We start from the raw sequence: 57,671 nt of genomic DNA on the forward strand, positions 1-57,671 counted from the left end.
TCCTGGACGACGTCTTCATCCCGGACGAGCTGGTCGTCGGCGAGATCAACGAGGGATGGCGGGTCGCGCGCAACACCCTGTCCAACGAGCGGGTGTCCCTGTCGTCCGGATCCGGCGGCACCGGGTCCTCGGTCCCCGACCTGCTCGGCCTGGTCTCCCGCCTCGGCCGTGAGCTCACCGCGGCCGAACGGCAGGAACTGGCGCACGTCGTCTGCGAGGGGCACTCCATCAACGCGCTCAGCCTGCGCGTCACGCTCAAGCAGCTCGCCGGGTCCGAGCCGGGCGCCGACGCCTCGGTGCGCAAGCTGCTGTCCACCTCGCACGCCCAGCACGTGTCCGAATGCGCGGTCGACCTGCTCGGCGCGTCGGCCACCGTCGCCGCCGACATGAAGCTCGGCGACGCCGGCTACTGGAACCGGGCGGTCCTCGCCACCCGCGCGATGACCATCTACGGCGGCACCACCGAAGTCCAGCTCAACATCATCGCCGAACGCATGCTCGCCCTCCCCCGAGACCCCGAACCCGGCAAGTAACCCAGACAACGTGGGCTCGGTCGTCCTGGGAAATGGTGCCTTCGGCACTGTCTTCCCGGGGCGACCCTCGCCGCTCCCCCCGGCGCCGCCACGCAGGGCCCTCCTGCGCGCCGGTGCCGTACCTGCCCCCGGCTTTGATCGCGCTGCACCGTCTGTCCGGTTGGGTTGTGCCGGGCGTTCCTTCGGGTTCGGTCGGGGCCGGCCTTCGCTCGGGCTCGGTTGCGCTGAGCCTTCCCCGGCTCAAACGAGTTGTGTCTTATCGGCGCCGGAGCGGTGGGAAGGTGGTCGGCGAAATCGGCGCCCTCTTACGGCGGGTGGCCGAACGCCGTATCGCCGGTGCTCGCCGAGGGTGTAGTGGCTGGTTGGGGTAGTTTTGCGTGGTCTGCTGGGTGCCGCTGAGCGGGAGTAGTGCGAGGCCATGCGAGATCACTGGTTCGTGCGGGCGGCGCCCGTGCCGGCCGCGCTGATCCTGGGCGTCGTCGCTCTCTGGCCTGCCCTCCGGTCCGGGTTCGTGTTGCGCTACGACATGGTGTTCGTTCCGGATCCTCCGGTGACGTGGCCGGGGGGCGGCTTCCCGCGAGCGGTGCCGAGTGACCTCGTCGTCGCGCTCCTGGCGCAGGTCGTGCCCGCTGCGGTCCTTCAAAAGCTGATCTTGCTTGGCATCTTCGTCCTGGCGGGTACCGGGGCCGCCGCCGTGGTCGCGCTGGTGCGCCCAAGTTCTGAGGACGGAGTCGCTCGCGTGAGCGGGCGGGCGGGCGCCGATCCCGGACTGCTCGTGGCCAGGACGGCGGCGGCGGTGTTCTACGTGTGGAACGCCTACTTCGCGCAACGGCTGTTGCTCGGCCAGTGGGCCTTGCTGCTCGGGTACGCCGGGCTGCCCTGGGCGCTCCTGGCGGCTGTGCGTGGCGGATGGCGGCGGCTCGTGCCGGCCCTGCTCCCGGCGGCGGTGGGCGGCTTCCAGGCCATGCTCGTCACCGCTCTGCTGGTGGTGCCCGTAGCGGCCACCCGTCCCGGCAGGCGGTGGCAGGACGGCTCGGAGGCCGTGGAGGGAGCGCGGTGGCCGGGCCGGCGGGTCCGTGAGACGTTGCGGGTGCTCGTCGTGGTGGCCGTGCTCAGCTTGCCGTGGGCCGTTCCCGCGCTGCTCAGCGAGGCGGTGACCGACCCCGCCGGGGTGGACGCGTTCGCGGCCCGTGCCGATGGGCCGTTCGGCACGCTCGGCAGCCTGTTGAGCCTCGGCGGGATATGGAACGCCGACGCCGGTGTCCCGGGGCAGTCCGCGTGGTGGCTCGCTTCCGTGCGCCTGGTCGTGGCGGTGCTCGCCGTGGTCGCCTTCGTCCGGCTTCGCGAGGCGCCGTACCGCATCGGCCTGCTGATCGCGGCCTGCGCCGGGCTCGCCGTGGCGCTGACAGGCGCCTACCTGCCGGGTGTGCTCAAGACGTTGATCACGTGGTGGCCTGGCTTCGGTCCCCTGCGCGATGGCCAGCTCTACATCGCCCCCCTGGCGCTGCTCCAGGCGGTCGGGTTCGCGATCCTGACCCGCCGTATCGCGGCGCCGGCATCGCCGACCTACTTCGCGCCGTCGCGGCGCCGATCTTCCGACAGCGCAGAGGCGGGGAAGCCCGCACGCGCGGGGGTGGCTCAGCCAGTGGATCCGGGACCGGAGGCGGCGGCGCATGCCGACGGGTCTGCGCGTCCGGGGATGGAGGCGGTCGCATACGCGGGCGGGTCTGTGGGTCCGGGGATGGAGGGGGTCGTGCACGTAGGTGGGCCTATGCGTCCGGGGATGGAGGCGGCCGCGTACGCGGGCGGGTCTGTGGGTCCGGGGGTGGAGGGGGCCGCGTACGGGGGACGGTGGAAGGGCGGGTGGGTTGTGGGGGTGGTGGCCCTTCTGGTGCCGATGTTGGGGTTGCCGGGGTTGGCGTCGGGAGCGCTGGGGCGGCTGGAAGCGGTGGAGTATCCGCAGGATTGGGGGCGGGTGCGGGCGATCGTGAACGGGGACCCGCATCCGGGGGCGTTGCTGTCGTTGCCGTGGGGGGCGCACCGGGCGTTCGCGTGGAACGGGGGCCGGGTCATCCTCGATCCGGCGACCAAGAGCTTCGCGCGCCGGGTGGTGTGGGATGACGCGCTCCTGGTGGGGCTCGGGCACGGGCGGGTACTGCGCGTCGCCGGGGAAGATCCACTTGCCCGGCGCGTTGGCGCGTTGCTGCGCGCGGAGACCGGCCCGCCGGCGGTCGGGCAGGGGACGACAGGAGCCGGTCCACGGATGGATGGGCAGGGGGTGGGGCCGTTGACGGAGTCGTTGAGGGCTGTGGGGATACGGTACGTGCTCGTTGTGGGACCGAGTGAGAACACGTTTCGATCCCGGGTGCCTGGAGCCGTCTCCGTCTATGTGGGACCCGAGATGGAGCTGTTGCGGTTGTGACGTCACCCGGTGCGGCCAGCGGTGGTAATGGTGCGTTTTGTGACGTCCGCGGCGGCCTTGACGACAGGCATACTGGACGGTAAGTCTTATTATTACGTTTTGACCAATGACCTGGCCGGTAACCTGTATCACGTTCTACTCTCGGTGAGGTCCCCACGCGTCCGCACTTTGGAGGGAGAAAGCCCAATGGTGCGAGTACTCGCTGCTCTCGTCGTTGGGGTGGTTCTGGCGATCGGCGCCTCTGTCGGCGTCGTCAACGTTGTCGCCCCCAGCCCTCAGCCCCCCAACAAGCCGCTGTACAACTACGGCAACAGGTGATCCGTTATGGGCGGGGCCCGCGCCGCGATCGGTGAGCCCGGCCCGTTACCGCTCCACCAGGCACGGAGGGTCGGCTTCGCCGTGCCCAGGGACGTCGCCCGTAGACCAAGCCCGTAGACAAAGCCCGTAGACAAAGCCGGTAAGGCAAGCCCGCAGTCGGTGCCCGCAGACCCTGCTGGATCTCCCGCGGACACCTGCTGGTGGCTCTGCCCGCAGACCTACCGGGCGGCTCTGCCCGCGATGGCCCTCCGAGCGTCCGAACGCGGCGTGGGACCCGCGACGGTGCGGGGTCCGGGACCGGCGGGACGCGTGGCCGATGACGCCGGACGAGACACATGAACCTCGACGGCACATGAACGACAACCGGAAGCGAGCGCACAGCCAGGGGGGCTCGACCCACACACGAAGGAGTGTCCGTGGTCGCACAGCAGGTGGGCCGGGCCCCGCGCGACCCTGAACGTCGCCCTCGCGGCGCGGCCGAGACCGCGGCCGAGACCGGGACCGGGAGCAGGGCCGGCAGCAGGGCCAGAGCCGGCGCGCATGGTGGCACCGAGCCGTCCCCGAGCGCGGCCGGGCTCCTTCCCGCCCCCAAGCCATTGGCGGGTGTGCGGGTCGCGGTGTGCAACTTCCGGGAGCCCGCGCAGTCGGTGGCCGGTGGGGCCGAGGAGTACGCCTGGCAGGTCGGCCGGCATCTGCTCTCCCAGGGCGCCTCGGTGCACTTCCTGAGCAGCCGCGAGCCGGGGCAGGCGGGCGACGAGCGGCGCGAGGGCATCGAACTGCGACGCATGGGCAACCGCTACCTGGTCTACCTGCTGGTCCCGCTGTGGATGCTGCTGCGCCGCCGCCGCTTCGACGTGGTCATCGACTGCATGAACGGCATCCCGTTCTTCGCGCCCCTGGTGGTGTCGCGGCGCACCACGGTCGTGTGCCTGGTGCACCATGTCCACGACCGCCAGTTCTACGCCTTCTTCCCGCGCTGGCTGGCCCGCGTCGGCTGCTTCGTCGAAGGCCCGGTCGCCCGGCTGCTGTACCGGCGCCGCACCACCGTCACGGTGTCGGAGTCGTCGCGGGCCGAGCTGCGCGACCGGCTGGGCTGGCTCGCGCCCATCGAGGTCATCCCGAACGGCAGTCCGGCCGTGCGTCCGGTGGCGACGACGGTCGGCGGCGAGCAGGTCGACGGCGACCCGGTGGTGGCCTATCTCGGACGCCTGGTCGGCCACAAGCGGGTGGAGCGCGTGGTGGAGCTGGTGACCGAGCTGGGGGAGACCTGGCCCGGCCTGCGCGTCCATGTCGTCGGCCGGGGCCCGGAGTACGAGCCGCTGGCGCGCCGCGCCGGCGCGCTGGGCGTGACGGACCGGGTGAGCCTGCACGGCTTCCTGGCCGAGCAGGAGAAGAACGCCGTGCTCGGCGCGGCCCGCCTGAACGTCACGGCGTCGGAGTTCGAGGGGTGGGGCCTGACGGTGATCGAGGCGGCGGCGCTGGGCGTCCCGACCGTCGCCTACGACGTCGCGGGCCTGCGCGACTCGGTGCGGGACGGCGTCACGGGGTGGCTCGTCAGGGACGGCGAGTCGCTGGCGGACGTGGTGGACCGCGCGCTGAAGGAGCTGGCGGACCCGGTGCGCCGGGCGGAGGTCCAGCGGGCGTGCCGGAGCTGGGCGGCGGAGTTCTCGTGGGGGAGGACGGGCGCTAGGATGACCGGACTCATCACCGCTGAACTGGAGCAAAAGGGGCATGTCCGGCCGCTCGCCTTCCGGCTCGCCGCAGGTGAGAGCCATACGCCCTGACAACCCGCGGACCGTTGGTGATGTCGGCAGGGCCGATGCGGCGGAGGTGAGCACGCCGGGGGCGCGGTTGCGGCGCAGGCTCCGGTTGCTGGCCGGATGCCTGCTTCTCGGGGCCATCGCGTTCAACACCTCGCCCGGCGAGGTGATCGCCGAGACCAAGCTGGACATGGCGGTCAACCCGGTCGGGTTCCTGGAGCGGGCGAGCCACCTGTGGGACGACGCGTATTTCGGCCACCTGCAGAACCAGGCCTACGGCTACCTGTTCCCGATGGGGCCGTTCTACGCGCTGTTCCGCTGGCTGGACATGCCCGCGTGGAACATCCAGCGGCTGTGGATCACCCTGGTGCTGTGCGCGGCGTTCCTCGGCGTCGAACGGCTCGCGGGCGCCCTGCGCGTCGGCTCGCCGGACACCCGGCTACTGGCCGGGCTGGCGTACGCGCTCGCGCCGCACGCCCTGGCCCTGGTCGGCGTCAACTCCTCGGAGTTCCAGCCCAGCGCGGTGCTGCCGTGGATCCTGCTCCCGCTGGTGCGCGGCGCGGCCGCGAGCATCGGCCCGCGCCGGGCCGCCGCGATGTCGGCCGTCGCGTTCCTGTTCGCGGGCGGCATCAACGCCGCCGCCGAGCTGGCCGTGCTGGTGGTGCCCCTGCTGTACCTGCTCACGCGGGAGGGCGGCCCGCGCAGGCGGCGGCTGCTGGCCTGGTGGCTGCCCTGCGTGGCCGCCGTGTCGATGTGGTGGCTGGTGCCCCTGGTCGTCCTCGGCCGCTACATCTTCTCCTTCCTGCCGTTCATCGAGACGGCGAACGCGACCACCGGCGTGACGTCCCTGCTCAACACGCTGCGCGGCACCTCGAGCTGGATCTCCTTCCTGCCGGTGGACGGCAGGCCGTGGCTGCCGGCCGCCTACGACCAGGCGACGCGGCCGTGGCTGATCGCGGTCACCGCCGCCGTGGCCGCCGCCGGGCTGGCCGGGCTGGTCCGCCGCTCCACTCCCGAGCGGACGTTCCTGACGCTGTGCGTGCTCGCCGGGCTGGTGATCGTCACCGCCGGGCACGCGGACGCCCTGGCGTTCCCTTGGTCCGAGCAGGTCAGGGACCTGCTCGACGGCCCGCTCGCGCCGTTCCGCAACCTGCACAAGTTCGACGCGCTGCTGCGCCTGCCGCTCGCCCTTGGCCTGGCGGCGCTGCCGGTCTCGCGCCCGCACGGGTCGCGCCCGCGGCCGGCCGCGGGGAGCGGCCGGCCGGCACGGCTCGCCGTCGTGCCGATGGCCGCGGCGGGGCTGGTCGGCCTCGCCGTGGTGCCCGTCGCCACTGCCGGGATCACGCCGGCCGGGTCGTTCGCCGACCTGCCCTCCTACTGGCGTGACGCCGCCGCCTGGCTGAACCGCGCCACCGGCCACGGCATGGTGCTGGCCGTCCCCGGCTCCAAGCGCGGCGAGTACCTGTGGGGCCGTCCGCTGGACGAGCCCATGCAGTCGCTGCTCACCGTCCGCTGGGCCACGCACTCCAACGTCCCCTGGGGCTCGGCCGGGCTGGCGCGCCTGCTCCAGGCCGTCGACGAGCGCTTCTCCGACGGCGAGGGCTCGGCGGGGCTCACGACCACCCTGCGCCGCATCGGCGTCACCTACGTGCTCGTCCGCAACGACCTGGCCCGCGACACCATCGGTTCGGCGTGGCCGGCCCGCGTCCACCAGACCCTGGAGGACTCCACCGGCCTGGTGCGCGTCGCCCAGTTCGGCCCCCTGGTGGGCCAGATCTCCAACACCACGGCCTCCAACTGGTTCGACCAGGCCTACCCGGCGCTGGAGGTGTACGCGGTGCCGGACCCGGCTCCCATCGCGGGCGTGGTCCCCGCGGACGCGACGCTGCGGATGGCCGGCGCCCCCGAGGGCGTGCTCGCCATGGCCGAGCAGGGCGTGCTGAAGGACGACGCGCCGGTGCTGGTCGGCGACGAGCCCGGCGCCGCGTCCGTCCCCGCCCGCAGGACCGTGGTCACCGACAGCCTGCGCCGACGCCGAATGATCTTCGGGGACGTCCGCAGGAGCGCCGGCCCCACCCTGCCGGAGAGCGGGAAGCAGGACGCCACCACCGACCTGCTCGACCCTGCCTGGACCTCGGCGACCTCCTCGGCGCGCTACCTGGGCGTCGACGACGTGCGCGCCTCCTCCTCCGACGCCGACATCACCGCGGCCGCCGGCGAGCGCGACCCCGGGCGCCTGCCGTTCGCGGCCTTCGACGGTGACGCGCGCACCGGGTGGCGCTCGGACGGCTGGAACGGCGCGCTCGGCGAGTGGCTGGAGGCCCGCTTCGTCGAGCCGGTGCCGGTCAAGGACATCACCATCGCCTTCGAGCAGGGGCCGATCGGGCCGCCGGTCGCCGAGGTCGAGCTGTCCACGGCCGCCGGGACGCGGCGGGCCGCCGTCCGGCAGACCACCGACCCCCAGCTGTTCAGCCCGCCTCCGGGGCGCACCACGTGGCTGCGCATCCGGGTCACCAAGCTGGCCTACCAGCCCGCCAACCCCTTCGGCGGCCGGGTCGGCATAACCGAGGTGGCCGTCCCCGGGGTGACGCCGGCCAGGGCGATCGCCGTGCCGGGGCTGCCGGACGGCGGCGATGCGGGCACGGTGCTGCTGACCTCGCAGGGCACCGCCCCGGCCTGCATGCGCGGCTCGTCCGCCTGGACCTGCTCACGCCGGCTGGAGATCCTCGGCGAGGACGGCTACGGCTTCCAGCGGCTGTTCGCCGTCGGCAAGGAGCAGACCCGCAGGGTCGGCGGCACCGCCGTGCTCACCGACCCGGGGTCGGCGGCGCTGCTCACCACGTTGCCGAACGTCTATCCGCACGTCACCGCCTCCTCGACCGTCACCGACCACCCCGCCGTGCTCGGCCGGGCCGCGATGGACGGCGACCCGCGGACCGTCTGGTACGCCCAGCCGTTCGACCGGCATCCCACCCTGTCGATCGACCTCGGCAAGCCCCGGACGTTCTCGCAGATCAAGGTGCTGTTCCCCGACTCCTACCTCGGCAAGCCGCCGGTGCGGGTCACCGTCAGGGCGGGGGAGCGCACCGTCCAGGCGTGGGTCGGCGGCGACGGACGGGTGGCCTTCCCGTCGCTCACCACCCGGCGGCTCTCGGTCGAGTTCACCGCCCCCGCCTCCCGCGCCATCGAGGTCACCGAGCTCACCATCCCCGGCGTCAGGCCGCTCGGCCAGTTCGGCGGGTTCGCGCTGCGGCTGCCGTGCGGCTACGGCCCCACCCTGGAGGTCGACGGCACCACCGTGCCGACCCGCATCGTCGGCGGCACGCTCAACGACGTGCTCAACGGCCGGCCGCTGACCTACGCCGGCTGTTCTCCGGTGCGGCTCATCCCCGGCATGACCTACGTCGCCGCGTCCTCCCGCGACGCCTTCCGCGTCCGGTCGGTGGTCCTGCGGGGCGAGACGGACGCCGACGCCGGGGTCACGCGCGGCGAGACGCACGCCGACGCGGGGACCACGCGCGGCGAGACGCACGCCGGCGCCACGGGGGGCCAGGCCGACGCCGACGCGGGGGCCACGCGGGCGGCGCCCGCGCGCATCGAGGCGTGGGGGCCCGAGGAGCGCCGGCTGGCGGTCTCCGCGGCCCGGCGCTCGTACCTGACCGTCAACGAGAACTACAACATCGGCTGGCACGCCTACCTCGGCGGGACCCGGCTGACCCCGGTGCGCCTGGACGGGTGGCGGCAGGCGTGGATCCTGCCCCCCGGCGCCGGAACCGTCGTGCTGCGGTACGAGCCGGACGCCGCCTACCGCTGGTCGCTGGTGGGCGGCCTCGTCCTGGCCGCGGCCGTCCTCGCGCTGGCCTGGGTGCGCGGCAGGACGCGCCGCCGCCCGCCGCCGGTGGGCCCCGGCCGGGTGACGGCACGCTGGATCTGGGCCGCGGCCCCGCTCACCGGCCTGTGGACCGGCGGCCTGGCCGGCGCGGCGCTGGTGACCGCGCTGATCGCCGTCGGGCTGTGGCTGCCGCGAGTGCTCGCCGCCCAGCACGCCGGAGGCGGCCGGGCCCGGCGCGCCGCCCACGCGGCCCTGTCCGCCTGGCTGCCCGCCGCCGCGCTGGCCCTGGCCGGGCTGAGCGCGGCCGTGGGAACCGTCCTCGGCGTCGAGCCGCTGACCGGCCTGGTGCCGGAGGTGTGCTGCCTGGTGGTGGTCGCGCGGCTGCTGGTCGCCGTGCCGGCCCCCGAACGGCTGCGCGGCCCTGCGGCGCCCGTGCCGCGCCGCCGCGAGCCCCGTCCGGCGGGGGTGGCGGGGTGACGCGCGCCCAGCTCGTCAGGACGACCTGCTACGTCGTGGTGGCCTTCATGGTGACCATGGCGGTGCTGTTCCGCTCCTACGTCTACCCCAACGGCCTGAAGCTGCCCCTGGAGCAGCGCAGGGTGTACCACCTCGGCGCGGAGGCGGCCACCTACCTCGACACCGCGACGTTCCAGTTGCGCGCCGGCGTGCCGGTGACCGACACCGTCTCCCTGTACGGCGACCCGGTGGCCGGCGACGACCACACGGCCGTGTGGGTGGAGTTCTCCTCGCTGGAGACCGCCTACGGGCAGCGCATCGACTACCACGAGCGACGCACCGCGTTCGACCGGCGCACCGGCATGGCCGTGGCCTGCTGCGGCGAGTACATCGACGACGACACCGCGGTCCGCCAGACGGGGCTGGCCTTCCGGCTGCCGTACGGGGCCGAGCCGCGCGGCTACCCGATCTTCGACCCCGTCCTCAAGCGCGAGGTCGCGCTGCGGTACGAGGGCGAGGACACCGTCGAGGGCCTGCCGGTGCGCCGCTACGGCTACACCGTCGGTCCGGCCAAGGTGGAGGACCTGCCCGACCAGGTTCCGGGCAAGGTGCTCGGGCTGCCAGCGTCGCGGCCGCTCAACGTGGCCAGGTACGTGCGGATCACCAGGACGCTGTGGGTCGAGCCGGAGAGCGGCCTGCCGGTCCGCGTGCGCGAGCAGCGCACCGACACGCTCCGCACGCCCGACCAGGTGGACCGCGTGGTGAGCTTCCAGGCCGACCTGGTCACCGACGCGGGCGACGTGCAGGCCCAGGCGGCCGAGGCGGCCGGGTTCCGCCGCTGGGCCGTCGTGATCAGGGACGTCATGCCGGTCGCCTTCCTCGTCCTGGCCCTGGTGCCGATCGTCGTGGCGCTGCGCACCCGCCGCCGCCCGCGCGGCCCGGACCGGGCGCGGGGGCCGGACGACGCCACGCCGCCGGGCGGTGCGACGTCAGCGGGGCGAAAAGACCAGGCGCCGGCGGGCGGTGGGACGTCAGCGGGGCGGGAAGACCAGGCGCCGGCGGGCGGTGGGACGTCAGCGGGGCGGGAGGACGCGGCGCCGCGGGGTGGTGGGACGTCAGAGGCGGCGCAGGACCAGCAGCAGGTTCCAGGTCACGATCTCGCGGACGCCGGGTAGGCGCACCACGCCCGTCGCCCACTCCGGGTGGTAGCGGGGCCGGGCGGCGAGGACCTCGGCGTCGGCGCGCGTCCGCGCCCAGCGCAGGGCGCCGGACACCGAGACCGGGTAGAGGCTCTCGCCGTACAGGTTCTTCGGCCGCCGCCCCTGGCGGCGGGCGTACCGGCGTGCGGCCCGGTGCCCGCCGAGGTAGTGCCAGGGCGAGGTCTCGTGCCCGCCCCACGGGGACAGCCAGTTGGTGAACGACAGGTACACCACCCCGCCCGGCCGGGTCACCCGCACCATCTCCTCCGCCATGCGCCAGGGGTCGGGTACGTGCTCCAGCACGTTGGAGGAGAAGCACACGTCCACCGAGCCGTCGCGCAACGGGATGTCCAGGGCGCTGCCGAGGATCGCCCCCTCGGGGACGGCCCCGTCGCGGGCCATCATCTCCCCGGCGTCGCAGTCCACGCACAGCGTCCGCGCGCCGTAAGCCCGCAGGACCTCGGTGAAGTACCCCGGGCCGCCGCCCACGTCGGCCACCAGCGCGCCGGACAGGTCGGCGTAGGTGGCGAGCTGGGCGGCGGTGTCCCGGGCGAGCATCCCGTAGAAGAAGTCGGGGTCGGTCTGCTCCTTGCGGAAGGCCGACAGCAGCCGGACCGACCGGCCCAGTGTGGCGCGGAAGGGCGCGTTCGGGGTCTCCACGTCTGCTTTCCCCTCACCGGAGTGGTCGAGTGCCCGGGAGCATAACACCGCATTGCGCCTGATTTGTGAGGCTCATAGGGTGTCCGTTACTCAGGAGTAGCCACAGGGACGTGATCGGAGGGACCGTTGCCGCGGACCGTCTCGGTCGAGCAGCCGGATCAGCCGACCCTGCGCATCGCCTACCCGCGCTGGATGGCCCGGCTCGCCGACCCGGTGCTGGTGCTCGGCTCGCTGCTCGTCGCCGTCTCGCTCGCCCTGCGCGTGCCCGTCCTGCGAAGCGCGTACTTCATCGAGGACGACCTGCTGTTCGTCGGCGACGCCTACGAGCACGAGCTGACCTTCGACTTCCTGTTCCGCATCCACAAGGGCCACCTGATGCCCGGCGCGCTCGCGCTCACGTGGGCGGAGTCGCGGATCGCCGCCTACGACTGGACGCTGGTCGCCTCGGTGACGTTCGCTCTGCACGCGCTGGTCGCGGTGCTGCTGTTCCGGCTGCTGTGGAAGATGTTCGGCCCCCGTGCGGGCATCCTGCTGCCGCTCGCGGTCTACCTGTTCAGCCCGCTGACCATCCCCGCCTTCAGCTGGTGGTCGGCGGCCATCAACGCGGTGCCCCTCCAGCTCGCCCTGGTGCTGGCCCTGTCGGCCCAGCTCCGCCACGCGCGCGGCGAGGGCTCCCGGCACGGCTGGACGGCCCTGGCGTGGGTCGTGTTCGGCATGGCCTTCAGCACCAAGGGCGTCTTCGTGCCGCTGCTGCTGTTCGCGTTCACCACCGCCTTCCTGCGCGCCGCCCGCCCCTTCGGCGGTGTGCCCGACGGTGTGCCCGACGGTGTGCCCGACAGCGCGGACGGCGCCGGCGTCGCGCGCCGGGCCGGGGCCCGCCGGCACGAGCAGCACGTCCCGCGAGGTCAGGACGGCTGGCTCGGCTCCATGGGACGCGAGCTGCGCGAGCACTGGCAAGTGTGGATAGCGCACGTGCTACTGATGGGCGGCTACACGGCCCTGTACCTGTCCCGCCAGTACACCGCGCCCGGCGAGGGCGCGGCCCTGCCCAAGACCGACGTGGCCGCCGACCTGGCCGGCACCCTGCTCGGCCGGACGCTGCCCTCGGGGCTGATCGGCGGACCGCTGTCGTGGGGGCCGGTGCCCTCCACCGGCGGCATGGCCGACCCCTCGACGTTCCTCGTGGCGGTGTCCTGGACCGTGATCGCCGCCCTGGTGCTGGCCACGCTGTTCCACCGGCGTCACGCGGCACGCGCGTGGGTGATCGTCGCGGCGTACGCGGTGGTCGTCGACGCGGTCCCGACCGTGATCGCCCGGGGCACCGCGCTCGGCCTGGTCGGCGCGGAGACCCGCTACGTCGCCGACGCGGTCGTGGTCTTCGCGGTGTGCCTCGGCGCGGCGCTGCTCCCGCTGCGCGGCGAGCCCGACCCCTACCGGCGGACCATGCCGCAGGGCAGCGCCGTCCCGGTCGTCGCCGGGCTGACCGCCGGGGCCTTCCTGGTCATGTCCGTGGTGTCGGTGGAGAACTACCGGCAGACGCTGTCGGGCGACCGCGTCCGCGCCTACCTCGGCAACGCGCGGGCCGCGCTCGCCAAGGCCCCGGCCGACACGGTGATCTTCTCCCGGCCGGTGCCGGAGTCCATCGTGCTGTCCTGGAACGGCAACCGCCGGCTCACCCACCACCTGCTCGGCCCGCTCGCCTCGCCGGCGGTGCGCGCGAAGATGCGCGTGCCCGAACCGACCGAGCGGGCGATGGTGTTCGACGACGCCGGCAGGCTGGTGCCGTTGAGCATCGCCCCCGCGTTCGCGCAGCTCCCGCCGGCAGGGAAGAAGTGCCTGCCCACCTTGGACGGGGCGGTCTACTGGCCTGAGCCGGTCGCCTTCGCCGGCCCCGACCAGGTGGCGGGGCTGGCGTACTCGGCCAAGCGGGCCACGTCGCTGTCCGTCGAGGTCAGCGGGCGTAGCGAGCAGCTCAACCTGCGGGCCACCCAGGCGGGGCTGCTGCACTTCCCCGTCCGCACGCCGGGCAAGGGCCTGCTGCTGCGCGTGGACGACCCTTCGGCGGGAGTCTGCCTCAAGGGGTTCGCCTTCGGAACCCCGGTACCGGTGAACGCGCCTCCGTCCCCGGCCGCCACTCCAGCTCCGTCCCAGGCTCCGGTGAACCCGCCGCCCGCGCTCACCCCCACGGCGCCGGCGGCCACGCGGGCTCCCGCACCGTCGCGGACGCCGTCACCGAAGCCGTCCGCGACGCCCAAACCGTCGCGGTCGTCCAAACCGTCCAAACCGTCCAAACCGTCCGCGGCGCCCAAACCATCTTCGACGTCCAAGGCATCTAAGCCGTCTCCGACGTCCAAGCCGTCCGGGACCTCGTCACCGAAGGCGTCCAGGTCTTCTAAGACGTGAGGGACGCCGTCTCCGGGTTCGCCGAGGCCGGTGAATTCTCCGGAGACGAAGGCCGTGAGCCCGTCCGCGACGGCGTCGCCGAAGGGCGCAGGAAGCGGATGAGGCCGCGCGCCGGTTCCTCGACGTACCGGTAGGTCAGGGTCGCGAGCCCGATCGTCAGCGCGCCGACCACGACCAGGTTGACCAGGAAGTTCCCCGAGAACGGCCGCTGCTCGGTGAGGTCGTACCACAGGTACAGCGCGACGAACTGCCACAGGAACACCCCGTAGGAGATGCGCCCGAAGAAGCGCATGACCGGATTGCCCAGCAGCCGTCCGACCGGCGCGTCCCCATGGGCGAGCAGCGCGCACGGCGCGACCAGGCAGGCGGCGATCACGCTGTACAGCGCCAGCTCGAACGCGCCGCTCCACACCCCGTCGACGCCGGAGAAGCGCGGGCCCGTCACGGGCGAGGCGGCGACCGCGTAGGCCACGGCGGCGACCAGCCACAGGGTGCCCGGCGAGGCGTTGACGGCCCGGACGAAGCGGGCGGCCGGGCCGTCCTGCTCGCGCCGCGCCCACACCGATACCACGGCCAGGGCCATGCCGGGGGCGAAGAAGGTCGAGGCGCGCGGGAGCCAGGTGTTCATGTAGGGCCGGTACTCGGGGTAGTAGCTCAGCACCGTCCACAGGTAGGAGATCGCCGACAGCGCGGCCAGGCCGATGAGCAGCCGCCGTGCCCGGCTCGCGACGTCGGTCCCGCCCCGGCGCGCGAACCACGCGAGCAGCGCGGCCAGCAGCGGCAGCACCAGGTAGAACGCCGCCTCCACGCACAGGCTCCACATCTGCGCGAGCCCCTTCGGGCCGAGGCCGAACCACCAGGGGTGCACCTCGTAGTTCTGGGCCAGGAACACCAGTTGCAGCCACGTCTTGACGTCGCCGAGGTGGTCGCGCGACCACAGCAGCATGGCCGCCGCCACGACGAGCCAGTACGCGGGCAGGATGCGCAGCGCCCGCTTGACCAGGTACGTCCCGGTGGAGGGCCGCGCGGTCCCTTCGAGCACGGCCCTGACGTACGGCCGGTACAGCAGCAGTCCGGACAGGGCGAAGAAGATCGGCACGGCGACGTCGCCCCGGGACAGCAGGGCGCCGAAGAAGTCGTTCTGCAGCGCCGTGGCCGACTCGATGGCGACGTGAAAGGTCAGCACCGCGAACGCGGCGACGGCCCGCATCCCGTCCAACGCATCCAGATGCCCCGCCGTGGACGGCCCCTCACCGCCCGCCGTGCCCCGGGACCCGGCGGACGGGGGAGGGGCGGCGGCCGTAGCGGCCCTCGAGGGATCCGTGGGCCGGGTGGCAAGGCCGGTCGGCGAGACGGCGGCCGTCGGAGAACCGGACGGCTGATGCGCGGGTGGTGCTTCCGGCAGAGGAATCCGGGTCGAGTCCGAGGTCGCGGCTTCGGCGGGACCAGCGGTGGCCGGGTCTTCGCCGTCGCGCGATCTGGAACCTGTTTCTGTCACTTTTCCGCATCCCTCGTGACGTGGGGTCACTCGCCGAACTAACATATCCCGAAATAGAACTATGTTTCAGAACATACCGCCCGCGAATCCCCGCCCAGCTCAGGACGGCCGCGGACGTGCACCCACCCAGCCGCCGGGTCATCACCCCCCCGCTCAGCGGCGTTTCCAGGAGGAGTCATGGCGTGACCACCGGACACGCCGGGGTGCGCTCCTCGGAACCCGCCGCCGAGCCCCTGGGCGCCGGCGCGCGACTCAAGGGGTTCGCCCGCGCCTGCCGTCCCCGCCAGTGGCTGAAGAACGTCCTGGTCTTCGCCGCCCCGGCCGCCGCCGGCGTGCTGACCACCCCGGCCGGCCTGCGCGACACCCTCATCGCGTTCGTGGCCTTCTGCCTCGCGGCGAGCGGCACGTACCTGCTGAACGACGCGGCCGACGCCGAGGCCGACCGGCGCCACCCGCGCAAGCGGCTGCGCCCCATCGCCGCCGGCATCGTGCCGGTGGGTCTGGCGCGCGTCGCGGGCGTCCTGTTCATCGCCGTCGCCCCCGCCCTGGCCATCCTGGCCGGGGGTTGGCGGCTGCCCGCCGCCGTGGCGGGGTACGTCGTGCTCACGCTCGCCTACACCTACTGGCTCAAGCACGAGGCGGTCGTCGACCTGGTCGCCGTCGCGGGATGTTTCCTGATCAGGGCCTTCGCCGGCGCCCTCGCCGTTGACGTGCCCGTGACGAGCTGGTTCCTGGTCGTCGTCTCGCTCGGGTCGCTCCAGGTGGTGGTGGGCAAGCGCGAGGCCGAGATGCGCAACCAGGGAACGGCCGGCACGCGCGCCACCCTGGTGACCTACACCCCGAGCTACCTCGCCCACGTCCGGTCGATGGCCTCCGGCGCGATGATCGTCACCTACTGCCTGTGGGCGCTGCAGATCCACGCCGACACCCTGTACGGGGTGAGCATCGTCCCCTTCGTGCTGATCATCCTGCGGCACAACCTGCTCGTGGACCGCGGCGTCGGCGAGGAACCCGAGGAACTGGCCCTGCACGACCGCCCACTCCAGCTCTACACTGCTCTACTGATCATCCTGCTCGTCGTCGGGATTTACGTGAAATGACCGTCATGCCCCGATCGCGGCGCGGTGTGCTGCCTCGCCTTGGCGCATACGCGCAGCGGCGACCGGCCGAAAGCACGAGACGGTGGCCCGCCTGATGCGGTGTCCACTTACCTTGACCGGCCCGAGGAATCCTCCGCCCCAGTGGACGCGTTCTCCGGCGCCGAAGCGGCCGGTCATGTGTACGGTGAAACCGGCGCCACCCTTACGGCGGCCGACCCGGCGAACGTTCGTGCTCACCGCATCAGAGAACTCCGTTACATGACCTTCCTCACTGGTTGGGGACGCACCGCGCCCACCCCCGCGACGCTCGTCCGACCGCGTACAGTCGAGGACCTCGCCGCCCTGGTGGCCGAGGCGCCGACGCGTGGGGTGATCGCGCGCGGGCTCGGCCGGGCCTATGGGGATGCCGCGCAGAACGCGGGCGGCACGGTCGTGGACGTCACCGCGATGCCGGACCGCTGGACGCTCGACCCCGCCACCGGCGTGGTCACCGCCTCGGCCGGGATGAGCCTGGACGCCCTGATGCGCGCCCTGGTGCCTCTCGGCTGGTTCGTCCCGGTCACCCCCGGGACCCGGTACGTCACGGTGGGCGGGGCCGTCGCGGCCGACGTGCACGGCAAGAACCACCACCTGGACTCCTCGCTCGGCGCCCACCTCCGTTCGCTGACCCTGGTCACCGCCGACGGGACCGTCCGGGTGCTCACCCCGGACGACGACCTGTTCTGGGCCACGGTCGGCGGCATGGGCCTGACCGGTCTCGTCGCCGAGGCGAGCTTCGCCTGCGTGCCGATCGAGACCTCCCGCGTCAGCGTCGACGTCGAACGCACCCGCGACCTGGACCACACCCTGGAGGTCATGGCCGCCACCGACGACCGGTACCGGTACACGGTCGCCTGGATCGACCTGCTCGCGCGCGGCCCCCGCATGGGCCGCAGTGTGCTGACCCGAGGAGACCACGCCCGCAGGGACGAGCTCCCCGCCGGGGCCGATCCGCTGGCCTTCGCCCCCGCCTCGCGGCTGGCGGCCCCGCCGTGGGCGCCCAACGGCCTGCTGAACCGGCTGACCGTGCGCGCCTTCAACGAGGCCTGGTACGCCAAGTCCCGCGAGCGCCGCGTCGTCCAGCACCTCGCCCCGTTCTTCCACCCGCTGGACTCCGTGGCCGGTTGGAACCGCGTCTACGGTTCGCGGGGATTCGTCCAGTACCAGTTCGTCGTCCCGTCCGGTGAGGAGGCGACGCTGCGCCGCATCGTGTCGCGCCTGTCCGGCCGGGGAGTGGTGTCCTTCCTGACTGTGCTCAAGCGCTTCGGGGCGGGCACGCCGGGGATGCTGTCCTTCCCGATGCCCGGATGGACGCTCGCGCTCGACATCCCCGCAGGTCAGGACGGCCTGGCAGGCATGCTGCGGGAGTTCGACGGCTGGGTGGCCACGGCGGGCGGGCGCCTGTACCTGGCCAAGGACTCCCGCATGCGCGCCGATCTGCTGCCCGCCATGTATCCACGCCTGGACGAATGGCGCAAGATACGAGACAGCGTCGACCCCACCGGCGTCTTCCGCTCCGACCTGGCGCGAAGGCTCGATCTGTGAAGTCCGACACAATCCGACCTGCGACGTCCAGCACAACTCGACCTGTGAAGTCCGAGAACAAGGAGACCGCCCTGTGAGGAACGCCCTCGGCTCGGTCGACTCGGTGCTGCTGCTCGGTGGCCGCAGTGAGATCGGCCTGGCCATCGTCGACCGCCTCGTGCGCGACGGCGCCCGCCGCGTCGTCCTCGCCGCCCGCCTGCCGGTGGCCGTGCCGGGTGCGGACGGCGGCGCCGAGAACGCGGCCGGCCCGCACGACCCGGCGCAGGAGGCGGCGGCGCGGCTGCGGGAGCTGGGCGCCGAGGTGACCCTCGTCGACTTCGACGCGACGCGGCCGGAGACGCACGGCCAGGTCATCGACGCGGCCGTGAAGTCGGCCGGCGACCTGGACGTGATCGTCGCGGCGTTCGGCGTGCTCGGTGACCAGGCCGCGTACGAGGCCGACCCGGTGTCGGCGGCGGCGTCCGTCGCGGTCAACTTCGGCGGGCATGTGTCCGCCGGGCTGTTCGCGGCCCGGCGCCTGCGCGAGCAGGGCCACGGCACACTCGTCGTGCTGTCGTCGGTGGCGGGGGTGCGGACGCGCCGGGCCAACTTCGTCTACGGCGCGGCCAAGGCGGGCCTGGACGGCTTCGCCCAGGGCCTCGGCGACGCCCTGCACGGCTCCGGCGCCCGTGTCATGGTGGTCCGCCCCGGTTTCGTCATCGGCCGCATGACCAAGGGCATGCCCCCCGCCCCCATGTCCACCATCCCCGCGCAGGTCGCCGAGGACGTCGTCAAGGGCCTGCGCTCCGGCGCCGAAACCGTCTGGAGCCCCCCGAAGCTCCGCCCCGTCTTCACCCTCATGCGTTTTCTCCCCCGCCCCCTCTGGCGGCGCCTCCCCCGATGAACCCTTACAAGGTTCACCAGGAACCGCGACCGTCGGCCCATCCCGGCGATGAGCAGCCCGTTCAGTATTGGTCCGTCCGCCACCACGGGTCCATCGGCCGCCGCCCATGGCGGTACGGGGTTGGGTACCTTATGGGCTGATGTAGTGGTGGAGGAGAGCCGGCTCGCCGGCCGCGTTGGTCCAGGCGGCGCGGCTGCTGCCGACTCTGCGCCAGCCGGACCGTTCGTAGAACGCGATGGCGGCCTGGCCCTCCGAGGAGACCTCCAGCTTGAGCGGGCGTCGCGCCGCGGCGCGGACCGTGTCGAGAAGACGGTCGGCCAGGCCCCGCCCACGTGCCGCGGGGGTCACGAACAGGCGAGTGATCTCCGCGTCGTGGGTCAGACCCACGTGGCCGAGCACGACGCCTGCCTCGATCGCTATCCACGCCGCTGTCAGGTCGACCGGCGTCAGCCAGGCCCAAGGATCGTCCGGCCACTCCACCGGATAGCGGTCGGCGGCCTGGACCTGGGCGAGTGCCTCGACACAGGCGTCCCCATCCTCCGGGGTCCTGGGGCGTATGTTCACGCGGGCCAGCCTAGGGCGGCCACTTCCAGGAACCACCATCCGAACCGGTCAGCGCCGGTGAACACGTGGACCTGGATGCGAATCGCCGTGTCCGACGACCGGATGGTCAAGGCGGCCGTGCCGTCGGCCTCTCCTGAACGCGAGTGTCCGAGCGAGGTGGTGATCGACTCGCTCACCGCGAGGCTCGCCCCTGTAGCGCCGTCTCTCCCGTCGACGTGCCCAGAGACGGGATCACGTTTTGACAGGGGCCCAGCGGGCTGCGGTCAGGGCGCCGAGGGCCAGCACGCTTGATGCGATCGCCAGTGACAGCCGCAGCCCTGGCAGGAAGCCGCCGGAGACCAGTGTGCCGAACAGGGCCACGCCGACCGCGCCGCCGACCTGCCGCACCCCGTTCAGCGCGCCGGAGGCCACCCCGGCGTGGGCCGGTTCGACGCTCTCCAGCAACGCGCTGGTCATCGGCGGCACCGTGATGCCGCCGCCGATTCCGATGGGGAGCATGGCCAGCCAGATCACCCAGTTCGGCGCGGTGTGCCCGGCCCACAGCAACCCGAGCAGGCCCACCGCGAACAACAACTGCCCTGCCACCATCGGTGGTTTCGCCCCCAGCCGTCCGGTGAGCCGCCCGCCGAGGAGGTTCGCCGCCGTCACGGTGGCGGTCATGGGCAGGAACATCAGACCGGTGACCAGCGCCGAGTAGCCCCGCTCGTTCTGCAGGAACAGGCTGAGCAGGAACACGATGCCGTAGTAGGCGAAGTTCATCCCGAAGCCGACCGCGCAGGCCGAGGAGGATGCCGGATGGGCGAACAGCCGCATCGGCAGCATCGGTTCCGCCGTCCGGCGCTCCCACCACACGAACAGTGCTCCGCAGACCACCGCCACCGCCAGCGCGGCCTGCACCGGAAATGAAGACCAACCCAGCGCGCCGCCTTCGATGAGCCCAAAGGTGAGCGCGCACAGCGTCAGTACGGCGGCCAGTTGACCGGGCAGGTCCAACCGGCGACCCGTACCGGGCGAGGGAGCGGCAGCCCGCGTGGTCAGCAGCAGCCCGATCGCGCCGATCACCAGGTTCACCAGGAACAGCGACCGCCAGCCCAGCGCGGCGATGAGCAGGCCGCCCAGCACTGGTCCGGCCGCCACCGCGGCTCCACCGGCCGCCGCCCAGATGGCGATCGCCCTGGTCCGCTCGGCCTGACCGGGGTAGCCGTGCCGGATCATCGCCAGCGAGGCGGGCAGCTGCGCGGCGGCGCCGATGCCCTGGGCGAACCGTGCGGCGATCAGCATGGCCGGGGAGACGGCCAGTCCACAGGCCAGCGAGGCGAGGGCGAACAGTCCCAGTCCGCACGCGAAGACCCGCCGTGCGCCCAGCCGGTCGCCCAGCGACCCACCGGTGAGAAGGAGTGCGGCGAACATCAGCGTGTAGCCGTCCACCACCCACTGCAGTTCGGTCAGCCCGGCGCCCAGTTCCCGGCTTAGGGTGGGCAGCGCGACGTTCACGATGGTGGCGTCCAGGCTGACCATCAGGAACCCTGTCGCGGCGGCGAGCAGGGTCCACGGCCCGGTCGCCCGTTCGGTGGCGATCTCTGTGGTCACCTGACCAGCCTGTGGCAGCGGTGATCCGACCGGCAACGGACGAGGGTGCACCTGACAGGGCCACCTTGACCGGCGAGGACGAGGAGCGGGGTGCAGTTGGCTGTACGGAGTGTGCGGGCATCCGAGCTGGGGGCGTTCCTCCGGTCGCGGCGGACGCTGCTCGGCCCAGGTGAGGTGGGGTTGCCGGCCGAGGGCGTCCGTCGCACATCGGGGCTGCGCCGGGAGGAGATGGCCCGGCTGGCCGGGGTCAGCGAGGGCTACTATGTCCGGCTTGAGCAGGGCCGGGCGCCGCACCCGTCGCCGAGCGTGCTCAGCGCGCTTGCCAGGGCGCTGCGGCTGTCCGACGCCGAACGCGACCACCTCTTCGCGCTGGCCGAGGAGGTTCGTCCCGATCCCGATCCCGATCCCGAGCCGGAGGCGCTCGCCTCCGGCGCCCACCGGATGCTGGAGTTGCTCGCACCGCCGACCGCCGCCTACGTCATCGACCGGCTCAGCGACGTGCTGGTCTGGAACGCAAGCGCCGCCGCCCTGTTCGGTCACCTCGTCGACGGGCCCCGCCGGCCGAACAACGTGCGCTACGTCTTCACCGACCCGCAGGCCAGGGAGCTCTTCGTCGACTGGGCGGACATCGCGTCGGACTCGGTGGCCCACCTGCGCGCCGCCGCCGGGCACCGTCCCGACGACCCCGGTCTCACCGCACTGGTCGCCGAACTGCACCAGTTCAGCCCGGAGTTCCGCCGCCTGTGGCCCACCCGCGAGCTGCGCCCAAAGGTCAGCGGCCGCAAGGAGCTGAACCACCCGACGGCAGGCCCCATGTCCCTGGACTACGAAGTCCTGCACGCCCCGCAGACTCCCGGCCAACGCCTGGTCGCCTACACCGCCACCCCCGACACCCCGTCACACTCAGCACTGTCCCGACTTGTGGGATAGCTGGGTTCGGTTCTGTGGGTCCTGGCGGTGACCGGGAGGAAGCAACGCCCGTACACAGTCTCAGTGAATATCACGTTATCGGTCTACAGTCCTTCGCGTCTCCGCATCACAGGGCCGCGTGTAGCCACGGATTTGTTGTGGCCCTTATAGCGTTCCAGGAACCCACTGCGCTGGCCGTGACTCGGCGAAATAACTCCCTGTAGTTAGTGGCTGGCTATCTCGGCATTGACAGGGATGCTGACGCTGATCAAGATGATCCCGTTTGGTCTGCTTTATGCGGGGTTTATACGGGCCGCTGGGCGCGGTGCCGCTGGTTGACGGGGTTTTCGGAGGATGTGGCGTGCGCCTTCAGCGTGCTCAAATCTGGCTGTTCGCGGTTCTTTCAGTCGTGTTGCTGGCGTCCAGTGTCGGTGTCATCACCGATCTGGTGTCGCCTTCCTCGCCTGAGTCCGCCGCTCAGGAGCAGTCCGTGGAGGGCAGGCCGATCCGCAGGGTCGCCGACGTCCACGGCGTGGAGGACGTTCCGCCGATGGTGCGGCAGGCGTCGGCGCCGGTGTGGCCCAGCGCGGGAACAGCCGAGGTCGCCGTCTCTGCCAGTGCGGCCAAGGTACCCGGGTTGCCTGTCGCTGTGGCTCAGGCGAACGGGACCGGCTCCCCGGGCAAGGTGCGGGTGGAGACGCTGGGCGCCGATGTGGCGAAGCGACTGGGTGGCGTGGCGCTGGGGGTGCGTGTGACGCGCGCCGATGGTGGGAGCACGACTGGTCGCGTGCGCGTGAGCTTGGACTATTCCGGGTTCGCCGGGGCGTTGCCCGCTGGGGCGGCGTCCCGGCTGGGCTTGATCGAGATGCCCGCGTGTCTGCTGTCGGCGCGGCCGGACGCGGCATGCGTCAAGGCGGCCGCGAAGGCGCATGTCGTGCCGACTGACAATGACGCGACTTCGCGAAGTCTGGTCGCCGACGTGGAAGCCACGGCGGCCACGTCGCCGTCACAGGGGTCGGTGTACGTGATGGCCGCGACGGCGGCAGCCGCGGATCCGGGGTCAGGGACGGGGAACTTCGCCGCGACCGATCTGAAGGCGGCCGGGTCCTGGCAGGTGGGACTGTCGGGTGGCGGGTTCTCTTACTCCTACCCGATCCCGGTTCCTCCGCCGGTGGCCGGGAAGGCGCCTCAGTTGGCGCTGTCGTACTCTTCCTCGGCGATCGATGGGTTGACGAACTACGCCAACAACCAGGCGTCCGTGCCGGGCCTGCTCCGACGATGTAATGGATCAAGAAGAATAACGTGATTCTGAGGTATCTGTAACGCTATGCCGGAATTCAATATACACAAGGATGGGCAAACCTACCATCTCTCGAGCAATATCACACAAGAGGAAATTAACGATGCGCGCGAGTCGGGAGAGGAACGGCGAGCAGCTCGGCTGATCGAGCGTCAAGCAGAGCAGGACAGGAACGTTTCCCTTTACCGCGAGGCGGCCGGTCCGCTACTGCACGAACTAGAAAATCAGGGATACAAGGTTCAGCAGATCGCTGATCTCTATCATATGCGTCTGGACTATCGGCCCGTAATTCCGATTCTGCTTCGGCATTTGAGTGCGGCGCGATATCTGCCACTTGCCGAGGACATCGTCCGAACGCTCTCGATCCCATCGGAACACAAACAGGTGGTGCCGGCCTTGCTGGCCTTGATTCGGCAACCTCCGGAACTGTACGACCCGCTCAGGCCGGCAGATGCGCCCTCCCCGCGAGAGCATCTTCGCGAGGTGGCAGGGATAATCATTGGAAATATCGCCAAGAAGGACCATCTGGAGGAATTTATTTCCATTGTTGAAGACGATCGCTACGGCACGGCTCGCTGTGGATTGATAGAGGCACTGGGGCGTATCAAAGACGATCGTGCTATCAACGTTCTGATGAACCTCCTGGGAGACGCCGATCCTCAAGTGGTCGCGTTCGCCGTACGAGCACTTGGTCGACAAAGAGCGTTCAACGCTCGGCAACGACTGGAAATAATGGTTAACCACGATAACGATCAGGTGCGACGGGATGCGAGAGCGGTCTTGAGAAAATTCGACAAGCTCGCAAAGTAGCCAAGTCGTTTCGCTTCCGTTCTTCACATTGCAAGCGTGCTAGCCTCGATCTTTCGCGCCCGTCCGATGGCTGGCTGAGTGGTTCGGTCACCTGGCCGATGGGACCCGTCGGTCGAACAAGGTGCGGTATGTGTTCACCGACCCGTGTGCCAAGGAGCTCTTCGTCGACTGGGCGGACATCGCGTCGGACTCGGTGGCCCACCTGCGCGCCGCCGCCGGGCACCGCCCCGACGACCCCGAACTCACGGCACTGGTCGCCGAACTGCACGAGCTCAGCCCGGAGTTCCGCCGCCTGTGGCCCACCCGGGAACTGCGCCGAAAGGTCAGCGGCCGCAAGGAAGTGAACTACCCGACGGCCGGCCGCATGTCCCTGGACTACGAGGTCCTGAACGCCCCCCAGCCCCCCGGCCAACGCCTCGCCGCCTACACCGCCACCCCCGGCACCCCATCACACTCAGCACTGTCCCGGCTCGTGAAGTAGCCGGGCTCGGTCTGTGGAGATGGGGCCGGGATGTCGGTGTCGACAAGCACGGCAGCAGCATCAGCGGGAGAACGAATAGACCGTGAACGATCTCGTGAGGTTCGCGATTCCGGCCGGCTTCATATCGGCGCGAGTCGTCCTGACCGACGAGGAGCTGGTGTGCGGATACAGAAGGGGCTGGCTTTCACCGGCTGCGCTCGCTGAGCTGGCCAGGGACGTGTCGGCAGATCTGCCCGGCCTGCCGACCGAGGAGGAGATGCTGTATCTCCTGCCGAGTGAGGTCGAGGAGAAGGTGAGGACGGTCATTTCCGCGCGCGACGACGTGGACTGTGCCGATCCGGAGATCGGCAAGGTTTGGAGGTACCTGGCGCTCGCACAGCTGCACCAGCGCCAGGGCACGATCTCCGGGTTCTGGGACGTCATCGAGATGATGTGGTCTGATTTCGGTTATCCGGAGGAGATGGAGCCGTTCATCTACCACATACCCCCGCCTCCGGGTGAGGAGTTCGGCGAGCCGGCCATGCTGCGGCGGCTGGAGTCCTACCTGTCGGAGCGGGCGGATTGGTACAGGACCCGCGGCGATTCGTCGCCGGGCTGACTCGGTGCCGACCATGGACGGAACCGGCTCTGGCACGCCTCGCGTGGCGGCCGGGTTCTCCGGGCACGGCTTCAAGTTCGTTCCGGCGGTCGGCGATCCTCGCCGACCTCGCCCTCACCGGTCAGCCCCCGACGCGCGCTTCGCGCTGACGCGCCCGGCGCGGGTGGGGCGGTGGAAGAACGTGGTGAAGTGCGCTCGGACTCCATCGGGGCCCACGTGACCCTACCACGCGGCCTCAACCGGTAAGCGGCCCGCCGCAGGCTGCGAACCAACCTGTTTCAGCATGGTAGGACTGTGCGTAGCCACGGATCTGTTGTGACATGGGTCTCGAAAGCCTGGACGATGGATATGCGTAGAAAAGAAGGCCGAAGCCATGAAGGAGATCGTCGATTTCGCCGGCACGGGTGCTCTCAGGGATCTCGAAGTCGGGGATCCCGTGGCGAAGGCGTTCCACGTCCTCGGTGCCCCGGACGGAGAGACCGACGGGCCGGACGAGAAGATATACGCCTTCGAGTGCATCCAAATCCTCAAATCGCGCAGCGATGTCATCTCGTATATCTCGATAGAGCCCGACGGGGATCACATAAACTTCCCACCCGGCCTTTACGATTCGACAAGAATCCCGACTCCACGCCGAAGCCACCTGCTCCAGGCGTTGCGTGACCGGGGCGAGGAAATTCTCGAAACACAGCCCTATGTGTGGGATGAAACATGGTGGCAGGTGGTCGGGTCGGGCGTCTTGCTGCACTTCGATGAAGACGGATTCCTCGATGGTGCGGTCAAAGAGGATAAGTCCCCGAGCATCTAGCCGATTGGAATTCGGTGCGGTCTTTCGGGGATGGGAGAGACGTTCGGCCTCCTTGGCGAGCTACTGGCATGGATGCACTTCTGAAGCTGTGTGGTCGAGGAGGGCTGGCCGTCCATATCACTGCCCTATGCTGGGGAGATGGAGCATGAGCGGCATGGATGAGGACGTGCGACCTGGCGAATCGTTGGTCGACCTAGCCAGGGGGTGGGAACCGGATCCCGCATACGACTATTCCCTGGGTGTCCGCGATATTATATGGGAAGAAGTGCCGGAAAGCCGGCAGGTCATCTGTGTGTTCGAAGGCATCGAGCTTCGCGAGGCGAAGACCGTGGTTCCTGGCGATAGTCCCTATCAATATCTTCTTGAACTTCGAACTGGTGTCTTCGATCCTGCCCTGGCGGCCGGGGATATGTCGATACTTCGCGAATGCATCGCTGCATTCGGAAAGAATGCTGGAACTCAACAGCGACCTCGTTGACGAAGGCTTCACAGAGATGTTCCTCGGAGAGCTCAAAGCGCAGTACGGAGCTATGGGAAAGTACTACGGGCCACTTCTATGTCAGAAGGTTCTGCCGTCGGAGGACTGAAAAGCTCGTGCGATCCTCGACGCCTAGCCCCCCGCCGACCCGGGCGTGGCGGGCGCCCCCGCAACATTCTCAGCGGTAGATCGGGCGGGTCGTTTCCGCAGATCTTGGCAGTCCAGGTCCATGTACGGAAGCGCTGACTGACTTCGCGGCGGGCGGGCCACGATCATGTTGCGGTGGAAGCCGCCGGTTGCGGTCCTCCACCGAATACTCAACCGCATATGAACAGGTCAGCGCCGTGGTGGTCGGTGGGTGCGCTGGCCGAGCCCGTCTTGTCGTGGGCCCGGCCGCACCCCGTGGGAGCACGGGTTCCGCGTCGTCGGGTCCATGACCGGACCCGACTCGACCAGGAGAACCCATGTCCGACCACACCCCTGACGCCCGGCCGTCCGAGGCCGGCTATCAGCCCGACCCGGCCGCCGAGGTCCGGATGCTCATTGACGCGTTCTTCGCGGCGCTGGCCGAAGCCATCCCTGAGCGGCACGACGATCTGATCTGGCGGCTGCGTGCCGGCCACGAGCGTCTGCTCGCCGACCAGGGGCACCGCGTGATCGATGAGGCGTCCGGTCACAATCTCGCGCTCAGCCTGGCCGTGCTGACCGGCTACCAGGAGCTCTCGGGGCGGTTCGGCGACGCTGAACTGCTTCCGCTGCTGCGCACGGCGTTCGTCGAGCCGATGCGGGCCACCGTTCAGCAGGCGACCGCCGCCGCGCTGGACGCCGCCGCCGACCCGTTCGCCGCGATGGTGGAGATCAGCAGGCTGCGGGAGCGGTACGCCTTCGGCGCCGGGTTCACCTTCACCCATCCACGGGACGATGACAGTCACTACGTCGCCCAAGTGGAACGCTGCTACTACCACGACGTCCTGTCCGCCAACGGCGCCGCGCATCTCACCCCGGTGTTCTGCGCATTCGACTCCAACTGGATCGACGTCATCCACCCCGAGCGCCACGGCTTCACATTCGACCGACCCACCACCATCGGCACCGGCGGCCAGAACTGCCCATTCCGATTCCGCCGCACCCGCACCCCGACTGAGAGATGACGCCCAACCGCTCGCTCTTCCTCGATGTTCGGGAGGGAGAGCGAGCGGCCGTCGTCAGCGGCCTGCGCCCGGTGGGGGAGTCTGACGCTCGTACCTCACCACTGGCTCGCGTCGGTTGCCATTACTCGCTGCTCGTCGGGACTGACGGCGGCATGCGTCAGCGCGCTGCGGGATCTCTGGCCTGATGGCCTGGCGGCGAGGAGCACCGGACGATGGCTAGGTCGCACCAGAGCGTCACGTTCTGACCGTGGCGGACGGTGCCCCATTCCTTGGCCAGTGCGCTGATGATCTGCAGTCCTCGTCCGCCCTCGGCTTCCGGTTCGTTCCGTACGCGGGGTGCGCTGGTCGCGGGCCCTTCGTCGGTGACCTCGACGCGAATCGTCGTGTCCGACGGTTCGGCTGACCCGCCAGGAGACGCTTCGGCGGCCCGATCCGCTGAAGTTGTGGGTGGTCATGGACGAAGCCGCTCTGAGACGGGTCGTCGGCGGGCCTGAGGTCATGCGCGAGCAGTGCAAGCATCTCGTGGAACAGAGCGAGCGGCCCAATGTGACGATTCAGGTGCTGCCCAACCGTGTCGGTGCGCATCCGGGTGTGGTGGGCGCATTTTCGATCATGGAATTCCCCGGCAGGCATGATCCTGCTGTCGTCTACGTCGAGACCATGGCAAGTAGCCTGTACATCGAGGATGATACGGATGTGCACCGATATGGCTTGGTCTTCGACCAACTGCGCGCTATGGCGCTCGGTCCGGACGAATCCCTTGAGATGATCGGGCACATCGCCGGGCAGCTCTAGTCGACAAGACAAGGAGACTTGCGTGTCGCGAACAGCGGAACCGATCATCACTCAAGACTGGCGAAAGAGCAGCTTCAGCGAGGGCGCGAATGGATGCGTCGAATTCGCCCTCGCGCGAGTACCGGAAGAGGCTGCACTATGGCACGAGGTGGAGGGGGGCGAACTGCGCCTCGTGCGCGACTCGAAGAATACGGCGGGGCCCGTGCTCGCCTTCAGGCCTAGTGTTTGGAGGGCATTCGTCGGCGGCATCAAAGATGGCTGGGCTGATCGGGCAGGGTAGGCTCGCCATCCTCGGCGCTTACGCTATCCATGGGCGCTCGCCCCGACTCCGTTCGAAAGGCGCCTATGCTTCCCCGCGCAGGTGAGAGGCCCGCGCTGCCTGAGCTTGCGGCCCTTCTGTGTTACCTGGCAGCAGTCGGGGCGCTCGCCTGGATGACCATAGAAGGTCGCCTGGGGGACTCCGTCTACGGATTTGTGCTGATGTTGCTGATGGCCTTCCCCATGTCGATCGCCACCTGGCTCGTCGGAATTCCCCTGACCGCCGTCGTCGAGGCGCAGTCGTACGACGTCAGGCAGGTCCTCTATTACGTGGAGCTGGCCGGGCCAGGTGTGATGCTGGCCGTCATTCTGTTCATGCTCCTCAAGAACGCGCGTAATCGGACTGTGGGCCGCGGTCTCACCTGGTTCGCCACCGCATGCGTCCTGGTGTCCGGAATGCTGATCGTTCTCGACGACTGGGAACCGCGTCGTCCGTACGGCTGGCCGCTGCTGGTCTGCGGTCTCGGTATGGCGGCCGGTCTCATCGCGGGGCGTCGAGTTGCCTTGCCCCGAGGTGCCGAGAAAGAGTAACCATTCGCGATCGCCGTCGCCGCCCGCAATCTGCCACTGTGCAGGTTGGGAGAAACGCAGGTGCCGAAGGACGATTCGCAGTGCTGATATCGGCTGGACCGATCCGTCCACGTATGGTCCAGCCGCGGCTTGCGCGACCTCCGTCGAGTGAGCCTGTCGATTGTGGGTCTGACGCCGACATCCGCAGAGCACAGGTCGACGTCGTCGCTCTCCAGGTCACGCGACGGGTGAGGCCTCCGGATATATCGGTTCCATGAGCCCACTGGTCATAGGCGGGGCAACCCGGTTCTGGGCTCGATGCGTCACCACGGAGGACAGGGCGGATGAGGTGTCCCCGGGTGAGGTGGTCGGGGGTGCCGGTGGGTGGGAGGGTGCGGATGGCTGATCGGGCGTTGTATGAGGATTTCGTGGTGGCGAGGTCCGATCGGCTGTTACGCACGGCCTACCTGCTGACCCGCGACTGGGGGGTGGCGGAGGACCTGCTGCAGGAGTCCCTGGCCAAGGCGTGGTTCGCCTGGCCGGGCGTGGAGGAGCCCGAGGCGTACGTACGCCGGGTGTTGGTCACCACCTACACCTCGTGGTGGCGCAGGCGGTGGCGGCGGGAGGTGCCCCGTGACGACTTTCCCGACATGCCCGCACCGGAGGGGTCTGGCGATCTCGCCGAGCGCGAGGCGCTCTGGCGGGCCGTGGGACGGCTGCCCGCCCGGCAGCGTGCCGTGGTGGTGCTGCGCTTCTACGAGGACCTTCCGGTGGCCGAGGTGGCGCGGCTGATGGACTGCGAAACCGGCACCGTCAAGAGCCAGACGGCCAAGGCGCTGGCCAAGCTGCGCGTGGACGACTCGGTCGTGAAGGAGTTGTACCGATGACCGTACAAGATCTGCGGGACGTCCTGCGCTCCCATGGTGAAGGCCCCGCCCCCGCCAACCCCGTCCGGAACGAGCAGGTCCAGGCACGCATCCGCAGGATACGGCGGCGCAGACGCGGGGTTGCCGCGGGCGCGGCGTTGAGCGCGGTCGCGGTGCTGGGCCTGGCCTTCCTGCCGTGGCGTGCCCAGTCGGGGCCCGACGCGGTGGCCGTCGCCCCGTCGCCGGGCCGGACGTCTACGCAGAGGGCGGCCCCCGTGGAGCGACCGGATCCGCTGCCTGAGGCGTTCACCGCCGCCGACGGCGCCGCGTACCGGCGCCTGGCCGTGGCGGCCGTCGCGGCCGGCGGCTCCAGGAAGGCCACCGTGACGGTGCCGGTCACGGGCGGGCCGCTGGACGTCGCGGCGGCCTGCTCCGGGGGCGTCCGATCAAGTATGGGGGTGCGGATCCGTATCGGCGGCAAGCCGGTGTCCGCGGCCCCCTGGGACCTCCTGCCGTGCGGGAAGGGCAGGCTTTTGGCGCCGCTGGCCGTGCCCGCGGGCGCCGGCGAGCGGATCAGGGTCTCCTTCGAGCTGGTCGACCGGCTGGGGGGCTGCGTTGTGGCGAAGGGCTCCTGTGTGCCGCCGGAGAACGGGAAGGTCGCCTTCTCGCTGGCCGTGTACGAGTGGGCGCCGCCCGAGCGGCCGATCGAGCCGCCCGCGCCGCGGGCCCTGCCCGAGCTGCGGGGCTACCGGCTGGCCGACTCCCGGACGGGCACCTGGCCGCGAGACAGATCACTGGCGTTCGACGTGCTCGGCGATGGAAAACCGGTCGCCATCGACCAGATCTGCACCGGGGACGTGGCCCCGCGGCTGTGGTTCACGATCAAGGTGGATGATCGCCTCGCCTCCCGGGGCACGTGCGCCGTGTGGACGAGCGGGCCGTTCCCGATGGCGCTGGCCGAGCTGAAGGTGCCGAAGGGCAGGAAATCGACCATCTCCGTGAAGCTCAGTATGTCGCCCGAGGCGCCGAACCGTCCGGTCCGCTGGTCGGTCGGCCTCTGGCGCCGCCGGTAGATCGTCAAGAGTCACGGACGTGCGGCGCCGGAGGTCATTCGATCACCGGATCGTCCAGTACGTGGGGGAGGACGCGGGCCTGGAAGGCGTCGGGGTCGGGGCTGGACAGGCCGGCCATGGTCACCAGCGCCTTCCACAGCGCCCATCCGCGTGCGCGTCTCCAGGCGTCGTCGGTAAGGCCGGCCGCCTCGCGGAAGATCTTCCGCTCGTCACCGGTGAAGTACGTCCACGCCATGACGAGGTCGCACGCGGGGTCGCCGACTCCGCAGGTGCCGAAGTCGATGACCGCAGACAGCCTCCCGCCGGTGGTGAGCAGGTTGCCGGCGGCCACATCGCCGTGGAACCAGACGGGTGGGTGCGGCCAGGCCGAGGTCAGCGCGCCCGCCCAGACGGCCGCACAGGCGGCCACGTCGACCACTCCCTTGAGCCGGTCCAGGGCGCACTCGACCTGGTCGCCGTAGGCGCTGGGGTGACAGCCCCGGAAGAAGGAGTGCCGGCCGGCCGCCGGCCCCTGCTGCGCCGGGACGCGCCGCAGCGCGGTCAGGAAGCCTCCGAGGTCCCGTGCCAGCTCGGACCGGTCGAGGTCGGTGGACGCCTCGACGGTGTCTCCCGGCAGCCAGCGCCGTACCGACCAGGGGAGCGGATACCCAGCCGCCGGGCGTCCCGCCGCGACCACCGCGGGGACGGGCAGGGGGAGATGCGGGGCCAGTACGGGCAGGCAGCGGTTCTCCTTCTCGACCGCGGCGACGTAGCCTTCGGCGCTGGGCAGGCGCACGGCCAACCGGTCACCGAGCCGGAAGGTCCGGTTGTCCCAGCCCTGGCGGGCCACCGGCTCGACCGGCAGGCCGCTCCATTCGGGGAACTGATCGGCGACCAGGGCGCGTACGAGGTCGGCGGTTATGTCGATCACGGTCAGACCTGGTGCCGTTTCTGTACGACGGTGGTGCGTCCGGGAGCGGGACGAGCGGGGTCCGGGCCCCGCCGGACAGGAAGCCTACGCGCGGAGTGGTGCGGACGACATCCGATTTTCGGACGGGTCCGGTCGGCTCACCTGGCGTGGTGGGCTCAGCAGTGTTGGCCGTTGGCGTAGTCGATGGTCGGGAAGTAGGTCACGTTCTGGCAGAAGTAGCTCCCGGACGGGATGGTGATGGTGCCGTAGGTGCCGGTGCCCGACCCGGTGCAGCCGCTGGCGGTGATGTAGTAGCCCAGCAGGTCGGACAGGAGGAAGCGGTTGCCGCTCGTGCAGGTGTAGTTGGCGTCCATGGCCATGGCGGGCGCGGCGGTGAGGGCACTCGCGAGCATGGCCGCGGCGCAGACGGCGGCCATGCGCTTGACCAGAGCATTCATCAGGCGCTCCTTCCGGGGGGTACGGACGCGTGCATCCTTACCCGAGGTGCCTTGCCCTGATCTGGTAGGAGGTGTCCAGATGCGGTCAGCTTCCGGACGCTGCACGGCGGTGGTTCGACGGCGGCGGTCCCGACGGCGAGGGCGTGGCCTACCGGGCCGGTGACCTAGTGAGCTCGCGACCTATGGGCCCCGTGACTGCCGGGCCCGCAACTCCACCGGCCGGGTTCACAGAGGGGTTCCGCGTCCAGCCTGGGAGCCGTCAGTGTTCGGCGGTGGCGGTGTAGGTGGTGGCGTAGTAGTCGCAGAGGTCGGTGAGGGGGCAGGTGTCGCAGCGGGGGCGGCGCGACTGGCAGATGGTGCGGCCGTGGACGATCAGGGCGATGTGGAGTTCGTGCCGGATCTCCGGAGGGACGCGGGGGGCCAGGAGCCGGTGCGCCTTCTCGGCGGTGGTGCCGGGCGGGATCCAGCCGAGCCGGCCGGTGACGCGGTGGACGTGGGTGTCGACGGGGAAGGCGGGGCGTCCCATCGAGAAGACCAGCACGCAGGCGGCCGTCTTGGGGCCGACGCCGGGCAGTGAGGTGAGGTAGGACTCCACGGCCTGGTCGTCGAGGCCGTCCAGGCGGCCGAGGTCGATGCGGCCCTCCCGTTCCTCGATGACGGCCAGGATGTGCTGGATGCGCCGGGCCTTCTGGTCGGCGATGCCGCCGCACCTGATCGCGTCGGCGACCTCGTCGACGGGGGCGTCGGCGGCCTGCTCCCAGCTCGGGAAGCGGGTCTTCAACGTGGCGAAGGCCCGCTCGGAGTTGCGGTCGGAGGTGGCCTGCGAGAGCACGGTGGCCACCACCTGGTCGACGACGGGCAGCGCCTTGCCCGGGACGAAGGGCCCCTGCCGGGCGCGCAGCCGGCGGCGCACCTCTTCGATGGTCTCGCGATCGGCCTCGGTCATCTCCCGCCTTCCTCCTCTGCCGTCATCTGCTGCACTGATCGTCTGCCGTTACCCGCTGCCCTGATCATGACGACACATGTGGTGAGTGGTGGCGTGATAGTCGAATCGTCCAGGTGGTTCGCCGGTTCGACCATTCCTGTGACCTCCGACCTGGGCTCATAGTTACCTCACCTGAACGGACGCACCTCGGTGAAGTCCAGGAAGTCAGGTCGATCGTTCCCCTTGGAGGCCCGATGGCGCAACGGACCCGACCGGCGGCGGCGACGCCTCCGCGACCGTCGGCCCGCTGGGCGCGGAGGTGAACGCCGTCCCGCCGGGGCCGTCGGATCGTCTATCTGGTACCTGTGAAAGCCCATGTTACGTGCGGTGACGTGATCAATAGCGTCATCGATATGTGGCGGTAATCCGCCACGGCAAACAGTCGGACGGCATCGTGATGGAGAACCTCGTGACCGACGAAGTACGTCCCGGCCCCGCGACGGGTCCGGGTGCGGTGAGCGCCTGGGTCCGTGTCACGGACACGGGGGTGCGGCTGACCGTCGCGTGCGACGGCGAGGTGGTCCTTGACGGGATCCCGCTGGGGTTCTCGCTGGACGGCGTCGAGTTCGGCCTCAACCCCGAACCGGCGGGCGTCGTGGAGCGCACGGTCCGCGACCGGTTCCGCGCCCGCTCGGGCAAGGCGGTGGGCGAGCACCACTACGAGCACCACGAGACCGTCCGCACCTTCCGCGAGGCCGGCGTCGAGTGGCAGGTGATCCTGCGGACCGGGCCCGACGGCGTCGCCGTCCGCTACGCGTTGCCCGCCCTGGACGGCACCGCCCTGCTGACCGGCGACCGCACCGCCGTCACGCTGCCGGCCGGGGCGAGGAGCTGGGTGCTGGACTACCAGACCTGGTACGAGACGCCCCGCTTCGGGGCCGCCACCGCCGAGCTGCCGAGCGGCGCCTACGGGTTCCCTTTCCTGGCCCGGCTCGACGCCACCAGGCACGTGCTGGTCACCGAGTCCGGCATCGACGGCCGGTTCTCCGGCGCGCACGCCGAGGTGGGAGAGCCCGGGGCGGCCGGCGAGCGGACGCTGCGCTTCGCGCCGGCCGACGAGGCCGTCGAGGTCACCCGAGGCCTGGTGACGCCGTGGCGGGTCTTCCTGGCGGGGACGCTGTCCCGGCTGGTGTCCTCGCTGTTCGTGGACGAGCTGGCGCCGTCCGCCGCGCCCGAGCTGGAAGAGGCCACGTGGGTGCGGCCGGGCCGCGCGGCCTGGTCGTGGTGGTCGGACTTCTACTCCGGTGCGCAGCTGGAGAAGCAGAAGCACTTCGTCGACGTCGCCGCGAGCCTCGGCTGGGAGCACCTGCTGATCGACTGCGGGTGGGAGGAGACCTGGGTCCCCGAGATCGTCGCCTACGCGAGCCGCCGGGGCGTCCAGGTGCACCTGTGGACCATCTGGCGTGACCTCAACAGCCCCGAGGACCTGCGCAGGCTCGCGCTCTGGCGGTCGTGGGGCGTCGCCGGCATCAAGGTCGACTTCATGGAGTCGGAGTCCAAGGACCGCTACCGCTGGTACGACACGATCCTCGCCGAGACCGCCCGCCTGGGCCTGATGGTCAACTTCCACGGCTCGGTCATCCCGCGCGGCTGGGGACGCGCGTTCCCCCAGGTGATCGGGTACGAGGCGATCCGCGGCGCCGAGTACTACGTGTTCTTCGAGAACCAGGCGCTCACCGCCGCGCACAACGTGATCCAGCCGTTCACCCGCAACGTCGTCGGCGGCATGGACGCCACCCCGGTCGCCTTCGGCGCGGCGAACCGCACGACGAGCGACGGCCACGAACTCGGGCTCTCGGTGGCGTTCGAGTGCGGGATCACGCACTTCGCCGACCATGTCGACGCCTACACGTCCCGGCCGCTCGCGGCCCGGTTCCTGGCGGAGCTCGCGCCGTGGTGGGAGGAGACGGCGCTGCTGACCGGCGACCCCGACGGCCACGCGGTCGTCGCCCGCCGGTCCGGCGACCGCTGGTTCGTGGGAGGCATCGCCACAGGGGAGGCGCGCGTCCTGCGCGTGCCGTTCGACCGCCTCAGGGTGGGGGCGGACGCCCAGGTGTGGCTCGTCGCCGACGCGTCGCCCGCGACCGGCGAGGTGCCGGCCACCGGGCTGGCGGAGACCACCACGACCGCGGGCGACGGCATCGACGTGGAGGTCGCCCGTGACGGCGGCTTCGTCGCCATCGTCGCCCCGGCCGGAAGCCCGCTGTTCCGGGCCGTGCCGTGCCCCGTGCAGTCCCCGCCCGCCGTGCACCCGGCCGTCGCCGAGGTCGGGCCGGACGGCACCGCGACGATCACGACCGAGGCCGGTGCCCGGCTCCGCCTTCCGCCCGGCTGGACGGCCCACCGCGACGGCGAGGACGGTCGGACATCCGGCCGTGACGGCGAGGACGGTCGGACGGCCCACCGCGACGGCGAGGGTGGTCGGATACTCGGTCGCGACGGCGAGGACGGAAGGACGGCCCACCGCGACGGCGCGGAAGGGTGGGTGGTTCGCCCCGATCGTTCGCTGGCACCGGGCCGTCTCGGGGTCGTGACGGTCGAGAGGGACGGCGACGGCGACGGCGGCGTTCCGGTCGTCGCGCACGCGCGGGTCGTGCGCCCGCTGACGCCCGGCGACCACGCGCTGTCCGACCTGCCGATGATCGCCTTCGTCAACGACGACGGCCCCGTCGAACGCGACCAGTCCAACGGCGCGGGCAACCCCGGAGACGGGCGGCCCATGCGCGTGGCCGGCGAGGGCTTCGCGCGCGGCCTGGGCACGGCGCCGTACTCCGAGGCGCGCTTCCACCTCGGCGGGCACGCCGATGCCTTCACCGGCGCCGTCGGCGTGGACGACGAGTCGACCGGCGTCGCCCGGGTCGGCGTCCTCGGCGACGGCCGCGAGCTGTTCACCGCCATCGTCGAGGCGGGCAAGCCCGTCACGGCGTTCACCGTGGACGTCCGGGGCGTCCAGACCCTTTGCCTGCGCAGCGAGACGGCGACGCCGGACGACACCGGTGTCCACGTCGACTGGGTCGACACGACCCTGCGCGTCGCATCCACCAGCCGATGAAACCGCGCCGGTCACGACGACCGGGGCACAGCACGATCAGAGGAACACCATGAAACGCAAGTGGATGGCCGCCGCGGCGATGGCCGCGGCGGCGACGGTCCTGACCGCCTGTTCGGGCGGGTCCGGCGGCGCGTCGACCTCGTCATCGACGGAGAAGGTCACGCTGACCTACGCCAACTGGAGCGAGGACCAGTCGCCCGCGATGAAGCAGATCGCGGCCGAGTTCGAGAAGGCCAACCCCACCATCACCGTCAAGATCCAGACGCTGCCGTGGACGGAGTACTGGTCGACGCTCCAGGTCGGCGCCGCGGGCGGCACCGCGCCGGACGCGTTCTGGATGCTCGCCGACCACTTCCGCGAGTACGCCAAGGGCGGCCAGCTCCTCGACCTGTCCGGCACGGTGAAGTCGGCCGGCATCGACATGAGCGTCTACCCCAAGGCCGTCTCGGACTCCTACACCCTGGACGGCAAGGTCTTCGCGCTGCCCAAGGACTTCGACACCAACGGCATCTGGTACAACAAGGCGCTGTTCGACGCGGCCAAGGTCGCCCACCCCGACGACACCTGGACCTGGCAGGACGTGCAGGACGCCGCCAAGAAGCTCACCGACAAGGCCAAGGGCGTGTGGGGCATCGCGGCGCCGATCGACGCGCAGGGCGGCTTCTACAACACGATGCTGCAGGCCGGCGCGCAGATCGTCGATCCGGAGGGCACCGCCTCGGACTTCGCGAGCCCGGCCGGCGTCGCCGGCCTGAAGTTCTGGGCCGACCTGCAGGCGGCGGGCGTGTCGCCGACCCTGCAGCAGCTCTCGGACACCGAGGCCGTCTCGATGTTCGAGAACCAGAAGGTCGCCATGTACTTCTCCGGCGCGTACTGGGCCTTCCGCCTGCACAACAACCCCGACCTGAAGGGCAAGGTCGACGTCGCGCCGCTGCCGCAGGGCGTCAAGCGCGCCACCGTCACCAGCGGCATCGGCAACGCCGGGTACGCGGGGTCCAAGCACCCCGAGGAGCTGAAGAAGTTCCTGGCCTTCCTCGGCGGCACGAAGGCGGCCGAGATCCAGGCGGCCACCGGGACGGTGCTCCCCGCCTACAAGGGCACCCAGCAGCCGTGGCTCGACGCGATGCCCGAGTTCAACCTGAAGGTCTTCATCGACGCCATCGACTACAGCGTCCCGCTGCCGGTCGCCGGCAACGCCTCGGAGTGGCAGGGCCTGGCCGCGCAGTACCTGACCCCCGCGTGGAACGGCGACAAGCCGGTGCAGCAGGCGGCCAAGGAGTACCAGGACGCCGTGGACAAGGTGCTCGCGAAGCAATGACGTCCGTCAAGACTGTGACATCGACACCCGTGCGGCGGCCGGCCGGTCGCCGCACGGGCGTCGGCGAGCCCGGCGGCTGGTGGGCGTTCGCCTTCATCGCCCCGGCGGTGCTGGGCCTGGCCGCCCTTTATCTGTGGCCGTTCCTGTCCACCGTGATCAAGAGCTTCCAGGACGTGCCGGCGTTCGGGCCGGCGACGTTCGTGGGGCTCGGCAACTACACCGAGCTGCTCGGCGACCTGGAGTTCTGGAAGGCGTTCGGCAACTCCGCCCTCTACACCGCGATCATCCTGCTCGGCATCCCGCTCGCCGTCGTGCTCGCCGCGCTGATCGAGCAGGTCGGGCGGGGGCGGGCGGTGTACCGCGTGCTGTTCTTCCTGCCGGTGGTGACGCTCCCGGTGGCCATCGGCATGGTATGGCGGTTCATCTACAACGGCGACTTCGGGCTGCTGAACACCGCGCTGTCGTGGTTCGGCGTCGAGGGCCGGTTCTGGGTCGCCGACCCCCGGTACACCATCTGGGCGTTCGGCGCGGTCGGCATCTGGATGAGCCTCGGCATCAACATGATCATCCTGGGCGCCGGGCTGCAGGCCATCCCGAAGGACCTCTACGAGGCCTCGGCCCTGGACGGCGCCGGGCGCGTGCGGCAGTTCCGCCACATCACCGTGCCGCTGCTCACCCCGAGCATCTTCTTCGTCACGATCCTCAGCGTGATCGCCGCCCTGCAGATGTTCGACCTGATCTTCGTGATGCTGCGCGGGGTGAACAACACCGCCCTGGCCGACTCCAAGACGATCGTGTACCTGTTCTACGAGAAGGCGTTCGTCCAGTTCCACCAGGGCTATGGCGCCGCCATCGCGGTCGTGCTGCTCATCGTGATCATGATCGCCACGGCCCTGCAGTTCCGCCTCCAGAGATCGTGGGTGTTCTATGGCTGAGTCCGCCGCCCGCTCCGGGCCGGGCCGCCGCCGGCGCGGGGGAGCGGCCTCCACCTGGACGATCCATGCCGTGCTCATCGTCGCGGCCGTCGTCATGGTGGTGCCGTTCGCCTGGCAGATCCTCACCGTGTTCAAGACCACCGCCGAGGCGACCAGGATCCCGCCGACCGTCCTGCCGGACGCCTTCTCGCTGCGCTCGTTCGGGACGTTCTTCTCCACCGTGCCGTTCTGGTCGATGTTCGGCGTGTCGGCCGGCGCGCTGGTGCTGCGGGTCGCGGGCCAGCTCGCGGTGGCCTCGCTCGCCGGGTACGCCTTCGCCCGCATCCGCTTCCGGGGGCGCGAGCCGCTGTTCGGGCTGTTCATCCTCATGCTGATGGTGCCGAGCCAGCTGTTCCTGATCGGCCAGTACGACCTGGTCCGCGGCCTGAATCTGCTGGACACCCTGCCGGCGCTCGCCATCCCCGGCCTGTTCTCGGCGTTCGGCACCTTCCTGATGCGCCAGGCGTTCCGCACGATGCCCAAGGACTACGAGGAGGCGGCCCGGCTCGACGGCGCCAACACCTTCCAGGTGTTCTGGCACGTCATGCTGCCGATGGCCAGGCCCACGCTGGCCGCGCTCGCCGTGCTGACCGGCCTGTACTCGTGGAACGACCTGCTGTGGCCGCTCATCGTCTCGCCCTCGGGGGAGAACCGGCCGCTGCCGGTGGGCCTCGCGGGACTGCAGGGACAGTTCGGCACGGACTACCCGACGCTGATGGCCGGGGCGTTCGTGTGCTCGATACCGCTCGTGATCGTCTTCCTGGTGCTGCAACGGCAGTTCTTCGCCGGCATCGCGAGCAGCGGACTCAAGGGATGACGGGGGAGTACGCCCAGTGAACGACGACACCCGCACGCCGATCCACCTGCGAGCCGGGGGCACCGGCCTGGTCGTCGCCGTCGACGGCGGCCGGCTTCCGCGCATCCTGCACTGGGGGCCGGACCTCGGCCCGCTCAGCGGCGACGTGCTGGCCGACCTGAGCAGGGCCGCGCTTCCCGCCATCGGCGACAGCGCGGTGACCTATCCGCAGCCCGTGCCGGTGCTTCCGCAGCTCGCCGAGGGCTGGCTCGGACGTCCCGGGCTCACCGGCGACGACGACGGCCGCCGCTGGGCGCCGAAGTTCCGGGACGCGGCCTACCACTTGGACGGCGAGGCGGACGGCGGGCCGCTGCTGCGCTGCACCGCGCACGACCCTGAGTACGGCCTCACCGCCGAGATCGAGATCCAGGTGCTCGCCGCGAGCGGCCTGGTCCGGCAGCGGGCCCGCCTCAGGAACGACGCCGCGGCGCCGTACCGGGTCGGGCACCTCGAACTGTCCCTTCCCGTCCCGTCCGAGGCGACGGAGATCCTCGACCTGACCGGGCGGTGGGCGCTGGAGCGCGTGCCGCAGCGCCGCCCATTCCACGTCGGCGAGTGGGTCCGGGCCTCCCGAGGGGGCAAGCCCGGGCTGGAGCACACGACGCTGCTGGTCGCCGGCGAGGAGGGCTTCGGGTTCCGGCACGGCCAGGTGTGGGCGACGCATCTCGCCTGGAGCGGCGACCAGGTGCTCGCCGCCGAGCGGACGCCCGCGGGCACCAGACACCTGGCGGCGGGGGAGATCCTGCTCGCCGGCGAGGTGGTGCTCGGGCAGGGCGAGTGGTACCGGACCCCGTGGCAGTACGGGTCGTGGGGCACGGGGCTGGACGAGCTCGCCGCGCGGTTCCACCGGCACCTGCGGTCGCGGTCCGGGCACCCCCGCTCACCACGGCCGGTCGTGCTCAACACCTGGGAGGCGGTCTACTTCCGGCACGACCTTCCGACCCTGGCGGCGCTCGCCGAACGCGGAGCCGAGATCGGCGCCGAGCGGTTCGTGCTGGACGACGGCTGGTTCCTCGGCCGCCGGGACGACACCAGCTCGCTGGGCGACTGGACGGTCGACCCGCGGGTGTGGCCGGACGGCCTGGAACCGCTCGCCGCCCGGGTCCGCGAACTGGGCATGGACTTCGGCCTCTGGTTCGAGCCCGAGATGGTCAACCTGGACTCCGAGCTGGCCCGCGAGCACCCGGAATGGGTCTTCGACGCCGGGCACGGGCCCGGCCTGCCCTCCCGGCACCAGCATGTCCTGGACCTCGGCCACCCGGGCGCCTACGCCCACGTGCTGGAGCGGATGAGCGCGCTGGTGGCGGCCCTCGGCATCGCCTACATCAAGTGGGACCACAACCGGTACCTGCTCGACGCCGGGCACGGCCCGGACGGCAGGCCGGGCGTGCGGCGGCAGGTGGAGCAGGTCTACCGGCTGATGGCCGAGCTCAAGGCCGCCCACCCCGGTCTGGAGATCGAGTCGTGCGCCAGCGGCGGCGGGCGCGTGGACCTCGGCGTCCTTGAGTTCGCCGACCGCGTCTGGCCGAGCGACTGCAACGACCCGCACGAACGGCTGGAGATCCAGCGCTGGACGGGCCTGCTGGTGCCACCGGAGATGCAGGGCACCCACATCGGCGCCGAGGAGTCGCACACCACCCACCGCGCCCACCCGCTGGACTACCGGGCGGAGAAGGCGCTGTGGGGACATCTCGGCATCGAGGTGAACCTGCTCACCGCCGACGACGCGACCCGCGCGGGGCTCGCCCGCTGGGTCGCCTTCCACAAGGAGCACCGGAGCCTGCTGCACTCGGGTCAGGTGGTGCACGCCGACCTGCCCGACCCGGCCCTCCGGCTGGAGGGCGTCGTCGCGGCCGACCGGGGCGAGGCGCTGTACGCGTTCAGCGTCGTCGCCCGGCCCGCGACCTGGCCGCCGGGCCGCGTCCGGCTGCCCGGGCTGGACGACGACCGGTTCTACACCGTGCGGGCGGTGTACCCGGGGGAGCCGCCCGCGGCGGGCGCCGTGCTCCCGCCCTGGCAGCGCGAGGGGGTCACCATGCCCGGCCGGGTGCTGCGGCTGGCCGGCGTCGAGGCGCCCTCGCTGGACGTCGACCGGTCGGTGCTGCTGCGCGTGACCGGCGCCTGAACGGCCGTGACCGGCGCCCTCGGGACGGACCCGCGCCGGGGTCTGGCCGGCCGGGGGACGGACCCGCGTCCCCGGGCCGGCCGGCTGTGACGGCAGGGGGCCGGGACGCGCCCGCGTCCGGGGCGTCAGCCCTTGGCGCGGTTGCGGTACTCCGTCGGGCTGGCCTCGTGCAGCCGCTTGAAGTGGCGGGAGAAGTAGAACGGGTCGTGGTAGCCCACCTCGCGGGCGATCGCGGCGACCGTCGCGTCCGTCGTGTCCAGCAGGTTGCGCGCCTGGGCCATGCGGAGCGCCGTGTGGTGGGCCAGCACGCCGCCGCCGGTCGCGCGGCGGAACAGCGCGCTCAGGTGGGAGGGGGAGACGCCGACCAGTGACGCCAGGTCGGCGACCCGGACGGTGCCGTCAAGCCGTTCGGCCAGGTAGGCCATGGCCCGCTGCAAAGGGTCGCCGGGCGCCGGCATGACCCGGTCGGCCGCGATCTGCGTGAGGAGCTTCCACGCCGCGCCCGCGGCGCCCATCAGGCTGGCCGGCGAGTGGTCGCGTTCGAGGACGGTGACGATCTCGTCGAGCAGGGCGATCGCCCGGTCCAGCCGCCGGATGGGGATCACCGGCCTGGACGCGCTCACGCCGATCTCCCCGACCAGCTCGGCGAGATCGCCGCCCCGAAGATGACACCACCAGATCGTCCAGGGTGCCTCGGAAGACGCGCCGTAGGAGTGCGGGGCGCCGCGCGGGATGATCAGGGCCGCGCTCGGCCCGACGCGGTGCTGGGCGCCGCCCACGTCCGCCCACCCCGCGCCCGCCGCGCACAGGATGAGGACGGTCTCCTCGGTGCCGTTCGGCCTCCTCATCAGGTGGTCGGTCGCGTTGGGGTAGTAGCCGCAGTCGGTGACCTGAAGGCGTCTGGTCACCGGGCGCGCCTGCGCCTCCGCGGTGACGCGGCGCGGGACTACGGTCAGCCGCTGGTTGCGGAACCCCTCCTGGATCGGCATCGGCTCAGTATGGCATGGACCATCGGATTGTCCAGGCAGTGCCGTACATCCGCCATTCCCCGCGGCCCTCGCCGCCGGTTGACTGGTGGCGCCGGCCACCCGAGACACGTGCCCGGCCGATCACGGAGGCCGTCCAGCCGGGCGGGCTCCTCACGACCTGGGGGATGGAGATCATGGGACGGGGATTACTGGCCGGGAAGGTCGCCGTGGTGACCGGCGCGGCCTCCGGGATCGGCGCCGCGGTCGTGGACCGCTTCCTGTGCGAGGGCGCGCGGGTGATCGCGGTCGACGTGGCCGACCAGGGCCCGGACCGGCCAGGGGTGCTGCCGATCACCGGCGACGTCGCCGACTCCGCGGCCTGGCGGCGGGTCGCCGAGGCGGCGCGCGAGGAGTTCGGCCGGCTGGACGTGCTGCACAGCAACGCCAGCGTGGTGGTGCGCGCCCCCGCCCACGAACTGGCCGAGAGCGACTGGGACCGGCAGATCGCGGTCAACCTCAAGGCGGCCTACCTGGCGATCGGCGCCTGCGTCGGCCTCCTGCGCGACGCGCGCGGCGCGGTGGTGCTCAGCTCCTCCGTGCACGCCATCGCGGGCCTGCCGTCCCACCCCGCCTACGCGGCGGCCAAGGGCGGCCTGGTGTCGCTGGGCCGCCAGCTCGCCGTGGAGTACGGCCCCGAGGTGCGGGTCAACACCGTGCTTCCCGGGCCGATCCTCACCCCCGCCTGGGACGGCATCGGGCAGGAGGACCGCCGCCGCAGCGCCGCCGGCACGGCCGCCGCCCGCTTCGGCCGGCCCGAGGAGGTCGCGGCCGCGGTGACCTTCCTCGCCTGCGAGGAGAGCTCGTATGTGACAGGAGCGTGCCTCGTCGTCGACGGCGGCTGGAGCGCGGTCAAGGACTCGGCGTGACCGGCCGGTACGCCCCGGCTCGGCGGTACGACGCGGCCCGGTGGTACGACGCGGCCCGGTGGTACGACGCGGCCCGGTGGTACGACGCGGCCGGCGGGGGTGCGGCGGCCGGCCGGGATGTGCCGACCGGCGGGAATGCCGTGACCGCCGGCGACGGCGTGGCCGGCCGGGGACGGAGGGCGCGATGAGGATCACCGGCGTCGAGACCTTCCTCGTGCCGCCGCGGTGGCTCTTCTGCCGGGTGCAGACCGACGAAGGAGTGGCCGGCTGGGGCGAGCCGGTCGTGGAGGGACGCGCGGAGGTGGTCCGCGCGGCCGTGCACGTGCTCGCCGAGTACCTCCTCGGCCGCGACCCGCTGCGCGTCGAGGACCACTGGCAGGTCATGTCCAAGGGCGGCTTCTACCGGGGCGGCCCGGTGCTCTCCAGCGCCCTCGCCGGGCTCGACCAGGCCCTGTGGGACATCGCCGGCAAGGTGCACGACGCTCCCGTCCACGTGCTGCTCGGCGGCCCGGTGCGCTCCCGGGTGCGCATGTACGCCTGGGTCGGCGGCGACGAGCCGGCCGAGCTCGCCGACGGCATCGCCGCCCGCGTCGAGGCCGGATTCACCGCGGTCAAGATGAACGCCGCCGGCCGGACGTCCCCGATCCCGACGGCCGCCGAGGTCGCCGGCATCGTCGACCGCGTGGCGCTGGCCAGGGAACTGCTCGGCCCGCACCGCGACGTCGCCGTCGACTTCCACGGCCGCTTCACCGCGGCCGGCGCGCGGCGCGTCCTGCCGCTCATCGCGCCGTTCCACCCGCTGTTCGCCGAAGAGCCGGTGCTGCCCGACCGGCCGCACGTGCTGCGCGAGGTGGTGGGCGCGAGCGGCGTCCCGATCGCCACCGGGGAACGGCTGTACTCGCGCTGGGACTTCCGGCCGGTGCTGGAGGCGGGGGTCGCCGTGGTGCAGCCCGACCTGTCGCACGCGGGCGGCATCTCCGAGACCCGCAGGATCGCCTCCCTCGCCGAGGTGTGGGACGCCCAGCTCGCCCCGCACTGCCCGCTCGGCCCGCTGGCGCTGGCCGCCAGCCTCCAGGTGGCCTTCGCCACCCCGAACTTCCTCATCCAGGAGCACTCGATCGGCATCCACTACGACCAGGGCGACGACCTGCTCGGCTACGTGCTCGACCCGGAGGTGTTCCGCTTCACCGACGGCCACGCCGCCCGTCCCACCGGGCCGGGACTCGGCGTGGAGATCGACGAGGCGGCCGTGCGGCGCGCGGACCAGCGTGGGCACGCCTGGCGTAATCCCGTCTGGCGGCACGAGGACGGGGCGTTCGCGGAATGGTGACGACGCTCCGGATCCCCCTGCACCCCCGTTTCGACCTGGCGCGCGGCGGCAGGTGGACCTCGCTCGCCGGCGGCGGGCGCGAGTGGCTGTGGTCGCGCCCGGACCCGGCCCGCGCGGACGTGGCCCCCGGCGCGGAGTTCGTCGACGCCGGAGGCGTGGAGGAGTGCCTTCCCACGGTGCGCGGCCTGCCCGACCACGGCGACGCGTGGAGCCGGCCCTGGGAGGGCACGGCGGCGCGGGCCCGCGTGCGCGGCGCCGGCTACGAGCTGCTGCGCCGGGTCACCGAGGAGGCCGGGGCGGTGATCGCCGAGTACCGGCTGTCGGCCGACCCCGGGTACGCCTTCGTCTGGACGGCCCACGCGCTGCTCGACGTCGGCGAGGACGCGCGGCTGGTCGCTCCCGCGGACACCGTGACCAGGGTGTACCCCGAGGCCGCCGGCATGCTCCGGCGTCCGTGGCCGGCGGGTGCTCCCTACGTCGAGGGGCGCTGGCCCGCTCCGCTGGGCCTGCCGCTCGACCGGTTCGGCCCGTGCGACGGCACCGCGGCGGGCGCGGTGCTGCGCTGCGCCGCCGTCCGGGTGACCGACGGAGCCGACGCGCTGCTGCTGCGGCTGGAGGCGCCCGGCGGGGTGCCGGTGTCCACCGCGCTGTGGCGTAACCTCGGCGGGTTCCCCGCCCGCGCGCCGTACCGCAGCATCGGCGTGGAACCCATGCTCGGCGCGGTCTTCGACCTGGACGAGGCCGGGCCGGGGGACGCGGCGGTGGTCCCGCCGTCCGGCGAACTGACCTGGCGGCTGGTCGTGGCCGCGGAACGGATGAGCGATGCCTGAATCACCCGCTGAATCACCCGCTGAATCCCCCTTGGACGGGGCGCGCGAGGCGCGTTTCCTGTCGACGCTGGCCGGACGGCGCCTGGTGGCGATCGTCCGTGGCCGGGACGCCGGCGCGGCGCTGCGCACGGTGCTCACCCTGGTGGAGGAGGGCGTCGAGCTGGTGGAGGTGTCGCTGGTCACCGCCGGCGCGCTGGAGGTCCTCCGCCGTGCGCGCACGGCTCTCGGCGAGGCGGCGGAGCTCGGCGCGGGGACGGTCCTGTCGGCCGCCGACGCCGACGCGGCCGCCGAGGCGGGCGCGTCCTACCTGGTCACCCCGGCCGTCTCCGCGTCCGTCGCGCGGGGCCGGTCCCTCGGCCTGCCGGTCCTCGCGGGCGCGTTCACCCCCACCGAGGTCGTGGCCGCGCTCGGCGCGGGAGCCGTCGCCGTGAAGCTGTTCCCCGCCTCGCTGGGCGGCGAGCGCTACCTGCGCGCGTTGCGCGACCCGTTCCCCGAAGTCGCGTTCGTGCCGGTGGGCGGGGTGGACGCCGCCGCCGCGGCCGGGTACCTGCGGGCCGGGGCGGTCGCGGTCGGCGTCGGCTCGCCGCTGGTGGGCGACGCCGCCGACGGCGGAAGCCTCACCGAGCTCAGGGCACGCGTCCGCGCCTTCAGGGACGCGCTGTGATCGACGTGGCCACCTTCGACGAGACGATCAGGGACGCGCTGTGATCGACGTGGCCACCTTCGGCGAGACGATGGCGTCCCTGCGGGCGCGCGACCCGATCCGGCTCGGCGGCGCCATGCGGCTGTCGGTCGCCGGCGCCGAGTCCACCGTCGCGATCGGCCTGGCCCGGCTCGGCCACCGCGTCCGGTGGACCGGCCTGGTCGGCGAGGACGAGACCGGCGAACTGGTGCTGCGCACGCTGCGGGCCGAGGGCGTCGAGGTGTCCCACGCGCGCTCCGACCCCCGCGGGCCCACCGGGCTGATGCTGCTGGAGCGGCGCGTCGGGGAGTTGACCCGGGTGATCTACCACCGGGCCGGCTCGGCGGCCTCCTTCCTGCGGCCCGAGGACGTGCTGCCCGCGCTCGACCCGCCGCCCACGATCGTGCACGTCACCGGCATCACGCCCGCCCTCGGCCCCGGCCCGGCGGCGGCCGTGCGCGCGGCGGTGGAGTGCGGCGCGCGGGTCTGCCTGGACGTCAACCACCGCTCCCGCCTCTGGGGACGAGAGGAGGCGGCGCGGGCGCTCCGGCCGCTGGCCCCCCGGCTGTCGATCGCCGTCGCCTCGGAGGACGAGCTGGAACTGCTCGCCCCGCCGCAGGCGCTGACGGAGGCGGAACGGGTGGCGGCGCTGCTCGAGGCAGGCGTGGCGGAGGTCGTCGTCAAGCGGGGCGCCGAGGGCGCCAGCGCCTACACCGCGGCCGGGACGGCGCACCGGCCCGCCCGTCCGGTGCGGGTCGCCGACGTCGTGGGCGCCGGGGACGCGTTCGTCGCCGGCTACCTGTCGGCCGTGCTGGACGGCCTGGACCTGGCCGGCCGTCTGGACCGGGCCACGACCACCGCGGCCTTCGCCGTCGGCTCCCCGGGCGACTGGGAAGGACTCCCCGCGCGGGGAGAGCTGGACCTGCTCGCCGCCCCGCCCGGCGCCACCCTGAGGTGAGCGGGCCACCGCCGCGCCCGATGCCTGTGGCGTGCGGCGGCGGCGTGCGGCGGCGGTTACGCTGGCGGCCCCGGAGGGGTCACCGGGCGGTGGCCGAGAGCGCGAGGAGGACAGGTGACGGCTTCGGCAGGGCGGACGGCCATCGTGACAGGAGCGGCCCGCGGCATCGGGGCGGCGGTGGCGCGGCGGCTGGCGGCGGCGGGATCGCCGGTGGCGGTGGTCGACCTCGTGGAGTCGGACGCGCGCGGGACGGCCGAGCAGATCGAGAGCGCGGGCGGCCGGGCGATCGCCGTCGGCGCCGACGTCGCCGACGCCGGGCAGGCGGCCGAGGCCGTGCGCCGCGTGGCGGCCGAGCTCGGGCCGCCCGCGGTGCTGGTGAACAACGCGGGCGTCACCCGGGACAACCTGCTGTTCAAGATGACCGAGGAGGACTGGGACCAGGTCGTCGACGTGAGCCTGCGCGGGTCGTTCCTGATGAGCCGGGCGGCGCAGCGGCACATGGTCGAGGCCGGGTGGGGACGCATCGTCAACGTGTCGTCGACCTCCGCCCTGGGCAACCGCGGGCAGGCCAACTACGCCGCGGCCAAGGCCGGGCTGCAGGGGTTCACCAAGACGCTGGCCATCGAGCTCGGCCGGTTCGGCGTGACGGTCAACGCGGTCGCGCCCGGCTTCATCGTCACCGACATGACCCGGGCCACCGCCGCGCGGGTCGGTCAGTCGTTCGAGGAGTTCAGCGCGGCCCGGGTCGCGCAGATCCCGGTCGGCCGGGCGGGACGGCCCGAAGACGTCGCGGCGGTCGTCGCCTTCCTGGTGGGCGAGGACGCCGGATTCGTCAGCGGGCAGGTCGTCTACGTGGCGGGCGGCCCCCGCGGCTGATCCGCCGGACGATCCTGAGCGGCCGACCTGCCGGACGAGCCTGAGCGGCCGACCCGCCGGACGAGCCTGAACGGGTGGTCCGCCGGCCGGTCCCGCGCGGAGGGTCCCCGCGCGGCCGGTCCGTGCCCGTGCGCGGCGGGAGCGCCGCCCTCCGGGGAGGGCGGCGCTCCGTGTTACCGGGTGGGGGGGCTGCTACCCGGTGACCAGGGTGAGGCCATAGGCGGAGAGGACTTCGTTGACCGGCTGGAAGAACGTGGTGCCGCCGGAGCTGCAGTTTCCGGACCCGCCCGAGGTCATGCCCTGGGCCTGGCTGCCGGAGATGAAGGAGCCGCCGGAGTCACCGGGCTCGGCGCAGACGTTGGTGCGGGTGACCTCGCCGACCGTGCCCTGAGAGTAGGTGACGCTGGTGTTGCGCTGCAGGACGGTGCCGCAGTGCCAGCCGGTGGTGGAGCCGGACCGGCAGATGGAGGAGCCGACGCCGGCGACGCTGGAGCCGGTGACGGTCACGTTGCCGTATGCCACCTGCGAGGTGGGCGTCCAGTTGCTGTTCACCGCGATGTAGGAGTAGTCGCTGCCCGGGAACACCGAGCCCTGGAAGGTGCCCTGCGCGACCCGGTTGTAGCCGGCGGTGCTGTTGCCGGCCCGGCCGCAGTGGCCGGCGCTGACGAAGCCGGGCGTGCTGCCCTTGCGCACCGAGAAGCCGATCGAGCAGCGGGCCGAGCTGTTGATGTAGTAGGCCTCGCCGCCCCGCAGGTTGTAGAACGTCTGGGGCTGCTCGCTGGACTGCTCGACCCGCACCAGGGACGCGTCCACGCCGCTGGCGGCGATGAAGGCCTGGGCCTCGGCCGGCTGCGACGACTGGACGACCACGCTGTTGGTGGGCACGTCCACGAACCACACCGGGGTCGACTCGTGCGCCTGCGTGGCGGCGGTCCTGTCCAGGGCGGCCTTGGCCGCGTCGAGGGTCGCGAGGCTGTGCGCGACCAGCTTGCCCCGCACGCCGGTGCCCTGGATGCCGTTGAGCGCGGCGGCGTCGGTGGTGGCGACCGTCAGGGTCGAGGAGGTGGGCCCGCTGAGCCAGGAACCGGCGTAACCGGCGCCGAGCTTGTCGGTGTACGACTTCTCGACGCCCATGAACCGGGCCTCGTTGAGAAGGCGGGATTCGGCCTGCTCCTTGCTGATGCCGAGGTCGCGGGTCATCGCGTCGATCATCGCGGGGGCGGGCTTGGGGCTCGCGGCGGCCGGTGCGCGTTCGGCGACGGCCGGGGCTGCCATGAGGGTGAGGACACTGATTGCTAGAGCGCATCCGGCGGTGACCGTGCGTCTGCGGAGCATGGGCTCTCTCCTCGGTGTTTGGGGGGTGTCGTCACCGTAACTGCGCTCACGCCAGGCGCGGAGCTATCGTTTGGTCCCTATCGCCGCGTTATGGAAGCGCGCACGGATGACGGATCGTGCCGTATCGCCGCTCGGGGAGGCGTGGCCACGGGTCAGGGGATCATGCCGAACCTCGGGTTGGCGGCCAGCCAGTCGGTGTAGCGGTCGTTGCGCCGGACGGCCTCGGCGTGCGCGTCCCTGGCGTGGTCGGTGACCAGGGGGGCCGTGCGGGCGGCCAGGGAGTCGGAGTGCCATCCCAGCAGGTGCCTCCAGCGCAGCGGGGTCCCGGCGACGGGCATCATGACCAGCCCGGCGCTCAGCTCGAACGTCGCCTGGCACAGGGCCACGGCCTTGCCCGCCTTGACCAGGTGCAGGCAGGTGGAGACGTCGGTCTCGTACATGTGCCGGGGGACGAACCCGGCGCGGGCGCACGCCCCGGCGAAGCAGTCGGCGAAGCAGCCATCCCCCGGCGCGACGGCCCAGCCCTCGCCGGCGAGCCCGGACAGCTCCACCTCCTTGTCGCCGGCCAGCGGATGGTCTTCGGGTAAGAGGACGAACACCGGGTCGGTGCCGACGACGGCCCAGGTCATGGCCTCGGCGGCCGGTGGTGCCGACTCCCCGCAGGTGCCGATGAGGGCGAAGTCCAGCCGTCCGGCGCCGACCAGGGTGGTCAGCTCCCGCGCCGACCAGGACGTGCGGGTGCTGATGGGGGTGGAGGGATGGGCGCCGGTGAGGCGTTCGACCAGGCCGCCGAGGATCGGCCCGTGGGTGGCGCCGATGCGGAAGCCCGCGATGCCGGTGTAGGTGTTGGCGAAGCGCACCGCCTCTTCCTGCAGTTCCCGCACGGCGGGCAGCAGGACGCGGGCCCGGGTCAGGACGAGTTCGCCGAGGGGGGTCGGCCGGGCGCCGTTGCGGTCGCGTTCGAAGAGGGCGCCTCCGAGCGTGCGCTCGATCCGTTTGAGCTGCGCGGTGAGCGACGGCTGAGCCAGTCCTAGCTGGGTGGCCGCCTTGGTGACGCTCCCTGCCTCGGCGACCGCGCGCACGATCTTGAGGTGACGGAGCTCCAGATCCATACCGGGAACGTACGGCCGGGATGTTATGCCCGCAATGCCGATATGTCACCAAATCTGACTGCAATTTGTAGGATCATGCTGATCGCGCCGCTGAGCTGCGATGATGCTGGGCGAGGTCGCCGAAAAAAGGCGAGTCATCCTCGCCCTGCTCTGTCAAGAAGTGTGAACGGCGGCTCGGCGGCCGGTGCGGCGCGGAGGAACCGGGGCGGCGGCCGCCGGTCGCCCGTTCCGCCCCACCCCAGGTAGAACACGTTTCTATCAATTTGGCGGGCGAGTGAGTGACGGAAGACACACGCAGCACTACGATCGCGGACAACATACGCGCTATTGGACAAACGGTCCGAGTATCCGGCTGTCGGTTAACCCCGGAGGATTTTGATGCGACGCATCACTGGAGTCGTTCTCATCGCGATCGGGGCGTTCCTCATCACGCTGGCGCCGCTCATCCGCTTCTACGCGGCCGGGAAGCTGGTCGCGGCGCCCGCCGACTACTACGGGGTCTCCGAGCTGCGCGCCGACGACGCGCAGTACTTCAGCATCGCCAAGGTGAAGGTGCTCAACGCCAGCCTCGACATCACGGTGACCACGCGCGGCGACGTGGCCGAGGCCAAGGGCGACCGGGTGGTGTGGGACGAGTTCACCGCCGTCAACGACGTCACCAACGGGCAGCCGAACATCCAGATGGACCAGCGGCGCAGCGCCTTCAACAAGTACACGGGGGAGGGCGTCGACTGCTGCGGCGCCAACGTGGACAAGGAGCCGGTCCAGATGACCGGCCAGATCTACCTGTTCCCGTTCGGCACCGAGAAGAAGACCTACAAGGTCTTCAACTCCTCGGCCAAGCAATCCTTCGACGCCGCGTTCGTCGGCGAGGACACCGTCAACGGCCTGCAGGTGTACAAGTTCGAGCAGAAGGTCCCGCCGACCAAGATCGCCACGCTGACCGCGCCCGCCTCGGCGATCGGCATGGACCAGACCGGTGACGTGCAGGTCGACCGCTTCTACGACGGCGTCGTCACCTACTGGGTCGAGCCGGTCAGCGGGTCCCCGGTGAAGCAGGAGCAGCAGCGTCACGAGGTCCTCAAGACCAAGGACGGTGTGGAGCGCTCGGTCGCCCTGGTCGCCACGGCGAAGATGACCCCCGAGACCGTCGACAGGCTGGTCAAGGGCGCCATCGACGGCAAGGACCAGATCACCCTGCTCAAGACCACCGTGCCCCTGGTGATGCTGGTCGTCGGCCTGGTGGTCGTGGTCCTCGGCGTCGTCCTGCTGGTGGCGAGCCGCTCCCGCCGCCGGTCCGCAGGCGCGTAGCCCGCAGCGAACTGGCCACGCGCACACCGAGCGCGGCTCCAGCGGTGAGGTGCCCGCGTGCTCGCACCGAGCGTGGCTTCCACGATGAGGTGGCCGCGTGCTGGCACCGGGCGTGGCTTCGGTGGTGAGGTGGCCGCGTAAGCGCACCGGGCGCGGCTCTCCTCCCGTCATGTGCTGGAGGTGGTCGGCGCCGGGTCGGTGGGTCGTGGCGCGGCGATGGCGGCGCCGTTCACGGTGCCCGGCCGGTCGACGGTCGCGGACGGCTCCGCCTTCCCGGTCAATAGGCGTGGACGGCGCCGCCCGCCCGATCTTTCGGCAAGTCCGGGCGTGGTGAGCCAAGCGCGTGGAACATGTTCTCGTAGCGGGCCGACGCCGTGATCATCCGTGCGCCACGGGGCCCTCGCGTGCGATCACGACCTCTTGTTAGAACGCGTTGCAGTTTCCGCCGTGCCGGTCGTACATTCGAGCCATGCGGACACGTGTCACCGACATGTTCGGGATCGAGCTGCCGATCTTCGCCTTCAGCCACTGCCGGGACGTCGTCGCCGCGGTCAGCCGCGCCGGCGGCATGGGTGTGCTCGGGGCCCTCTACTTCACCCCGGAAGAGCTCGAGATGGAGCTCAAGTGGATCGACGACCACGTCGACGGCAAGCCGTACGGCGTGGACGTGGTCATGCCCGCCTCCTACGCCGGAGCCGACCTCGGCGTCGACTCGCCGGAGGACCTGGTGGCCAGGCTGCAGGGGATGATCCCCGACGGCCACCGGGCGTTCGTCGAGAACCTGCTCGCCCAGCACGGCGTCCCGCCGCTCTCCGGCGACGCCGAGGCCGGACGGGTGCTGCTCGGCTGGACCGACGCCACCGCCCGGCCCCAGGTCGAGACGGCGCTCAAGCACCCGATCGCGTTGCTGGCCAACGCGCTCGGCCCGCCGCCCAAGGACGTCGTGGACCTCGCCCACGCCAAGGGCGTCAAGGTCGCCGCGCTCGCCTCGACCCCGCGCCACGCGATCAAGCAGGTCGAGGTCGGCGTGGACGTCGTGGTCGCCCAGGGCACCGAGGCCGGCGGGCACACCGGCGAGATCTCCACGATGGTGCTGATCCCGCAGGTCGTCGACGCCGTGGACGTTCCCGTCCTGGCCGCGGGCGGCATCGGGTCGGGCCGCCAGATGGCCGCGGGCATCGCGCTCGGCGCCGAGGGCGTCTGGACCGGATCGCTGTGGCTGACCGTCGAGGAGGCCGACACCCCCGAACTGGCCCGGCAGAAGATCCTCGCGGCCACCTCGCGCGACACCGTGCGGTCCCGCTCCTGGACGGGCAAGCCCGCGCGGCTGCTCAAGAACGAGTGGACCGACGCCTGGGAGTCGGCGGAGTCGCCGGGAACGCTGCCGATGCCGCTGCAGTTCATGCTGATCTCCGGCGCCCTGCGCCGCATCGGCAATTCCGACGCAGGCGAGCTGGCCACCTTCCCCGCCGGGCAGATCATCGGCGCGATGAACCAGGTGAAGTCCGCCAAGGACGTGGTGTTCGACCTCGTCGAGGAGTACGTCGAGGCCGTCGAACGCCTGGGACGCCTCACCGGCGACTGACCCGGGTCGAGCGCCGAGGCCCCTCGCGGGCGACCGGCCCGGGCCGCACCCCTCCGGGCCGCACCCCTCCGGGCCGCACCTCTCCGCGCAGAACCTCTCCGCGCCCGCATCCTTCCGCGCCCCCATCCCCGTGCGCGCCGTTCCACCCGGCCCGGCCTCCCGGGCGGGTGGCGGCCGTGCGGTTTACTGGGCGGAAGGCGAGCGGAGGGGTGGAAGCGGATGCCGGAGGCGATGGACGCGCCCGAGATCATGGGCAACGTCCCCGGGGCGTACGCCCTGGGCGTGTTCCGCGAGCGGCACCCCATCCTGGTGCGGCAGGTCAGGGAGGCGCTGCCCTACACTCCCGACCGGCTGCGCGCCCTCGACGCGCTGCTCGACGAGGTCGTCCGCGACGTCATGGAGCCGCTCGACGACCCCGACGGCCCCGACGGCACGGCCCACGACCACGCCGCCTGGGCCGCGTGGGGGCGCGGCAAGATCGGCCGGCGCTGGGTGGACGTGCCGTTCCTGTGGGCCGAGAGCTACTTCTACCGCAAGCTGCTGGAGGCCACCGGCTACTTCGGGGACGGCCCGTGGCGCGGCGTCGACCCCTTCGGCCCGGCCAAGCAGGCCGAGCTGCACAGCACGGCGGTCGACGACGAGCTGGCCGCGCTCGACCACGCCGCCACGCTGCCCGAGCACGAGCGGGCCGCCGGGGTGCTGCTGGGGTCGCTGTGGGGCAACCGCGCCGACCTGTCGCACGCGATCACCGCGACGGGCGGGCCCGGGCCGGTGGGCGAGCTGGTCGTGGACGACGGCGCGCTGCTGTGGTCGCTGCTGCGCGACCGGGCGCCGGGCAAGGTCTGCGTGCTCGCCGACAACGCCGGGCGCGAGCTGCTGCCCGACCTGGTGCTGATCGACCACCTGCTCGACCGGGGGCTCGCCGCCGAGGTGGTCCTGCACGTCAAGCCGCAGCCGTACTTCGTCTCCGACGCCACGCCGGCCGACGTGGCGGCGTCCCTGCGGCGGCTGGCCGGCGCCCCCGGGCAGGCGGGCAAGACCGGCGAAAGACTCTGGCGGGCGATGGGCGCGGGACGCCTCGCGCTGCGCGCCCACCCCTTCTCCTGCGCGCCGCTGCCCTACAGCGACATGCCGGACGACCTGCGCGAGGAGTTCGCCTCGGCCGCTCTCACCATCACCAAGGGCGACCTCAACTACCGCAGGCTGGTCGGCGACCGGTTCTGGCCGTCGGCCACCCCCTTCGCGGCCGTCACCTCCTACTTCCCCGGGCCGGTCGTCGCGCTGCGCACCCTGAAGTCCGACGTGCTCGTCGGCGTGGACGAGGCGGTGTCGGCCGCCCTGGACGCCTCCGGGCGCTCGTGGCGCACCTCGGGCACCCACGCGACCATCCAGGGCCGCCCCTGACGTCGCCGGCGCTCCCGGCGGCCCCTGGCCCGCGGGTACGGCCGCCGCCGTCGGGGCCGGTCATCGGGGCCGGTGGCTATTCGCCGCGGTAGACGGCGGGGCGTTTGTCGCGGAAGGCGCGTGAGCCTTCCTTGGCGTCCTGGGAGCCGATGACCGGCCAGCCGATGGCGTCGGAGACCTTCAGGGCCTCCGGCTCGGGCATGCCGAGCGTGTCGCGGTAGGCGCGCAGGATGGCCTGCACGGCGAGCGGGCCGCAGGCGGCGACCTGGTCGGCGATCTCCCGCGCGGCCGTCAGCGCCTGGCCGTCCGGGACGACCCGGTTGACCAGGCCCATCGTCAGCGCCTCCTGGGCGGTGACGGGCCTGCCGGTCAGCAGGATGTCCATGGCGAAGGCGTAGGGGATCTGCCGCGGCAGCCGGACGGCGCTGCCGCCCATGGGGAACAGCGCCCGCCTGGCCTCGAACAGGCCCAGCGTGGCCGACTCGCCCACCACGCGCAGGTCGGTGCCGACGAGCAGTTCGGTGCCGCCCGCGACGGCGTACCCCTCGACCGCGCAGACGATCGGCTTGGCGGGCAGCGCGTCGCCGTCGCGCAGCAGGCCCTTCCAGTGCACGTCGGGGATCTCCTGGGCGCGCCGGGCCACCCGCTCGTCGGCGGGCGGCGCGCCCATCGCCTTGAGGTCGGCGCCGGCGCAGAAGGTGCCGTTCGCGCCGGTCAGGATGCCCACCCGGACCTCCGGCTCGGCGGAGATGTAGGCCCACGCGTCGGCGAGCCCGACCAGCATGTCGGTGGACAGGGCGTTCCTGGCCTCCGGGCGGTCCATCGTGACGATGACGACGTGGCCGTCCCGCTCGACCCGGCAGTGCTGGGTGCTGATGGGCAGGAGCTCCATGGAGGACACCTTCCTGGGCTGAGCGGTCCTATCAAGCGCTTGTTCGACGCGGCCGTCCGGGGTTAGTCTGCCGCTGCGAACTAGAACAGATTCTTGTTCGTGAACCTGCCGTAACGCCAGGGTTGTCGGGAAACCGAGAACGTGCTTCACTTCGGCGCATCCGGGAAGGTACGGCGCAACCGGACAAGGGAGTTCCCATGGGCTCGCTAGGCTTCTGGAGGCTCGCGCAGGCCGATCCCGGCTGGATCGCCGCCGTGGACCCCGACGGCACGCCACACCCCGCCGGCGAGCTGCTCGCCCGCGCGAACCGGTTGGTCCACGCCCTTCGCGGCCTCGGGCTGCGGGCCGGGGACGGCGTGTGCGGCCTGGTGCCCAACGGCGCCGACGGCCTCACGCTCTACCTGGCCGCGCTCCAGGCGGGCTGGTACTACACGCCGATCAACTGGCACCTGACCGGGCCCGAGATCGCCTACATCGTCGCCGACAGCGAGGCCAAGGCGCTGTTCGTCCACGAGCGCTACGCCAAGGAGGGGTCCCGGGGCGCCGAGGCCATCGACGCCGGCCGCCGGTTCTCCTTCGGGCGCATCGACGGCTTCCGCACGGTGGACGACCTCACCGCCGGGTACCCGGACGCGCCGCCGCCGGACCGCACCGCGGGCGCGACCATGCACTACACCTCCGGGACGACCGGCAGGCCCAAGGGCGTCCGCCGTCCGCTCAGCGGCCTGGACCCCGACGACGGCGCCGAGCTGATGACGTTCCTGCTCTCGCTGTTCGGCATCACGCCCGGCCCGCCGAACGCGCACCTGGTGACCTCGCCGAACTACCACACCGCGGTCACGCAGTTCGGCGGCACGGCCCTGCACATGGGGCACACGCTCGTCTACATGGACAAGTGGGACGCCGAGGAGATGCTGCGGCTGTGCGAGAAGCACCGCGTCACCAACTCGCACATGGTGCCGACCCACTTCAAGCGGCTGCTCGCCCTGCCCGACGAGGTCAGGAACCGCTACGACCTGTCCTCGCTGAAGTGGATGATCCACGCGGCCGCGCCCTGTCCCGTCCCGGTCAAATGGGCCATGCTCGACTGGTGGGGCGACTGCGTCTACGAGTACTACGCGGCCACCGAGGGCGGCGGCACCATCGCCACCCCCGAGGCGTGGAAGAAGCATCCCGGCACGGTCGGCTCGGCCTGGCCGATCAGCGAACTGCTCATCGTGGACGACGACCTGCGCCCGGTCCCCACCGGCACCCCGGGCACCGTCTACATGAAGATGGCCGGGGTCCGCTTCGAGTACAAGGGCGACCCTGACAAGACCGAGGCGGGCCGCCTGCGCGACCACTTCACCGTGGGGGACATCGGCTACCTGGACGAAGAGGGTTTCCTGTACCTCTGCGACCGCAAGGCCGACGTCATCATCTCGGCCGGCGCCAACATCTACCCGGCGGAGATCGAGAACGAGATGATGGTCCATCCCAAGGTCGCCGACGTGGCCGTCTTCGGCATCCCCGACGACGAGTGGGGCGAGCAGATCAAGGCCGTCGTCGAGCCGGCGGCGGGCGTCGCGCCGGGGCCCGAGCTGGCCGAGGAGATCCTGCGCTCGCTGGAGGGCCGGCTGGCCCGCATGAAGTGGCCGCGCACCATCGACTTCATCGCCGAGATGCCGCGCGAGCCGAACGGCAAGCTCCTCAAACGCAAGCTCCGCGACCCGTACTGGGAGGGCCGAGACCGTGCCATCTGAAGGGCCCCTCCCCGGGAAGCCCGAGACCGCGACGCCCGGGACCGCGCATCCCGGGGGCCTGCCGCCCCTGCAGAGCCCGGTGGCACCGCCGGTGCCGCTGGTCGCCGAGCACGTGCTGGAGTTCCCCGGCGGGTACACCCGCACCACCGGCCCGGTGATCGGCC

General features: G+C 71.7%; 50 protein-coding genes (2 of these 50 cut by a window edge). 38 read left to right on the top strand and 12 right to left on the bottom strand.

What is annotated here, in order from left to right; translation table 11 throughout:
• From ABZU32_RS02210 to ABZU32_RS02230, 5 genes are all read left to right on the top strand, one after another.
• A protein-coding gene (locus ABZU32_RS02210) for an acyl-CoA dehydrogenase (RefSeq protein WP_354915948.1) crosses the window boundary here: on the top strand, positions 1 to 533 show its 3' end. Its footprint begins 1,669 nt before the window's first position; only the last 533 of its 2,202 coding nucleotides appear in the window; the start codon falls outside the window, past its left edge; its stop codon occupies positions 531 to 533.
• A 451-nt stretch (positions 534 to 984) separates the two neighbouring features.
• On the top strand, positions 985 to 2,955 hold the full coding sequence (locus tag ABZU32_RS02215) for a hypothetical protein (protein ID WP_354915949.1): 1,971 nt from the start codon (positions 985 to 987) through the stop codon (positions 2,953 to 2,955).
• A 734-nt stretch (positions 2,956 to 3,689) separates the two neighbouring features.
• On the top strand, positions 3,690 to 5,057 hold the full coding sequence (locus ABZU32_RS02220) for a glycosyltransferase family 4 protein (RefSeq protein ID WP_354915952.1): 1,368 nt from the start codon (positions 3,690 to 3,692) through the stop codon (positions 5,055 to 5,057).
• 46 nt (positions 5,058 to 5,103) lie between these two features.
• Positions 5,104 to 9,342 (top strand): alpha-(1->3)-arabinofuranosyltransferase family protein, encoded by a 4,239-nt coding sequence (locus tag ABZU32_RS02225; protein WP_354915955.1) that lies wholly within the window; start codon positions 5,104 to 5,106, stop codon positions 9,340 to 9,342.
• Positions 9,339 to 10,496 carry a porin PorA family protein gene (locus ABZU32_RS02230; protein WP_354915958.1) on the top strand — a complete coding sequence of 386 codons (1,158 nt, stop codon included), beginning with the start codon at positions 9,339 to 9,341 and terminating at the stop codon, positions 10,494 to 10,496. The genes ABZU32_RS02225 and ABZU32_RS02230 overlap by 4 nt, the downstream gene beginning before the upstream one ends.
• Here ABZU32_RS02230 and ABZU32_RS02235 read toward each other — a convergent pair.
• Positions 10,437 to 11,180 carry a class I SAM-dependent methyltransferase gene (locus ABZU32_RS02235; RefSeq protein ID WP_354915961.1) on the bottom strand — a complete coding sequence of 248 codons (744 nt, stop codon included), beginning with the start codon at positions 11,178 to 11,180 and terminating at the stop codon, positions 10,437 to 10,439. The genes ABZU32_RS02230 and ABZU32_RS02235 overlap by 60 nt on opposite strands.
• Before the next feature lie 126 nt (positions 11,181 to 11,306).
• Between ABZU32_RS02235 and ABZU32_RS02240 the strand changes: the two genes are divergently transcribed.
• Entirely contained in the window at positions 11,307 to 13,583 is a 2,277-nt protein-coding gene (locus ABZU32_RS02240) for a hypothetical protein (protein ID WP_354915964.1), read from the top strand.
• Here the strand turns inward: ABZU32_RS02240 and ABZU32_RS02245 are convergent.
• Complete coding sequence (locus ABZU32_RS02245) at positions 13,573 to 14,811, bottom strand: acyltransferase (RefSeq protein WP_354916620.1); 1,239 nt, start codon at positions 14,809 to 14,811, stop codon at positions 13,573 to 13,575. The two genes, ABZU32_RS02240 and ABZU32_RS02245, sit on opposite strands and share 11 nt — an antisense overlap.
• 452 nt (positions 14,812 to 15,263) lie before the next feature.
• On the opposite strand from ABZU32_RS02245, the gene ABZU32_RS02250 reads away from it, so the two are divergent.
• The 3 genes from ABZU32_RS02250 to ABZU32_RS02260 all read left to right on the top strand — a co-directional run bounded on the left by ABZU32_RS02250 (position 15,264) and on the right by ABZU32_RS02260 (position 18,648).
• A complete protein-coding gene (locus ABZU32_RS02250; protein WP_354915967.1) occupies positions 15,264 to 16,181 on the top strand; it encodes a decaprenyl-phosphate phosphoribosyltransferase in 918 nt (305 codons plus the stop codon).
• 258 nt (positions 16,182 to 16,439) lie between these two features.
• A complete protein-coding gene (locus tag ABZU32_RS02255; RefSeq protein WP_354915970.1) occupies positions 16,440 to 17,765 on the top strand; it encodes an FAD-binding oxidoreductase in 1,326 nt (441 codons plus the stop codon).
• A 73-nt stretch (positions 17,766 to 17,838) separates the two neighbouring features.
• Positions 17,839 to 18,648, top strand: coding sequence for an SDR family NAD(P)-dependent oxidoreductase (locus tag ABZU32_RS02260; RefSeq protein WP_354915973.1), 810 nt, complete (start codon positions 17,839 to 17,841; stop codon positions 18,646 to 18,648).
• Between the two features lie 129 nt (positions 18,649 to 18,777).
• Here the strand turns inward: ABZU32_RS02260 and ABZU32_RS02265 are convergent, their stop codons facing one another.
• Genes ABZU32_RS02265 through ABZU32_RS02275 form a run of 3 tightly spaced genes read right to left on the bottom strand, consistent with a single transcriptional unit; the run spans position 18,778 to position 20,802 of the window.
• Positions 18,778 to 19,212 carry a GNAT family N-acetyltransferase gene (locus ABZU32_RS02265; protein ID WP_354915975.1) on the bottom strand — a complete coding sequence of 145 codons (435 nt, stop codon included), beginning with the start codon at positions 19,210 to 19,212 and terminating at the stop codon, positions 18,778 to 18,780.
• Positions 19,209 to 19,388: a hypothetical protein gene (locus tag ABZU32_RS02270; RefSeq protein WP_354915978.1), complete on the bottom strand. Its 180-nt coding sequence runs from the start codon at positions 19,386 to 19,388 to the stop codon at positions 19,209 to 19,211. The genes ABZU32_RS02265 and ABZU32_RS02270 overlap by 4 nt, the downstream gene beginning before the upstream one ends.
• A 55-nt stretch (positions 19,389 to 19,443) precedes the next feature.
• Complete coding sequence (locus ABZU32_RS02275; protein ID WP_354915981.1) at positions 19,444 to 20,802, bottom strand: MFS transporter; 1,359 nt, start codon at positions 20,800 to 20,802, stop codon at positions 19,444 to 19,446.
• Positions 20,803 to 20,898: 96 nt separating this feature from the next.
• On the opposite strand from ABZU32_RS02275, the gene ABZU32_RS02280 reads away from it, so the two are divergent.
• The 13 genes from ABZU32_RS02280 (at position 20,899) to ABZU32_RS02340 (ending at position 30,899) form a co-directional block, all read left to right on the top strand.
• A complete protein-coding gene (locus tag ABZU32_RS02280; RefSeq protein WP_354915984.1) occupies positions 20,899 to 21,732 on the top strand; it encodes a helix-turn-helix transcriptional regulator in 834 nt (277 codons plus the stop codon).
• Between the two features lie 340 nt (positions 21,733 to 22,072).
• Positions 22,073 to 23,017: a hypothetical protein gene (locus ABZU32_RS02285; protein WP_354915987.1), complete on the top strand. Its 945-nt coding sequence runs from the start codon at positions 22,073 to 22,075 to the stop codon at positions 23,015 to 23,017.
• A gap of 21 nt (positions 23,018 to 23,038) precedes the next feature.
• On the top strand, positions 23,039 to 23,821 hold the full coding sequence (locus ABZU32_RS02290) for a HEAT repeat domain-containing protein (RefSeq protein WP_354915990.1): 783 nt from the start codon (positions 23,039 to 23,041) through the stop codon (positions 23,819 to 23,821).
• A 91-nt stretch (positions 23,822 to 23,912) separates the two neighbouring features.
• Positions 23,913 to 24,302, top strand: coding sequence for a hypothetical protein (locus ABZU32_RS02295; RefSeq protein WP_354916623.1), 390 nt, complete (start codon positions 23,913 to 23,915; stop codon positions 24,300 to 24,302).
• Positions 24,303 to 24,384: 82 nt separating this feature from the next.
• Positions 24,385 to 24,900 (top strand): DUF2247 family protein, encoded by a 516-nt coding sequence (locus ABZU32_RS02300; RefSeq protein ID WP_354915993.1) that lies wholly within the window; start codon positions 24,385 to 24,387, stop codon positions 24,898 to 24,900.
• Between the two features lie 373 nt (positions 24,901 to 25,273).
• Positions 25,274 to 25,708, top strand: a complete 435-nt coding sequence (locus ABZU32_RS02305; RefSeq protein ID WP_354915996.1) for a hypothetical protein — start codon at positions 25,274 to 25,276, stop codon at positions 25,706 to 25,708.
• Between the two features lie 145 nt (positions 25,709 to 25,853).
• Positions 25,854 to 26,186, top strand: coding sequence for a hypothetical protein (locus ABZU32_RS02310; protein ID WP_354915999.1), 333 nt, complete (start codon positions 25,854 to 25,856; stop codon positions 26,184 to 26,186).
• Between the two features lie 464 nt (positions 26,187 to 26,650).
• The gene (locus ABZU32_RS02315; RefSeq protein WP_354916002.1) at positions 26,651 to 27,337 is read left to right on the top strand and encodes an L-2-amino-thiazoline-4-carboxylic acid hydrolase; all 687 of its coding nucleotides are present in this window, start codon (positions 26,651 to 26,653) and stop codon (positions 27,335 to 27,337) included.
• 399 nt (positions 27,338 to 27,736) lie between these two features.
• Positions 27,737 to 28,132, top strand: a complete 396-nt coding sequence (locus ABZU32_RS02320; RefSeq protein ID WP_354916626.1) for a DUF5753 domain-containing protein — start codon at positions 27,737 to 27,739, stop codon at positions 28,130 to 28,132.
• Positions 28,133 to 28,154: 22 nt separating this feature from the next.
• Positions 28,155 to 28,412, top strand: a complete 258-nt coding sequence (locus ABZU32_RS02325) for a DUF397 domain-containing protein (RefSeq protein ID WP_354916005.1) — start codon at positions 28,155 to 28,157, stop codon at positions 28,410 to 28,412.
• 194 nt (positions 28,413 to 28,606) lie between these two features.
• Positions 28,607 to 28,981, top strand: a complete 375-nt coding sequence (locus tag ABZU32_RS02330; protein ID WP_354916008.1) for a hypothetical protein — start codon at positions 28,607 to 28,609, stop codon at positions 28,979 to 28,981.
• A 377-nt stretch (positions 28,982 to 29,358) separates the two neighbouring features.
• Positions 29,359 to 29,847 carry a SigE family RNA polymerase sigma factor gene (locus tag ABZU32_RS02335; RefSeq protein WP_354916012.1) on the top strand — a complete coding sequence of 163 codons (489 nt, stop codon included), beginning with the start codon at positions 29,359 to 29,361 and terminating at the stop codon, positions 29,845 to 29,847.
• Positions 29,844 to 30,899 carry a hypothetical protein gene (locus ABZU32_RS02340; RefSeq protein WP_354916015.1) on the top strand — a complete coding sequence of 352 codons (1,056 nt, stop codon included), beginning with the start codon at positions 29,844 to 29,846 and terminating at the stop codon, positions 30,897 to 30,899. Before ABZU32_RS02335 ends, ABZU32_RS02340 begins: the two co-directional genes overlap by 4 nt.
• A gap of 34 nt (positions 30,900 to 30,933) precedes the next feature.
• Here ABZU32_RS02340 and ABZU32_RS02345 read toward each other — a convergent pair whose 3' ends face one another.
• The 3 genes from ABZU32_RS02345 to nth all read right to left on the bottom strand — a co-directional run bounded on the left by ABZU32_RS02345 (position 30,934) and on the right by nth (position 33,192).
• On the bottom strand, positions 30,934 to 31,809 hold the full coding sequence (locus ABZU32_RS02345) for an aminoglycoside phosphotransferase family protein (protein ID WP_354916018.1): 876 nt from the start codon (positions 31,807 to 31,809) through the stop codon (positions 30,934 to 30,936).
• A 155-nt stretch (positions 31,810 to 31,964) separates the two neighbouring features.
• Positions 31,965 to 32,246, bottom strand: coding sequence for a hypothetical protein (locus tag ABZU32_RS02350; protein WP_354916021.1), 282 nt, complete (start codon positions 32,244 to 32,246; stop codon positions 31,965 to 31,967).
• 259 nt (positions 32,247 to 32,505) lie between these two features.
• Entirely contained in the window at positions 32,506 to 33,192 is a 687-nt protein-coding gene (gene nth, locus ABZU32_RS02355; RefSeq protein ID WP_354916024.1) for an endonuclease III, read from the bottom strand.
• Positions 33,193 to 33,640: 448 nt separating this feature from the next.
• Between nth and ABZU32_RS02360 the strand changes: the two genes are divergently transcribed.
• The 5 genes from ABZU32_RS02360 to ABZU32_RS02380 are packed head-to-tail and all read left to right on the top strand — an operon-like array spanning position 33,641 to position 41,556.
• Positions 33,641 to 36,283, top strand: a complete 2,643-nt coding sequence (locus ABZU32_RS02360) for a glycoside hydrolase family 97 catalytic domain-containing protein (protein ID WP_354916027.1) — start codon at positions 33,641 to 33,643, stop codon at positions 36,281 to 36,283.
• A 49-nt stretch (positions 36,284 to 36,332) separates the two neighbouring features.
• Positions 36,333 to 37,601 (top strand): sugar ABC transporter substrate-binding protein, encoded by a 1,269-nt coding sequence (locus ABZU32_RS02365; RefSeq protein ID WP_354916030.1) that lies wholly within the window; start codon positions 36,333 to 36,335, stop codon positions 37,599 to 37,601.
• Complete coding sequence (locus ABZU32_RS02370; protein ID WP_354916033.1) at positions 37,598 to 38,536, top strand: sugar ABC transporter permease; 939 nt, start codon at positions 37,598 to 37,600, stop codon at positions 38,534 to 38,536. The genes ABZU32_RS02365 and ABZU32_RS02370 overlap by 4 nt, the downstream gene beginning before the upstream one ends.
• Entirely contained in the window at positions 38,529 to 39,392 is an 864-nt protein-coding gene (locus tag ABZU32_RS02375) for a carbohydrate ABC transporter permease (protein WP_354916036.1), read from the top strand. The genes ABZU32_RS02370 and ABZU32_RS02375 overlap by 8 nt, the downstream gene beginning before the upstream one ends.
• A 16-nt stretch (positions 39,393 to 39,408) precedes the next feature.
• Positions 39,409 to 41,556 carry an alpha-galactosidase gene (locus ABZU32_RS02380; RefSeq protein ID WP_354916039.1) on the top strand — a complete coding sequence of 716 codons (2,148 nt, stop codon included), beginning with the start codon at positions 39,409 to 39,411 and terminating at the stop codon, positions 41,554 to 41,556.
• A gap of 125 nt (positions 41,557 to 41,681) precedes the next feature.
• Here the strand turns inward: ABZU32_RS02380 and ABZU32_RS02385 are convergent, their stop codons facing one another.
• Positions 41,682 to 42,545 carry an AraC family transcriptional regulator gene (locus tag ABZU32_RS02385; RefSeq protein WP_354836761.1) on the bottom strand — a complete coding sequence of 288 codons (864 nt, stop codon included), beginning with the start codon at positions 42,543 to 42,545 and terminating at the stop codon, positions 41,682 to 41,684.
• Between the two features lie 173 nt (positions 42,546 to 42,718).
• Between ABZU32_RS02385 and ABZU32_RS02390 the strand changes: the two genes are divergently transcribed.
• From ABZU32_RS02390 to fabG, 6 genes are all read left to right on the top strand, one after another.
• A complete protein-coding gene (locus tag ABZU32_RS02390; protein ID WP_354836759.1) occupies positions 42,719 to 43,450 on the top strand; it encodes an SDR family NAD(P)-dependent oxidoreductase in 732 nt (243 codons plus the stop codon).
• A gap of 184 nt (positions 43,451 to 43,634) precedes the next feature.
• Positions 43,635 to 44,780 carry a galactonate dehydratase gene (dgoD, locus tag ABZU32_RS02395; protein WP_354916042.1) on the top strand — a complete coding sequence of 382 codons (1,146 nt, stop codon included), beginning with the start codon at positions 43,635 to 43,637 and terminating at the stop codon, positions 44,778 to 44,780.
• Positions 44,774 to 45,610, top strand: coding sequence for a hypothetical protein (locus ABZU32_RS02400; RefSeq protein ID WP_354916045.1), 837 nt, complete (start codon positions 44,774 to 44,776; stop codon positions 45,608 to 45,610). The genes dgoD and ABZU32_RS02400 overlap by 7 nt, the downstream gene beginning before the upstream one ends.
• Before the next feature lie 31 nt (positions 45,611 to 45,641).
• Positions 45,642 to 46,274 carry a bifunctional 4-hydroxy-2-oxoglutarate aldolase/2-dehydro-3-deoxy-phosphogluconate aldolase gene (locus ABZU32_RS02405; protein WP_354916048.1) on the top strand — a complete coding sequence of 211 codons (633 nt, stop codon included), beginning with the start codon at positions 45,642 to 45,644 and terminating at the stop codon, positions 46,272 to 46,274.
• Positions 46,275 to 46,314: 40 nt separating this feature from the next.
• On the top strand, positions 46,315 to 47,250 hold the full coding sequence (locus ABZU32_RS02410; protein ID WP_354916051.1) for a sugar kinase: 936 nt from the start codon (positions 46,315 to 46,317) through the stop codon (positions 47,248 to 47,250).
• Positions 47,251 to 47,364: 114 nt separating this feature from the next.
• Positions 47,365 to 48,126, top strand: coding sequence for a 3-oxoacyl-ACP reductase FabG (gene fabG, locus ABZU32_RS02415; protein WP_354916054.1), 762 nt, complete (start codon positions 47,365 to 47,367; stop codon positions 48,124 to 48,126).
• A 192-nt stretch (positions 48,127 to 48,318) separates the two neighbouring features.
• Here the strand turns inward: fabG and ABZU32_RS02420 are convergent, their stop codons facing one another.
• On the bottom strand, positions 48,319 to 49,461 hold the full coding sequence (locus ABZU32_RS02420; RefSeq protein ID WP_354836747.1) for a S1 family peptidase: 1,143 nt from the start codon (positions 49,459 to 49,461) through the stop codon (positions 48,319 to 48,321).
• 152 nt (positions 49,462 to 49,613) lie between these two features.
• Entirely contained in the window at positions 49,614 to 50,573 is a 960-nt protein-coding gene (locus ABZU32_RS02425) for a LysR family transcriptional regulator (protein WP_354836745.1), read from the bottom strand.
• 378 nt (positions 50,574 to 50,951) lie between these two features.
• Here ABZU32_RS02425 and ABZU32_RS02430 point away from each other — a divergent pair, with 378 nt between their 5' ends.
• The 3 genes from ABZU32_RS02430 to ABZU32_RS02440 all read left to right on the top strand — a co-directional run bounded on the left by ABZU32_RS02430 (position 50,952) and on the right by ABZU32_RS02440 (position 54,873).
• Entirely contained in the window at positions 50,952 to 51,884 is a 933-nt protein-coding gene (locus ABZU32_RS02430) for a DUF3068 domain-containing protein (protein WP_354916056.1), read from the top strand.
• Positions 51,885 to 52,353: 469 nt separating this feature from the next.
• Entirely contained in the window at positions 52,354 to 53,469 is a 1,116-nt protein-coding gene (locus ABZU32_RS02435; protein WP_354916059.1) for a nitronate monooxygenase family protein, read from the top strand.
• Positions 53,470 to 53,688: 219 nt separating this feature from the next.
• A complete protein-coding gene (locus ABZU32_RS02440; RefSeq protein WP_354916062.1) occupies positions 53,689 to 54,873 on the top strand; it encodes a damage-control phosphatase ARMT1 family protein in 1,185 nt (394 codons plus the stop codon).
• Between the two features lie 76 nt (positions 54,874 to 54,949).
• Here the strand turns inward: ABZU32_RS02440 and ABZU32_RS02445 are convergent, their stop codons facing one another.
• Positions 54,950 to 55,765: a crotonase/enoyl-CoA hydratase family protein gene (locus tag ABZU32_RS02445; protein ID WP_354836731.1), complete on the bottom strand. Its 816-nt coding sequence runs from the start codon at positions 55,763 to 55,765 to the stop codon at positions 54,950 to 54,952.
• Positions 55,766 to 55,962: 197 nt separating this feature from the next.
• Here ABZU32_RS02445 and ABZU32_RS02450 point away from each other — a divergent pair, with 197 nt between their 5' ends.
• Together ABZU32_RS02450 and ABZU32_RS02455 are read left to right on the top strand one after the other, a co-directional pair.
• Positions 55,963 to 57,507: an acyl-CoA synthetase gene (locus ABZU32_RS02450; RefSeq protein WP_354916065.1), complete on the top strand. Its 1,545-nt coding sequence runs from the start codon at positions 55,963 to 55,965 to the stop codon at positions 57,505 to 57,507.
• Between the two features lie 97 nt (positions 57,508 to 57,604).
• Positions 57,605 to 57,671, top strand: partial view of an OB-fold domain-containing protein gene (locus tag ABZU32_RS02455; RefSeq protein WP_354916629.1) — the 5' end (the start) only. The gene runs 821 nt beyond the window's last position; the window shows 67 of its 888 coding nt (coding positions 1-67); the start codon lies at positions 57,605 to 57,607; its stop codon lies beyond the right edge, outside the window.

Source organism: Sphaerisporangium sp. NPDC005288 (assembly GCF_040607475.1).
GTDB lineage: Bacteria > Actinomycetota > Actinomycetes > Streptosporangiales > Streptosporangiaceae > Sphaerisporangium > Sphaerisporangium rhizosphaerae.

Bases quoted from the DNA above. Each gene is read 5' to 3' on its own strand.
- ABZU32_RS02255 (WP_354915970.1), top strand. From the start codon at position 16,440: ATGACCTTCCTCACTGGTTGGGGACGCACCGCGCCCACCCCCGCGACG.
- ABZU32_RS02290 (WP_354915990.1), top strand. From the start codon at position 23,039: ATGCCGGAATTCAATATACACAAGGATGGGCAAACCTACCATCTCTCG.
- ABZU32_RS02305 (WP_354915996.1), top strand. From the start codon at position 25,274: ATGAAGGAGATCGTCGATTTCGCCGGCACGGGTGCTCTCAGGGATCTC.
- ABZU32_RS02310 (WP_354915999.1), top strand. From the start codon at position 25,854: ATGAGCGGCATGGATGAGGACGTGCGACCTGGCGAATCGTTGGTCGAC.
- ABZU32_RS02315 (WP_354916002.1), top strand. From the start codon at position 26,651: ATGTCCGACCACACCCCTGACGCCCGGCCGTCCGAGGCCGGCTATCAG.
- ABZU32_RS02335 (WP_354916012.1), top strand. From the start codon at position 29,359: ATGGCTGATCGGGCGTTGTATGAGGATTTCGTGGTGGCGAGGTCCGAT.
- ABZU32_RS02340 (WP_354916015.1), top strand. From the start codon at position 29,844: ATGACCGTACAAGATCTGCGGGACGTCCTGCGCTCCCATGGTGAAGGC.
- ABZU32_RS02350 (WP_354916021.1), bottom strand. From the start codon at position 32,246: ATGAATGCTCTGGTCAAGCGCATGGCCGCCGTCTGCGCCGCGGCCATG.
- nth (WP_354916024.1), bottom strand. From the start codon at position 33,192: ATGACCGAGGCCGATCGCGAGACCATCGAAGAGGTGCGCCGCCGGCTG.
- ABZU32_RS02365 (WP_354916030.1), top strand. From the start codon at position 36,333: ATGAAACGCAAGTGGATGGCCGCCGCGGCGATGGCCGCGGCGGCGACG.
- ABZU32_RS02370 (WP_354916033.1), top strand. From the start codon at position 37,598: ATGACGTCCGTCAAGACTGTGACATCGACACCCGTGCGGCGGCCGGCC.
- ABZU32_RS02375 (WP_354916036.1), top strand. From the start codon at position 38,529: ATGGCTGAGTCCGCCGCCCGCTCCGGGCCGGGCCGCCGCCGGCGCGGG.
- ABZU32_RS02385 (WP_354836761.1), bottom strand. From the start codon at position 42,545: ATGCCGATCCAGGAGGGGTTCCGCAACCAGCGGCTGACCGTAGTCCCG.
- ABZU32_RS02390 (WP_354836759.1), top strand. From the start codon at position 42,719: ATGGGACGGGGATTACTGGCCGGGAAGGTCGCCGTGGTGACCGGCGCG.
- dgoD (WP_354916042.1), top strand. From the start codon at position 43,635: ATGAGGATCACCGGCGTCGAGACCTTCCTCGTGCCGCCGCGGTGGCTC.
- ABZU32_RS02400 (WP_354916045.1), top strand. From the start codon at position 44,774: ATGGTGACGACGCTCCGGATCCCCCTGCACCCCCGTTTCGACCTGGCG.
- ABZU32_RS02420 (WP_354836747.1), bottom strand. From the start codon at position 49,461: ATGCTCCGCAGACGCACGGTCACCGCCGGATGCGCTCTAGCAATCAGT.
- ABZU32_RS02425 (WP_354836745.1), bottom strand. From the start codon at position 50,573: ATGGATCTGGAGCTCCGTCACCTCAAGATCGTGCGCGCGGTCGCCGAG.
- ABZU32_RS02430 (WP_354916056.1), top strand. From the start codon at position 50,952: ATGCGACGCATCACTGGAGTCGTTCTCATCGCGATCGGGGCGTTCCTC.
- ABZU32_RS02435 (WP_354916059.1), top strand. From the start codon at position 52,354: ATGCGGACACGTGTCACCGACATGTTCGGGATCGAGCTGCCGATCTTC.
- ABZU32_RS02440 (WP_354916062.1), top strand. From the start codon at position 53,689: ATGCCGGAGGCGATGGACGCGCCCGAGATCATGGGCAACGTCCCCGGG.
- ABZU32_RS02445 (WP_354836731.1), bottom strand. From the start codon at position 55,765: ATGGAGCTCCTGCCCATCAGCACCCAGCACTGCCGGGTCGAGCGGGAC.
- ABZU32_RS02450 (WP_354916065.1), top strand. From the start codon at position 55,963: ATGGGCTCGCTAGGCTTCTGGAGGCTCGCGCAGGCCGATCCCGGCTGG.